The organism is Sodalis praecaptivus, assembly GCF_000517425.1.
In the GTDB taxonomy this organism is placed as follows: Bacteria; Pseudomonadota; Gammaproteobacteria; order Enterobacterales; family Enterobacteriaceae; genus Sodalis_A; species Sodalis_A praecaptivus.
In genome coordinates this window covers 288358-346028 of the sequence record NZ_CP006570.1, presented here as the reverse complement: position 1 = coordinate 346028, position 57671 = coordinate 288358, and the positions used below count along the sequence as shown (strand labels likewise).

The 57671-nt window shown below is 50.6% G+C and carries 44 protein-coding genes and 2 pseudogenes (2 of these 46 only partly in view); 29 read left to right on the top strand and 17 right to left on the bottom strand.

All coding sequences use genetic code 11. From position 1 onward, the window contains the following. Positions 1-429, top strand: partial view of an Rpn family recombination-promoting nuclease/putative transposase gene (locus tag SANT_RS22370; RefSeq protein WP_025424457.1) — the end only. It extends 480 nt beyond the left edge of the window; only the last 429 of its 909 coding nucleotides appear in the window; its start codon lies off the left edge, out of view; it ends in the stop codon at positions 427-429. A gap of 123 nt (positions 430-552) precedes the next feature. Here the strand turns inward: SANT_RS22370 and SANT_RS22365 are convergent, their stop codons facing one another. After that, on the bottom strand, positions 553-1875 hold the full coding sequence (locus SANT_RS22365) for an MmgE/PrpD family protein (protein WP_025424456.1): 1323 nt from the start codon (positions 1873-1875) through the stop codon (positions 553-555). A gap of 27 nt (positions 1876-1902) precedes the next feature. Further along, positions 1903-3273: an MmgE/PrpD family protein gene (locus tag SANT_RS22360; protein ID WP_025424455.1), complete on the bottom strand. Its 1371-nt coding sequence runs from the start codon at positions 3271-3273 to the stop codon at positions 1903-1905. A 468-nt stretch (positions 3274-3741) separates the two neighbouring features. Here SANT_RS22360 and SANT_RS22355 point away from each other — a divergent pair, with 468 nt between their 5' ends. From SANT_RS22355 to SANT_RS22325, 7 genes are all read left to right on the top strand, one after another. Beyond that, a complete protein-coding gene (locus SANT_RS22355) occupies positions 3742-4776 on the top strand; it encodes a tripartite tricarboxylate transporter substrate binding protein (RefSeq protein WP_025424454.1) in 1035 nt (344 codons plus the stop codon). 12 nt (positions 4777-4788) lie between these two features. Then, entirely contained in the window at positions 4789-5226 is a 438-nt protein-coding gene (locus tag SANT_RS22350) for a tripartite tricarboxylate transporter TctB family protein (RefSeq protein ID WP_025424453.1), read from the top strand. A gap of 9 nt (positions 5227-5235) precedes the next feature. Then, positions 5236-6750: a tripartite tricarboxylate transporter permease gene (locus tag SANT_RS22345; RefSeq protein WP_025424452.1), complete on the top strand. Its 1515-nt coding sequence runs from the start codon at positions 5236-5238 to the stop codon at positions 6748-6750. A 14-nt stretch (positions 6751-6764) separates the two neighbouring features. Beyond that, entirely contained in the window at positions 6765-7670 is a 906-nt protein-coding gene (locus tag SANT_RS22340; RefSeq protein WP_025424451.1) for a LysR family transcriptional regulator, read from the top strand. Between the two features lie 87 nt (positions 7671-7757). Further along, a complete protein-coding gene (locus SANT_RS22335) occupies positions 7758-8354 on the top strand; it encodes a cysteine dioxygenase (RefSeq protein WP_025424450.1) in 597 nt (198 codons plus the stop codon). After that, positions 8347-9945, top strand: coding sequence for a rhodanese homology domain-containing protein (locus SANT_RS22330; RefSeq protein ID WP_025424449.1), 1599 nt, complete (start codon positions 8347-8349; stop codon positions 9943-9945). The genes SANT_RS22335 and SANT_RS22330 overlap by 8 nt, the downstream gene beginning before the upstream one ends. A 416-nt stretch (positions 9946-10361) precedes the next feature. Next, a complete protein-coding gene (locus SANT_RS22325; RefSeq protein ID WP_025424448.1) occupies positions 10362-11417 on the top strand; it encodes a bifunctional transcriptional activator/DNA repair enzyme AdaA in 1056 nt (351 codons plus the stop codon). Positions 11418-12902: 1485 nt separating this feature from the next. On the opposite strand, the gene SANT_RS22320 is transcribed toward SANT_RS22325, so the two are convergent. Continuing rightward, positions 12903-14198 (bottom strand): SGNH/GDSL hydrolase family protein, encoded by a 1296-nt coding sequence (locus SANT_RS22320; RefSeq protein WP_040133576.1) that lies wholly within the window; start codon positions 14196-14198, stop codon positions 12903-12905. 110 nt (positions 14199-14308) lie between these two features. Between SANT_RS22320 and SANT_RS22315 the strand changes: the two genes are divergently transcribed. After that, positions 14309-15229: a LysR family transcriptional regulator gene (locus tag SANT_RS22315; RefSeq protein ID WP_025424446.1), complete on the top strand. Its 921-nt coding sequence runs from the start codon at positions 14309-14311 to the stop codon at positions 15227-15229. A 211-nt stretch (positions 15230-15440) separates the two neighbouring features. Here SANT_RS22315 and SANT_RS22310 read toward each other — a convergent pair whose 3' ends face one another. Next, positions 15441-16370, bottom strand: coding sequence for a LysR family transcriptional regulator (locus tag SANT_RS22310; protein WP_025424445.1), 930 nt, complete (start codon positions 16368-16370; stop codon positions 15441-15443). Positions 16371-16463: 93 nt separating this feature from the next. Between SANT_RS22310 and SANT_RS22305 the strand changes: the two genes are divergently transcribed. Beyond that, positions 16464-17423: an NmrA/HSCARG family protein gene (locus SANT_RS22305; RefSeq protein WP_025424444.1), complete on the top strand. Its 960-nt coding sequence runs from the start codon at positions 16464-16466 to the stop codon at positions 17421-17423. Positions 17424-17766: 343 nt separating this feature from the next. Here the strand turns inward: SANT_RS22305 and SANT_RS22300 are convergent, their stop codons facing one another. Further along, the gene (locus SANT_RS22300) at positions 17767-19059 is read right to left on the bottom strand and encodes a hypothetical protein (protein WP_148296388.1); all 1293 of its coding nucleotides are present in this window, start codon (positions 19057-19059) and stop codon (positions 17767-17769) included. Positions 19060-20364: 1305 nt separating this feature from the next. Here SANT_RS22300 and SANT_RS22295 point away from each other — a divergent pair. Continuing rightward, the gene (locus tag SANT_RS22295) at positions 20365-20787 is read left to right on the top strand and encodes an Exc2 family lipoprotein (RefSeq protein WP_025424442.1); all 423 of its coding nucleotides are present in this window, start codon (positions 20365-20367) and stop codon (positions 20785-20787) included. 577 nt (positions 20788-21364) lie between these two features. On the opposite strand, the gene SANT_RS22290 is transcribed toward SANT_RS22295, so the two are convergent. The 4 genes and pseudogenes from SANT_RS22290 to treF all read right to left on the bottom strand — a co-directional run bounded on the left by SANT_RS22290 (position 21365) and on the right by treF (position 25841). Further along, entirely contained in the window at positions 21365-21964 is a 600-nt protein-coding gene (locus SANT_RS22290) for a lytic polysaccharide monooxygenase (RefSeq protein ID WP_025424441.1), read from the bottom strand. Positions 21965-22308: 344 nt separating this feature from the next. Continuing rightward, a pseudogene (locus SANT_RS24920) lies at positions 22309-22587 on the bottom strand (hypothetical protein); the annotation flags it as partial. Between the two features lie 704 nt (positions 22588-23291). After that, positions 23292-24062 carry an SDR family NAD(P)-dependent oxidoreductase gene (locus SANT_RS22285; RefSeq protein WP_040133575.1) on the bottom strand — a complete coding sequence of 257 codons (771 nt, stop codon included), beginning with the start codon at positions 24060-24062 and terminating at the stop codon, positions 23292-23294. Between the two features lie 45 nt (positions 24063-24107). Then, a complete protein-coding gene (gene treF, locus SANT_RS22280; protein ID WP_081730532.1) occupies positions 24108-25841 on the bottom strand; it encodes an alpha,alpha-trehalase TreF in 1734 nt (577 codons plus the stop codon). 469 nt (positions 25842-26310) lie between these two features. On the opposite strand from treF, the pseudogene SANT_RS23720 reads away from it, so the two are divergent. Next, positions 26311-26781: pseudogene (locus tag SANT_RS23720) on the top strand (Rpn family recombination-promoting nuclease/putative transposase); the annotation flags it as partial. A gap of 71 nt (positions 26782-26852) precedes the next feature. Here the strand turns inward: SANT_RS23720 and SANT_RS22275 are convergent. Further along, positions 26853-27794: a quinone oxidoreductase family protein gene (locus tag SANT_RS22275; protein ID WP_025424438.1), complete on the bottom strand. Its 942-nt coding sequence runs from the start codon at positions 27792-27794 to the stop codon at positions 26853-26855. A 37-nt stretch (positions 27795-27831) separates the two neighbouring features. On the opposite strand from SANT_RS22275, the gene SANT_RS22270 reads away from it, so the two are divergent. Together SANT_RS22270 and SANT_RS22265 are read left to right on the top strand one after the other, a co-directional pair. Next, the gene (locus SANT_RS22270; RefSeq protein ID WP_051440264.1) at positions 27832-28368 is read left to right on the top strand and encodes a MarR family winged helix-turn-helix transcriptional regulator; all 537 of its coding nucleotides are present in this window, start codon (positions 27832-27834) and stop codon (positions 28366-28368) included. An 816-nt stretch (positions 28369-29184) separates the two neighbouring features. Further along, on the top strand, positions 29185-30012 hold the full coding sequence (locus tag SANT_RS22265; protein ID WP_025424436.1) for a PAS and helix-turn-helix domain-containing protein: 828 nt from the start codon (positions 29185-29187) through the stop codon (positions 30010-30012). A gap of 371 nt (positions 30013-30383) precedes the next feature. On the opposite strand, the gene SANT_RS22260 is transcribed toward SANT_RS22265, so the two are convergent. The 5 genes from SANT_RS22260 to SANT_RS22240 all read right to left on the bottom strand — a co-directional run bounded on the left by SANT_RS22260 (position 30384) and on the right by SANT_RS22240 (position 36101). Beyond that, positions 30384-31076 (bottom strand): helix-turn-helix transcriptional regulator, encoded by a 693-nt coding sequence (locus SANT_RS22260; RefSeq protein WP_025424435.1) that lies wholly within the window; start codon positions 31074-31076, stop codon positions 30384-30386. A gap of 577 nt (positions 31077-31653) precedes the next feature. Next, positions 31654-33198: an amidohydrolase family protein gene (locus tag SANT_RS22255; RefSeq protein ID WP_025424434.1), complete on the bottom strand. Its 1545-nt coding sequence runs from the start codon at positions 33196-33198 to the stop codon at positions 31654-31656. A gap of 133 nt (positions 33199-33331) precedes the next feature. Further along, positions 33332-34138: an ABC transporter ATP-binding protein gene (locus tag SANT_RS22250; RefSeq protein ID WP_025424433.1), complete on the bottom strand. Its 807-nt coding sequence runs from the start codon at positions 34136-34138 to the stop codon at positions 33332-33334. Then, on the bottom strand, positions 34135-34953 hold the full coding sequence (locus tag SANT_RS22245; protein ID WP_025424432.1) for an ABC transporter permease: 819 nt from the start codon (positions 34951-34953) through the stop codon (positions 34135-34137). Before SANT_RS22245 ends, SANT_RS22250 begins: the two co-directional genes overlap by 4 nt. A gap of 98 nt (positions 34954-35051) precedes the next feature. Beyond that, complete coding sequence (locus SANT_RS22240) at positions 35052-36101, bottom strand: ABC transporter substrate-binding protein (protein ID WP_025424431.1); 1050 nt, start codon at positions 36099-36101, stop codon at positions 35052-35054. Between the two features lie 463 nt (positions 36102-36564). On the opposite strand from SANT_RS22240, the gene SANT_RS24415 reads away from it, so the two are divergent. From SANT_RS24415 to SANT_RS24410, 3 genes are all read left to right on the top strand, one after another. Next, positions 36565-36777, top strand: a complete 213-nt coding sequence (locus SANT_RS24415) for a hypothetical protein (RefSeq protein WP_148296386.1) — start codon at positions 36565-36567, stop codon at positions 36775-36777. A 181-nt stretch (positions 36778-36958) separates the two neighbouring features. Continuing rightward, complete coding sequence (locus tag SANT_RS22235) at positions 36959-37888, top strand: Rpn family recombination-promoting nuclease/putative transposase (RefSeq protein ID WP_025424430.1); 930 nt, start codon at positions 36959-36961, stop codon at positions 37886-37888. A 363-nt stretch (positions 37889-38251) separates the two neighbouring features. Then, positions 38252-39055, top strand: coding sequence for a hypothetical protein (locus tag SANT_RS24410; protein ID WP_148296385.1), 804 nt, complete (start codon positions 38252-38254; stop codon positions 39053-39055). On the opposite strand, the gene SANT_RS22230 is transcribed toward SANT_RS24410, so the two are convergent. Further along, entirely contained in the window at positions 38955-40823 is a 1869-nt protein-coding gene (locus SANT_RS22230; RefSeq protein ID WP_025424429.1) for a hypothetical protein, read from the bottom strand. The genes SANT_RS24410 and SANT_RS22230 overlap by 101 nt on opposite strands. Before the next feature lie 1323 nt (positions 40824-42146). Here SANT_RS22230 and sctF point away from each other — a divergent pair. The 4 genes from sctF to SANT_RS24405 all read left to right on the top strand — a co-directional run bounded on the left by sctF (position 42147) and on the right by SANT_RS24405 (position 47307). Continuing rightward, positions 42147-42401 carry a type III secretion system needle filament subunit SctF gene (gene sctF, locus SANT_RS24775; RefSeq protein WP_040133613.1) on the top strand — a complete coding sequence of 85 codons (255 nt, stop codon included), beginning with the start codon at positions 42147-42149 and terminating at the stop codon, positions 42399-42401. Between the two features lie 504 nt (positions 42402-42905). Further along, the gene (locus tag SANT_RS23135) at positions 42906-43967 is read left to right on the top strand and encodes an IpaD/SipD/SspD family type III secretion system needle tip protein (RefSeq protein WP_025424427.1); all 1062 of its coding nucleotides are present in this window, start codon (positions 42906-42908) and stop codon (positions 43965-43967) included. A gap of 696 nt (positions 43968-44663) precedes the next feature. Continuing rightward, complete coding sequence (locus SANT_RS22215; RefSeq protein WP_025424426.1) at positions 44664-45782, top strand: hypothetical protein; 1119 nt, start codon at positions 44664-44666, stop codon at positions 45780-45782. 799 nt (positions 45783-46581) lie between these two features. Next, complete coding sequence (locus SANT_RS24405) at positions 46582-47307, top strand: F-box protein (protein ID WP_158500183.1); 726 nt, start codon at positions 46582-46584, stop codon at positions 47305-47307. A gap of 425 nt (positions 47308-47732) precedes the next feature. On the opposite strand, the gene SANT_RS22205 is transcribed toward SANT_RS24405, so the two are convergent. Further along, positions 47733-48503 carry a GntR family transcriptional regulator gene (locus SANT_RS22205; protein ID WP_025424424.1) on the bottom strand — a complete coding sequence of 257 codons (771 nt, stop codon included), beginning with the start codon at positions 48501-48503 and terminating at the stop codon, positions 47733-47735. 78 nt (positions 48504-48581) lie between these two features. Between SANT_RS22205 and SANT_RS22200 the strand changes: the two genes are divergently transcribed. The 8 genes in view from SANT_RS22200 to ddpX are tightly spaced (at most 20 nt apart) and all read left to right on the top strand, a layout consistent with a single transcriptional unit that may run on beyond the window. Further along, the gene (locus SANT_RS22200; RefSeq protein WP_025424423.1) at positions 48582-49865 is read left to right on the top strand and encodes a M20 family metallopeptidase; all 1284 of its coding nucleotides are present in this window, start codon (positions 48582-48584) and stop codon (positions 49863-49865) included. Between the two features lie 19 nt (positions 49866-49884). Then, positions 49885-51483 carry an ABC transporter substrate-binding protein gene (locus SANT_RS22195; protein ID WP_025424422.1) on the top strand — a complete coding sequence of 533 codons (1599 nt, stop codon included), beginning with the start codon at positions 49885-49887 and terminating at the stop codon, positions 51481-51483. A 9-nt stretch (positions 51484-51492) separates the two neighbouring features. Continuing rightward, entirely contained in the window at positions 51493-52440 is a 948-nt protein-coding gene (locus SANT_RS22190) for an ABC transporter permease (protein WP_025424421.1), read from the top strand. Continuing rightward, complete coding sequence (locus SANT_RS22185) at positions 52433-53260, top strand: ABC transporter permease (RefSeq protein WP_025424420.1); 828 nt, start codon at positions 52433-52435, stop codon at positions 53258-53260. The genes SANT_RS22190 and SANT_RS22185 overlap by 8 nt, the downstream gene beginning before the upstream one ends. After that, the gene (locus tag SANT_RS22180; RefSeq protein WP_025424419.1) at positions 53260-54900 is read left to right on the top strand and encodes a dipeptide ABC transporter ATP-binding protein; all 1641 of its coding nucleotides are present in this window, start codon (positions 53260-53262) and stop codon (positions 54898-54900) included. The genes SANT_RS22185 and SANT_RS22180 overlap by 1 nt, the downstream gene beginning before the upstream one ends. Positions 54901-54911: 11 nt before the next feature. Then, complete coding sequence (locus tag SANT_RS22175) at positions 54912-56135, top strand: M20 family metallopeptidase (protein ID WP_025424418.1); 1224 nt, start codon at positions 54912-54914, stop codon at positions 56133-56135. Between the two features lie 20 nt (positions 56136-56155). Then, entirely contained in the window at positions 56156-57250 is a 1095-nt protein-coding gene (locus SANT_RS22170) for a M24 family metallopeptidase (RefSeq protein ID WP_237234707.1), read from the top strand. 15 nt (positions 57251-57265) lie between these two features. Continuing rightward, a protein-coding gene (gene ddpX / locus SANT_RS22165; protein ID WP_025424416.1) for a D-alanyl-D-alanine dipeptidase crosses the window boundary here: on the top strand, positions 57266-57671 show its 5' portion. 167 nt of this gene lie beyond the right edge of the window; 406 of the gene's 573 nt are visible here — the first part of the coding sequence; it begins with the start codon at positions 57266-57268; its stop codon lies off the right edge, out of view.

Sequence of the window (57671 nt, the reverse complement as noted above, 5' to 3'; positions counted from 1 at the left end):
CCGGATGATGAGATCCTGACCCACCGACGCGTGGCGCTGCTGGAGTTGGTGCAAAAGCATATCCGAACGCGGGATGTGCTGGAGATGGTAAATGACATCGCCAGGTTGTCTAAACGTTGGCCGCTATCGGCGGCCCAGTTTCGCAGTCTGGTCTATTATATTGTCATGCAGGGAGAGACGTCGGCCGCGGAAGAGTTTCTGCGGGCGATGGCCGAGAAAGCAACGGATTATCAGGAGGACATCATGACGATTGCACAACAGCTTGAAGCGAAGGGGTTACAAAAGGGCCTGCAAAAGGGCATTCAAAAAGGTGAAAAGAATGCCTCAATCAAAATTGCACGGCAGCTCATCGCCAGTGGCGTTGAACGTGCGGTGGTGCAAAATTCCACTGGCCTGAATGATGAAGAATGGAATGCGTTAACGCGTTAACCTCGTTCTCTGTGGGCAGCGCGGGCGGTAAGCCGGCAACGCAAGGCTAGCACGGGTTGAGCTTATCCTTAGCTGTGCTTTGTTTCGGGGTGGCATGCCCTCGCCGTGCTTCAGCCTACAGGATCACGCCAGTTCCCCCAGATTCAGCCGTTGATAAAAGGCCAAAGCATCGCTGTCGCCGAGCGCCAGCGATGCACACTGTAAGAATTTATCTCTATTCAGCGCGGGCGGCAGCGGATTTTCGTATGAGGAACCCTGGGCACTGTCGATGTAGGTCGTTAAACGCCGACCGTCTTTGGTCTCAATCATCACCTCCGCGCCGCCGATATTATCGTGAAGGTAGGGGTGCAATGAGACCTGCCGCATGAGGCAATGCGTCTCCGGCCGGTTGAAGCGGGTCTCATCAATGAAATCATCCAGCGTCAACCGGCCTTCTTCTAGCGCGCGCGCCGTGCAGTAATGCAGGCTGAATTTGGCGGCCAAGGGATCCTTTGGCGCCGGGACGTTGATATGCGGAAACCTGATGGGGTGCACCCCGACCGCCACGCGCACAATTTCCTCAGGCGTCAGGCGATGTTCATGGCGCAGGGCAAGAATGCCGTCCAGCGGCGGTAAAATGGCGTAACAGCAGGGAAACCGTTTTTGCTTGATACCCATCACCGGCGCCAACAATACAGGCTCGCCGGTCCAGGGCGCCACCAGTAATGAGGTATCAAAATGTGCTGCTCCGGCGTTAAAGACAGAGAGATAGCCGTGATGATGCTCGAACGCCGATTTCCCCGCGCTGAAATCCTGCTGGGCGAGCTTGATCGCCAGTAAGGCGTTGCGATTGGCCTGGCCTACCCCTAACGGTTTGGTTTCGCTGCCGAAATTGGCCTTGATGCCTGACGCCAGCGCCGTGGCGATGGACAGTGCGACGGCCGTTTGATGTTCGCTCAATTCCAGCAGCGCCGCACAGGCTGCCACCGCGGCGAATATGCCGAGGGTGGTAGTCGGGTGCCATCCATGGGTATATTGGTAACGCCCGACCGCATCGCCCAGGCGCGATGCGGCCTCGAAACCGGTAATGTAGGCCCGCACCACGGCGGCCGGCGACGCCTGGCGTTCATCACCCAACGCCAACAACGCGGGCAGGATGGCGACCGAGGTATGGCCATGCAGACGAGAGTTCGAGTCGTCAAAATCCAGGATATGTGCGGCAATACCGTTGAACAACGCGGCGTCCAGAGCGTTGACGCGTAGCGACGTACCAAAAACCCGGCTTTGCCCTGGAGCGGCGGGTTCTATCACCGCGCGTAATTTTAGCGCCCCGGGCTGGACGCTACCGGCCAGCATAACGCCAAGGGTATCGATAATGGCGTAACGCGCCCGCTCAAAGGCCTCTTTGGGTAAACTTCTTTGATGAAATTGATGAATATTGCGGGCGAATTGCAAAGCGATAGTCATAGGCTTCCTTATCTCCTCGGGTCCGGATCAGTGGCGCCCGACCAGCAGCGCGGTTAAGGTACGCAGCGCGCCGGGTTGCTCAAAATTGGCTGCCGTGTGGAATAGCCGTTCGCTGTTCGCAGATCCCAGGGCCGGCACCGTCAGGCGAGAGAACTTATCATGTAACTCATCAAGGGAGAGGGGATTGAGCGCATGGCCTCGGACCACTTTGGTTTCCCCTCGTAATTGCTCGCCGTTGGTAAAGCTTATTTCGATGACCGACTCATGAGGCGCTTGCCCTTCCACCGCCTGCGCCACCACTTTTTTAAGCAATGCTCGGGCCTGAGGATCCGCGGTTTTACCGCCCGTGAAGTCTTGTTCCCCCAGCGGGAAACCGCAGAGCGCCAGGGCGATGCAGTGCTGGACGCTGAATTTGGTTTCCAACGGCGTACGGGGGCGTGGGTTACCGGCGTTGATCATACACATGGGGTGAACGTAGGCTTGGACATGGGCGATGTGGCGGCCGTTAAGCTCGGGAAATAATCCCTGGGCAGTTTCGATGGCAGCATGGGTGCCGCGGCAACTGGCATAACGCTTATAGCCGTTGGAGGACAATTCCCAGGTTTCGCCAAGGTCCAGAAGCGGCACATCAACATCACCGGACTGGATAAAGGATTTCAGCCAGCCCTCGGGTTCATAAAAATGGTGGGCGGCAATAAATCCCGACTGCGCCAACTCGGCCGCCATAATTCCGTCCATAGCCGCTTTGCCGGCGTGGAAGGGTTTGCCGTGCGTCCCCGAGGACTTCATTAATCCTCCCATCATCGTCGCCGCTGCGCCGAGGGCATTCGCCGACGCTGTCTCGTCCAGACCGCTTAGTGAGGCGGCCACCGCGGTCGCGCCCGCCCGGCCGGCGATGGCGGTCGGGTGAAATCCCCTGCGCTGCAGGTTTCTGCCGATCCCCTGCGTCCCGCCGCCGCCCAGGCGCGCCATGATTTCATAACCGGTGATAAACGCGGCCAGCACCTGTTGCTCAGTCAGATTTTGCGCCTGGCCCAGCGCCAAGGCCGTCGACCAGCACGGGCCGCTGGGATGTCCTGCGCCGCCAGGGTGGGTATCATCAAAATCTGCCGCATGGGCCATGGTGCCATTGATCAGCGCCGCCAGCGCAGGCGTAGTTTGGCCGCCCAGGATAATCTGCGCGCGGCCGGCCGCTTGCCAACCGAGCGCGACCTGGCGCACCGCGCTGACGGCGGGGTCGGTTACCGCCCCGATAGCCACCCCCAAATAGTCAATTAGGGCGCGTTTTGCTTCCAGCACAACGTGATGGGGGAATGCCAGGGTGCGGGCCCGTTGTATAAAACGGACCAATTGCCCCGTGCGCGGGTATATTTCAGATAGGGTTTGCCTATCGGCCATAGTTTTTCCTTTTATGCTGCAACCGTTGGAATACGCCATGTTGCGAAGGCAGAATACAAGCTGTATTCAATATAAAATAGGCTGATATTGAACCTTAAAATTATGAAAATTAATCATGATATTTGAAGATAAGATAAGTGATTAAAGTACTAAAGGTGGCTTCAGTTACTGTGACAGTCCCGCTGAAAGCACGTGCACGAGGAATACATGACGCTAATAAGCTGTATTTAAAGGCTATTACAACGTGATTCCTTTTTGCCGCGGTTGTTGTAGGAGACGTAATCAACCGCGGCGCCATCATTTTTACGCGTCAGGCAATTATTTGCTTTTTGCATATTAACTTATCCAGAAAATGAATTTCTTTTATTTTTTATCGAATGTTACTGTCGGCAAAATGAGGGCGGCGAAGAGTCATGCTGCCGCTAACCCAGCTGCGCTTCTTAATGAATGGATTGAAAGGAATAAATAATGACGGCGAGTGATTTATTGGGGCGGCGCATCGCGTGGCGTAGATGTTTACCGTTACTCTTCTTATCGATTCCTCTTCTGGCGGCGCATGCCGGGCAAAACGATGAATGGCGGCCGCAACAGCCCGTACAGGTGCTGGTGGGCGTTGGCCCGGGTGGGTCGATGGACCGTACCGCCAGAATGGTGAACGATGGTCTACAACACGCGGGATTAATTCCAGGCGGCAGCGAGGTGGTCAATCGCCCCGGCGGCGGCCACTCTCTGGCGTTGAACGCTTTGTTGAATCAGCCCGGCGACGCCGAGCGCATCCAAGTGGTAAATACTCCCTTCATTACCAACAAATTACTGGGGCGCAGCCCTATCGATTACCGGCAATTTACACCGCTGGCGCTGCTGTTCAGCGAGCGTTTCCTCTTTGCGGTGCGTAGCGATTCCCCTATTAAGGAGGGTAAGGATCTTATCGCCAAACTTCGGCAGGATCCCGCCAGCGTTTCGTTTTCGGTGTCCAGCGGCGTAGGGACCGTAAACTACGCCGCCGCGATGGAGCTGGCAAAGGCTATCGGCGCCGATATTCATAAAATTAAAGCGGTGAGTTTTGGCTCGGCGGCGGAGGGGGTGACCGCCACGCTGGGGGGGCATATCGATGTGGTTATCACAACGCCCTCCAGTCTTGTCCCTTATGTTCAAGCGGGGCGCCTGCGGGCGCTGGCGTCAGCAACCGAGACGAGATTAGGCGGGGTCTTGGCAACTGTCCCTACCTGGCGTGAGCAGGGGGTGGATGTGGTGGTAAGCGGTTGGCGTATTGTCATCGGCCCGCCGGGCCTGACGCCGGCGCAAGTCCGCTTCTGGAGCAATGCGCTGCGGCAAATTACCGCCACTCCTGAGTGGAAAAGCCAGCTGCAGCAGGAATATATCGAGGGGGGATATGGCGATAGTGCAGCGGCGGGCCGGCTTCTGACGCTAGAGGCGCGGCGTTTGAGTGAGTTATACACGTCGCTTGGCCTGACAAACCGGCAAGCGGGAGGCGGGGCTTAAGGCCGTATCGCGATGATTAGCTATCTGCTTGCGGCGGCGAGCACCCTCCTGGCCGCCGTGTATTACTGGGGTATCAGACAAATCCCGCTGCTGGGTATGGGCGACCCCGTAGGGCCGCGTTTTTTTCCCGGCTTATTATGCATCGCCCTGCTATTTTGCGTGCTGCTGCTGTTGCTGGAAGGGCGTCATAAAAGTGCCCCGCGCACGTTTCACGCCAGCACGCTGAAACCGGTGCTGGCCGCCTTGGCGGTGATCGGCCTTTACTTTATGGCGTTTGAAGAACTTGGCTATACCTTAGATACCACGCTGTTTCTATTGGTAACCATGATGTGTTGCCATCCGAAACCTCGCCAGGCGGCGTTGGTGGCGCTACTTTTCCCACTGGCGAGCTGGTATGTATTCAAATATGCCCTGAGCGTGCCGTTGCCCGCCGGCCGGCTGTTTTCCTAAGAGGCGGAGATGGAAACTTACCTGCAAATCTTTCACGGCTTCAGCGTCGCCTTTCAGCCCGATAATCTGCTTTATATTCTCATAGGCTGCCTGCTCGGCACCGCTGTGGGCGTGTTGCCGGGGTTGGGCCCGACGGCGGGTATCGCAGTTATGCTTCCCGTGACCTTTGGTCTGGAGCCCACCGGAGCGTTGATCATGCTCTGTGGCCTTTATTACGGCACCATGTATGGCGGGTCGACCGCGTCGATCCTGATTAATACCCCCGGTGAATCGTCATCGGTCATGACCGCGCTGGACGGCCATCAGATGGCGCGGCAGGGGCGCGCCGGCGCCGCGCTCGCCGTATCGGCCATCGGCTCGTTTATCGCCGGGACGATTGCCGTGGTCTTGCTGAGTTTCTTCGCCGTGCCGTTTTCCGTCTTTGCTTTGCGGGTCGGGCCCGCCGAATTTTTTACGCTAATGCTGTTTTCATTGAGCGCCGTGGCATCGCTGAGCGGCAAATCCTTGGCGCGCGGGCTGCTTTCGCTGGTGCTGGGGCTGATTATCGCCACGATCGGTATCGATCTGCAAAGCGGTATGCCGCGTTTTACCGGCGGCATCATGGAGCTGCAGGAAGGGATCCCCTTTCTGGTGGCGTCGGTCGGACTCTTTGCTCTGTCGGAAGTGCTGATCAACTTTGAGCGTCATTTGCAGGGGGAGGAGAAAATTCAACCCGTCCGCGGCAGCCTGTGGCTGACCCGAGAGGAATGGCGTCGTTCCCGCATGCCGATATTGCGCGGCACGCTGCTGGGCTTCGCAAAAGGACTGCTACCGGGCGGCGGCGCCACCATCGCCACGGTATTATCCTACGGCCTCGAGCGCGCGCTGAGCAAAACGCCAGAGCGGTTCGGCCAAGGGATGATAGAAGGTGTCGCCGGACCGGAAGCCGCCAATAACGCCGCGGTTGGCGGTCATCTGGTCCCGTTGCTTACCCTGGGGGTGCCGAGCAGCAGCTCTTCTGCGCTGTTACTGGGCGCGTTTATCATGTTTGGTATCCAGCCGGGTCCCTTGCTGATGCAAAATCATCCACAACTGGTCTGGGGACTGGTGGACAGTATGTATCTCGGCAACCTGCTGTTGCTGATACTCAATCTACCGCTGGTGTTCCTGTTTGTCCGGTTGTTATACATCCCAACGGGTATGCTGTTGCCGGGGATTGTCACGGTGGCCAGCATTGGCGTCTATTCCATCAAATCCAGCATTTTTGATCTTTACCTGATCCTGGGTTTCGGCCTGTTGGGTTATGTGCTGCGCAAGATTGATGTGCCGTTGGCGCCGATGATCCTGGCCCTGGTGCTGGGCAGTAACCTTGAGCAGTCGTTTCGCCAGGCGCTGACCATTTCCGCCGGCGATATGCATATCTTCATCGCAAGCCCCGTCGCGCTAGGGTTCTTGACCCTGACGTTACTGTCTCTCGCATTGAGTCTGACGCTACCGTTCTGGCGCGCCCGCCGGCGGCACGCCGCCGCCAACACGATCGACTAAGGGGCAAGCGCGCGATGACTTTGGATGAGATGAACGCTTTTATGGCGCTGGTACAGCTGCAATCTACGCGAGAAACGGCGGAATTGCTGGGTTTAACGCAGCCGGCTATCACCCGGCGGGTACAAAGCCTGGAGGCGTCGCTGGGGGTTGTCCTCCTTGACCGTCAAACCAAACCGCTCAAGCCGACGGCCATGGGACGGCGGGTTTATCGGCAATGCGAGCGCATCAGTAATGAACTCGCGCTTTTACGGCAATTGGTGGAACAAGATGCGCCCCCCAGCGGCGTTCTGCGCTTGGGGCTGCCGCAGAGCATAACGGATATCGGGGTAGCGCCGGCCCTAATGTCGCTGACCCACCGCTACCCTCATATTGAACCACGCCTGAGCAGCAACTGGGGCGTCAATTTATTGCAGGGAATACAGAAGGGGATAGTGGATGCGGCCTTGCTGCTTTATCCCGCCGGCAACATTTTCCCGGAGGGATTGCAGTCCAAGGATCTGGGGGCTGTGCCGCTGGTCGTTGCAACGGCGGCCGGCGGCGGCCCTCTGCCCACGACGCTTGCCGCCTGCCATCAGCAAGGCTGGGTACTCAACCCGACGGGGTGCGGCTTCAGGGGCGGCCTGGAGCGCGCGTTGAAAGATAGGGGATTGCCGATGCGCATCAATATGGAAGTTACCGGCAACGATCTGCAATTGGCCTTGATAGCGGACGGTGGCGGGCTGGGCTTGGTGCCGCGCTACCTGCTGGAAAATAGCGTTTACGCCGGCCGGTTACGTATTTTACCGCTACAGGATTTTCAACCGGACAACCGGCTCTGGCTGGTGCATCCAGTTTTACCGCGCCCCTTGGCCGAAGCGGCAGCCAGTTTCGGCTCGACCGTGGCCGCAAGGCTGGGTCTGACGGCGCCCTTGGCCCATTGACCGGGCCGCGACCGTCACCGGTTTGTGCTGGAAAGCGGAACCCCGCCCAGGCGACAGACGTCACACTTGTAACGGGAGAAGAAGAGAATGACCGAAACATTACGCTACGACCGCCTGCGTGATTTTATTGGGCAATTGGCGACGGTGCTGGATGAATACCATGACGAATCCGCGATTTTGCAACGGGCGAAGCCCCTGCTGGCAGAATTGGTCAGGCACGATGACTGGCTGGATGAAGCTTTTGCCCGGCCAGATCCGCAGTATTATCAGCAATATTTACTGCATATCGATTCGCGCCAGCGCTTTTCCGTGGTTAGCTTTGTTTGGGGCCCCGGTCAGAAAACGCCGGTTCATGATCATCGCGTCTGGGGCTTGATCGGCATGTTACGCGGCGCCGAGCAGTCGCAGTCCTTTTCCCTCGACGCTCAGGGATTGCGCCCAACGGGCGTGCCGATTCGACTACGGCCAGGGGATGTGGAAGCGGTATCGCCGCAAATAGGTGATATTCATCAGGTCAGCAATGTATTCGAGGACCAGGTATCCATCAGCATCCATGTTTACGGCGCCAATATCGGCGCAGTTCAGCGGGCCACCTGGAAACCGGACGGCAGTGAAAAACGTTTTATCTCCGGCTATTCCAATACCGTCTTGCCAAATATTTGGGACTTATCGAAACATGAATAATCCATTTTCATTTGCAGTGAGAGACTCCGAAGCCATTCGGCAGGCATTGTTGGCACGGCAGGAGCTGGCGTTAGTGGATGTTCGGGAAGAGGCGCCGTTTGCCACAGCCCATCCGCTCTTCGCCGTTAATATCCCTCTCTCCCGGCTCGAGATTGAAGTCGGCGCGCGCATTCCGCGCCTTACCACGCCGATAACGCTTTATGATAATAGCGAAGGGCTCGCCTTGGCGGCGGCCCATCGCCTGGTGGCGCTGGGCTATACCGATGTGGCTTTGCTCAAGGACGGGCTTGCCGGCTGGAAGGCGGCGGGAGAAGAACTGTTCAGCGACGTCAATTCGCCCAGTAAGGCGTTTGGTGAATGGGTAGAGCATCAACGGCATACGCCGTCTTTGACCGCACAAGAGGTCCAGACGCTGTTGGCTAGCCAGTCGGACGTGGTAGTACTGGATGTTCGCCGTTTCGATGAATACCATACGATGAGTATTCCCGGCAGCATCAGCGTGCCTGGTGCTGAGCTGGTGTTGCGGGTGCGGGATTTGGTGCCGTCCCCTGCGACGCGGGTGATTGTCAACTGCGCCGGCCGCACCCGCAGTATTATCGGCACGCAGTCTTTAGTGAATGCCGGCATCAATAATCCGGTTTTCGCTTTACGCAACGGAACGATCGGCTGGACGTTGGCGGGACAACCCCTCGAGCGTGGCCAAGTGCGGCGCTACGGGGAAACGGGCGACGCTGCGGCCCGCCTTGCCGGCGAATCAGCACGAGCGGTCGCCGATCGCGCTGGCGTTCAGCGTATCGGCTTGCCGCTATTGCGGCAATGGCAATCCGATCCCGATCGCACTCTTTATCTGTTCGATGTACGTTCGCAGGAAGAGTACCAAGCGGGGCATTTGCCCGGCGCCAGGCCGGTTGCGGGGGGGCAGTTGGTACAGGAAACCGATCAGTATGCCAGCGTTCGCGGCGCCAGTATTGTTCTGATTGATGACAAGAAAGTGCGCGCCGATATGACAGCCTCGTGGCTGTCCCAGATGAACTGGCGGGTCTGGGTGCTAGATGATGTCACCGCCGGTGATTTCGGCGAACGGGGTCCTTGGCAACCCCCGTTGCCCGTTTTGCCGCCCCAGCAGCGGGTAGACGCTACGCGCCTTGCCGTCTGGCTACGGGAAAGCGACACCCTGGTGCTGGATGTTAGCGCCAGCGCGAATTATGTGTCTGGCCATATTCCCGGTGCCTATTGGCTGTTAGGATCGGATCTTCGCCCGTTGGGCGCGACGCACGCCCTTCCGCTCGCAGCCCGTTACGTTGTCACCTGTGGCACCGGCCAGCTGGCCCCTTACAGGGTCAATGAAATTGAACGGCTTACCGGTAAACCGGTTTATGTATTGAATGGTGGCAATGCCGCCTGGAAAGCGGAGAATTTGCCGTTGGAGCAGGGGGAAAACCGGCTACTGTCCCCGCGGATCGATCGTTACCGGCGGCCTTATGAGGGTACAGAGGTACCGGAGGCCGTTATGCAGGCTTATCTGGATTGGGAGTATGGATTGGTTGCACAATTGACGAAAGACGGTACGCACGGTTTCTGGGTGCTATAACCCTTTGCTGACGGAGCACCTCCGTCGGCCACAGTCAGTTTGGCAACGCCCTTTGCTGGTCGATAGGCGAGACAAGAACAAGATTAAAGCGAGTTTAGGGCAAGGTGCGGGAGCACGACCGCATGCTCTCAGGCTGAACCTTAAGAGCGTTTGTTAAACCAACTACCTACCGCCGCAAGCACCATGCGCCATAACCCGATTTCCATTGCCCAAGGCGGGAAGATGTTATCAGTTCTGGCGGTGTATTATTCTGAAAACATGGCCTTGGGTGAGCTAAAATAGTCCATTATCGAAAAAAACAGTCATTGAGCGCAAATAAGCGTAAAGAAAAATACCTGCCCGATTTTAGTCGTTGGCATTATAACGGTGTAGTAATATCAAATTTAACCTCGAATTCCCAGTAAGAGATACTGACGATGCTCTTCGATATACCTGACGATGCGATCCTATACCAAGCACTCATTGCAAGAGATCCTTCTTACGAAGGCTTTGCCTACGTCGGTGTCAAGAGTACAGGGATCTTTTGTAAATTAACCTGCCCTGCACGCAAACCAAAGCGTGAAAATACGAGCTTTTATTCCTCCATCGCTGCCGCTCTGGAAGCGGGATTCCGGCCTTGCAAGCGGTGCCGGCCGATGAACGCGGGCCTGACACGCGAGCCCCTGATAGACGCACTCCTTAATGCGTTAGAGGAGCAACCGGAGAAAAGGTGGTCGGAAAGCGAGATCGCTATACGCGGTTACGATCCTTCCACCGTTAAACGCGCTTTTCGTAGGCAGTTTGGTATCACCTTCCTTGAAATTGCGCGTTTACGCAGAATTGGAAGGAGCGTGGCCTCTCTCAACGATGGCGCGTCAGTTATCGATGCGCAATTACACGCCAGCTATGATTCCGGCAGCGGATTCAGGAATGCCATCACGCGTCATCTGGGCGTTTCTCCCAGGAACATTCAGACTCGCTCATTACTAAAGTCTGACTGGTTGGAGACTCCGATAGGGACAATGATTGCTATTGCGGACAGGTTTGCTCTTTATCTGCTTGAATTCATAGATCGAAAAGCCTTGCCGGTTGAAATGGAGAAATTGAAAGTTTTAACCTCGGCGGAAATCGTCATGGGCCGCGAAGAGTCCATTAATTTGGTCGAAGAAGAGCTAAAGCGCTATTTTTCAGGAAAGCTTACAGAGTTCAGCACGCCACTCGCAAAGTTTGGTACCCCTTTCAATCATCTTGTTTGGGATGAACTGAGAAATATTCCTTTGGGAGAACTCCGCAGTTATTCGGCTATCGCCAGGCAAATCAACAACCCCTCAGCCACGCGATCGGTAGCCAGGGCAAATGGCGCTAATCAAATCGCCATTATTATTCCATGCCATCGCGTTATCGGGGCTGACGGCGGCTTAACGGGTTACGGCGGCGGTTTATGGCGGAAAAAATGGCTCATTGAGCATGAACGCAGAATGGCCGATGTATAAGGTGCAGCTCCCACAAATCAAAATCATAAAACGGCAAAACACCTTTACATCAGGCCCGATAGACCCTTTGCGAACCTTGCTTGGGCCGCGGCAGGGTAAACGTTAACGTGCAGAAGAGTGCGGCGGTGGCACCGGTTTATCAGAAATGCCGCGACTGCACAAAAGCGGATGCCGCTATAGCCTAATAGAGGGTGCCGGCTTGCGATGGTAGAATCTGCCAAATGCGATTGTATAAGCACGGGTAAATGGCACAACGATAGCGGCAAGGTCACCCTCATATCAGGCGCGAACCCGCCCCTTCGCGCTATCGCCGTTGCCTTCCCGTGCCATCAGGGTTCAAACTGTATACTGTCTCAGTTGATGCTGGTTAACACGATCATCATGAAGACGGAAACGCCATAATAGCATTCGCCGGTGCTAAGGGAGGACATAAACAGGTCAAAGCGGTCAAGCGCGTAACCAACTCAGTAAGTCGGTATTTTTCAGGGTATCCTTTGGGATGAAACCTGATCTCTGCCTCGGCTGCGTCAACCGGATGCATATTCATTACTTTATGCATTCGGCACTGATTATAGAAGTCTTTCGTCGCACAAGGATCGGGCGGACAGGCGCAGCGATACAGCTTTTTAGCAGCGCGCGACCTTACTTCGACGGCAATTAAGGGTGTTTCTTCTCCCAAGAAACTATTGCGGCTTTTTTCATAGGCTTCTTGGCAGCGTCCTGCAAAGCTAATGCTTGAACATCTCACAAGATCAGAGGGGCAAATACATGAAATATGTCCCCTGGTTAAGTTCTTTGCCGATAAATTATTCTTGGAACAAAATCTCATAAAATCTTTGGTAAAACATACATCTTGTCGATATTGATTGAATCTATGGTTTCTTAATATTTTCAAACTTGCGTTTGGCATAGTTATTGAGCCTATTTAGGTTTTGCATACCAAACATAACGTATTGGCCGGCACCTAGCTTATACAGAGTAATATAAACCTTAAAACGATTCATGCTTTGTGGGACTGTGAACTGTCACGAGATAGTTCATTCTTCCTCCATACTGTGCCAGATCGCGACCCCATCCCTTCAGGGTCGATGAAAACCTGGACGCCTTCAGCCATCACGGTAAAGACCCTATCGGTGGCGCGCCGTCGGGCTGCAGCGACGTGGGCGATACCCGACCGGCATGTTACAGCGGAGCGAGGATGCCTCCGATGGCAACCCCCACGGCGTCGGTGACGCCGTGCCCTGCGCCCACTTACATGGTCCAATGGCGGTCTGGCGTCCCTATGTGATCTTGCTCCGTTGGCTAACCTGCATACCGTCGCTGAGAGTAATTGACCGTTGCGCGCTGGGCTTAATCGTCAGCCGCTAACCTAGAAAGCGCATGGCCTGCGCCCTCGCATGAACGGGTCAGGGGGCGGCATGACGATGCGGTTAAGTAATACCCCCCTCACAGGGCGATAGGAATGAACAGCATGATTTTTTAAGCCTATTTGGCCAAAGCGTGGTACGGCAACCGGCTGACCTCTGGCAGCAAGGCTTCAAGATCGACGGCATCAGCCAGCGCGCGGTTGCCTTTATCGCCAGGATGCAGGTGATCGCCGGAGTCGTAACGCGTGGCGATGCGGGTGGGGTGGGCTGGGTCGCGGAGGGTGGCATCAAAGTCGATCACCGCATCAAACGCGCCGCTATGACGAATCCAGTCGTTCACCCGCTGGCGCAGGATGTTTTTGTCAGGTTGGTAATAATTGTCCAACGGGGTGTTGGGCAGCGCGTTCTCGAACGGCGTCAGCGTAGCGCCGATGACGCGTACGCCGCGCGCATGCGCCTGGGCAACCACTTGCCGGTAGCCTGCCGCCATTGCGTCCAGCGTAGGGCGCCGGGCACTCTCTGCGAACGCAGTGCCCGGCCAGGCAATGTCGTTAATGCCCAACAGCACGATAACGCTTTGTACGCCTGGCTGGGTCAGCACGTCGCGCTCCAGCCGCGCCAACGCATTGACGCCCATACCGTCAGACAACAGCCGTGCGCCGGAGATACCGGCATTGACGACGGCCACACCCCTTGGCGCAAGTCGAGCGGCCAAGAAATCCGGCCAGCGGCTGTCGTTGTCCAGACTGGCCGCTGCGCCGTCGGTGATGGAGTCACCGAGGACGACCACCGCACGCGCTCGCTGTGGCGTCTCGACTTGGATGCCCGTGAGCAGCAGGCGGGCAGTGGTACTCTGGAGGGCACTATCGGCTTGCGCCCACGCCGTGCTTGACGTTTGGTTGCCGTGAGCAATCCATGCGGTTTGCCGGCCATCCCAATGAAACGTGTTGACCGGCGTCGTCTTGGGCAGATGAATGCTGATCGCCAGTTGCGTAAGTGCCGGCACCGCTAATGCCACCGGGTCGCTGATAAGCGATGCGCCAGGAAGAATGGTTGACGTATCCTGTCCGCCAAACGTCACTGCACGGATACCGTTAACCGCAACGTCGCCGTTTCCGGTGGGGCGTGCGATTGTGGTCTTACCAATGACGATAGGTTCGCGTCCGTAGGTATTTGACAACACGATGCGCAGGCGTTGTCCACCCAGGCTGACGCGCGCCACCAGGCGCACGGTCTGATCATGCAATACCGCCGGAACGTTGGTGGGAAACAAGAAATCTGAACCCCAGGTTGGCTGCGGGCTGGCCTGCCAAGTGGCCACCCAGTCGGGCTTGGTTGCCAGCCCAGGTGCGGCGGACGCGGTTAAGGCAAAGCCCAGCATAGCCGGCGCTAATGCCCTGGATAATATTTTCATGCGTTCTCTCTTGAGTCGAATTTCGGTGCTGAAATTATGATAGTGCTGAGCATCTTGTACTAGACTATTAAAAGGAACATCATTTGTGAGTTGAATTCATTAGAGGTGCTATGGCCCGTTTGGAAGTCAACCGCTCCGGCGAATTAGAAGTATTCGTGCGCGCGATCGAGCTTGGCGGATTTTCCGCCGCCGCCCGCGCCTGCGGCATGACGCCCTCGGCCGTCAGCAAGTTGGTTGGACGATTGGAGCAACGGCTGGGCACGCGTCTGGTGAACCGCTCCACGCGTCAGCTTCAGCTCACCGCCGAAGGCTGCGTCTTTTATGAGCGCGGCGTGCGTATCCTTGCGGATCTGGAGGACGCGGAACGTTGCGCCAGCGAGCACTCCGCGCCGCGCGGACGGTTACGCGTGAATGCCAACGTGCCGTTCGGGCTTCACTGTCTGTTGCCGTTGGTGCCCGAATTTCTAGCGCGCCATCCCGAGGTGACGTTGGACATGGTGTTGACCGATGAGGTGATCGACCTTCTGGAGCAGCGTACCGACGTGGCCGTTCGCGCCGGCCCGCTGAAAAGCTCGAATTTGGTGGCGCGCAGGCTAGGGGGAACGCACATGGTGATCGTAGCGGCGCCAGGCTACCTGTCTCGCCACGGCATGCCGACTACGCCAAAACAACTGCTTGCCCACAACCGCCTTGGCGCGAATTATGTGCGGGCGCAACCCGGATGGCCGTTGCGCCATGCGCAGGAAAACCTGCTGATTCCGGTAACGGGCAACGTCCAGGCCAGCGACGGAGAAGCATTGCGTCGTCTGGCGTTGGCGGGGCTCGGACTGGCGCGATTGGCCGTTTTTCAAGTGCGCGACGATATTGACGCAGGACGGCTGCTGCCCGTGCTTGAAGAGTGCAATCCAGGCGATGTCGAAGAAATTCACGCCGTCTACGTCGGCCAAGGCGGCTATATACCGTTACGCGTGCGGGCCTTTCTGGACTTTTTGGCCGAACGGGTGAATATCGACCGCGGCGCTTACGGATGAGATCCACGAGGCCGCATAGCGTAGGGAGGGGCGTTGCGTAGAAAAGCGAAAGGTCACGCCGCCGCAATTTTTACTCTATAACGTCCGCGCACCGCACAAAAAAGGCAATGCCCATACATAGACGATGGCTCAATTACCCCAGATTTAGTAGCGTATACGATGCATTGCTTGCGCCAATCGTTAGCCAAATAAGCGATCAACGGCAATACCGTCACCGCAGGGTGATTGCCGGTTTACTCTCCGTCAGAACGTTCTGCTGACTTATTAAATTTCTTAGCCAACGATGGCCTGCGTGCCCGTGGTTACGTTCGTGCCAAAAAAGACTGACGTCAAAACGCGCCTTTAGCCAGGAAAGCTCCACAACCGTGAGCTGATTTAAGGTCTTGCTTATCAATCGACGCGGTACCAACGCGACCAAGTCACTCGTAGCGACTATTTCAGGAATGAAAAGGAATGACGCTGCGGACATAGCAACATGGCGTTTTAGACCTGCCGCCGCCAGCACACTATCAACAGGCGTGGTGAATCCCCCACCGGTAGGGGAAACGACAATGTGTTTCAGTTTAGAAAAATCGGCCATTGTTAGAGAGTTTTTTAACCCCGGATGATCTGAACGCCCGATGAGCACGTAGGTTTCGTAAAATAAATGCTGTACTCGCAGGTGTGTCTGCGTCCTGTCAGGTGTGGCGATAACCACATCGGTCAGCCCCGCCGCCAGTTGATGTGCCAGATGATTGGGATCATAGTTTCTGACGGCGATACGCACGCCTGGCGCGATGTTTTGCAACGTCAGGACAAGCGGCATGATAACCGCGACCTGAATGTAGTCTGTACCGGCCAACGTCGCCGTCAACCTAGCCTTCGCCGGGTTGAACTCCTCATGGGAATGCACCGTATCGCGTATTGTTTCTAGAACATGGCCAAACGGAATCATCAACTCAAGCGCTTTCGCTGAGGGTGTCATTCCCCTGCGCCCGGGAATGAACAGCGGATCGTTGAAAATTTCCCGCAATCGGTTGAGCTGTGCGCTTACCGCGGGCTGGCTCAGATGGAGCCGCTTGGCCGCCTTCGTCACGTTCTGCTCGGCGAGTAGCGCTTCCAGCGTCAGCAGAAGGTTTAAATCCATTTTTCTGGTATTCATTTCATGGATTCCTTGCTACAACATAATCGATTTCACTTATCCCTCATTCGTTCTGATAATGCAACTACGTCAATCTGGAAAGGAAAGTGAAATATGTTAACGTCCTTAAGACCGCGGATCACGGTGGTGGGCGCAATGAGTAAACAGGGGCGTAGCGTGGCGCGAACCTTATTGGAAAGTCAGCGCTATCGCGTCCGCGCTTTAACCCGTAACATCCATTCTCCTATAGCGCAGGAGTTGGCATCCCTGGGTGCCGAACTCATAGAAATTTCTATTAAATCTGATGAACACGCTAAACTGGTTGCGGCCTTTGCAGATTCTACCGGCGCGTTTTTAATGACGCCGGGCATCCTTCCTGCATTCAGGGGAGCGAAAACTCATGAAACTACCCTGGGATGCCGACTCGCCGATGCAGCTGTTGAGGCTGGGGTAGAGCATATCGTCTTCAGCAGCCTGGAAAATGTCGATAAGATCTCTGAAGGCCAATTATGGGTCCCGCATTTTACCGATAAAGGTAAGATTGAAGAGTATATACGTACGTTGCCGGTCGGTTGCTCGTTTATTCAAATGGCTTTTTTCTATACCAATCTGCTTGAATATTATCAACCGCGCAGCGAGGGTGGCACCTTGATTTTCCCCGTTTATTTACCAGAGGATTTTCAGGCCCCGTTTGTCGATCCTCTGACCGCTACCGGGCCGGCAGTGTTGGCAATGTTTGACAACCGCGAGATGTATACAGGTTGTACTCTCCCGGTTATCGGCGAATTCATTTCTCCGCGGGAACTCGTTGAGACATTCTGCCGAGTGACGGGACGAAAAGCCGTTTACCGTTCGGCCGTGACCCGCGAAGAATTGTTGCATTATTTCCCCTCGTTTGTAGGGAAGGACGGGATGGTTGATGAAATCACGGGAATGGTGAAGTATGCGGTTAATTATGGTTATTTCGCCAAAAACCGAGACCTGCTCTGGAGTAGGAAAATCAATTCGCAAAGCCTGACGTGGGAGGATTACCTGATTAATACGGGCTGGCAGGGTGATGCATTGACGTTCTAGACAGTATAAACAGATTTTATTCTATATAGCGAACTGCCTCTAGGGTACAAGTGGCAGTGAGTTAAATCGCCTGACTATGTTAACAGAAAGACTAGCATGGCTATAACGCCTCTCTGGAGTTGATTCATAGTCAGGTCTTACCGTAATCCCAAACTTGGCCGCGCTAAATCCTGTTGTATAGAAAATATCATCGTTTAAATGAGCTGATGGGATTTAATTAGCCTTAAACTCAGGCAGCGTAAATTTGATGTTTGAACGGCATTGCGTTATTGACACAGAACTGTAATGTTGCGTCATCGACGTCTTTCCGGTCGCGTCTGCATAGGGATGTCAATGGTGAAACCTACATCGACTGCAACAATTTATGGACGTTATCGAGCAAAAAAAGGATTTTCTCGTTGTGGGCAATTCTGCACATGAGCACTTTCTTTTCATATCGATGTAGCATAAGCTGCTTAAAGGCGTTTTGTCCTTTAATAACATCATCAGCGTTTTGCGCATTGGCGACGGCACGACCGATAAGAGATTGCGCTGAAGTTGCTAAATGATATTCCTTATGCAAGCATTCCTCGAGTTCAAGGCGAAGGATGCTCGTCAAATTCCTTTTTTCATTGATAGTTTTTTGGACTACGGTATTGACCTCATCAAAAAGTTCGTCGTCAGTACTGCCTATTTCAGACTCAACCATTAATAAAATTTCTTGGATAATGTGCAAATAAATATCATTTTCGTCCACTTCTTTATTAATTAAGATCAGCGCTGAATTGTCTAACGAGGTTATGTTTCTTGTCATCACCTGGCCCAAGCCGGGTAGACTGTCAGAACTCAGTAAGGCTTCGCTCGGACTGCCCCCATACTCGAAAGAGAACTGTGCTTCACCTAAATAGGCGTTTCTTTTTATATCAGCATTCTGCCAGCCCGTTAGCGACGGGGTTCTGCTGGTCCATTTCCCAAGTTTACCATTAACGGAATCATTCATACCGTCCACATCACCGGCAGCTTCAAACGTGACCTTGGGCCCCTCGGGCGTGGAAACGTGTTTATTCTCCACCTGCAAGCGATCGTAGATTTGCGCTACAGCTAATCGAATTGCAACTCGGGCAATTCTTCTAATGCTGCGTACCGCTTTTTTTATCTCCTGGTTGTAACTCTCAAGGTCAATTTTTCTTATAAATATCATGACCTCATCTTTGACACTAACAGAGATATATTCTGCTAAATTCATTTGCGCGATCTTTCCATGTGACGTTTTTAAGGCCAAATTCTGTATGCATGATGGAATGAACGATGCGATGGAAGACATAATAAAAGCCTTTTTCGATTCCGCTTTTACCCGATCTCTATGACTCTCTGTTTCAGCTAGCTCTCTGCCTTCAATTATCTTGAAAAAATCTTCTTTCGCCAAATTGTTGTGCTTCATGGCTTTTTGTAGCGCCGCGCTCATAGATGATATTATGCCTACATAAATACAATAGTTAGTTGAGACATCAATGTTCATGGGAAATGCCCTGTAGGTTTGCACTGCTAATGCCTTCGTCTTTTCTAACGAGTGCGTGGAAGTTGTTAGTAATGACTCAAGGCACAGTTTATTTCCTTCAGGTGGCAAATAAGTGTTTTCTGCATTTGGTATTTTCATTTTGCTTATTTTTCCTCTTAACATGATTTAATGAAAGCACAGGTTCGTTGTTTATAGTCATGGGTTGCTAAAGCGTCGCGGGGTTGGTATGGTCCCTGCATGTAAAGCGTGCAAAATTTTTATTTCAGGTAAGCCGTTAAACTCAATTCCTTCACAAGCAATATTGTGCAATGACGTATTGCTTTTTAATATATTGATGATAATGTGCCGTGTAACGAAGCGGCGACTTTCATCGACTTGATAAAGTTGCGATCTTTTTAAGTATAGATAGCCTTATTGGGTCTTAAATATGCGTTTTTTTGCCAGTATTGAGGTGCAGTTGGTATACCCGATTTATCAAGTGCGTCCTGGGCTTAACTGCGTCAGGGTAGGTAGGATATCCAAGGTATCGGAAACAGTTGCTATACGCAGTAGGGCGCGATTTGCACTCGCTTCAATTAAAAGCCGTATTATGCTCTGTTACGCTTATCTTATCGATAAACTACCCAAAGTAAAGAGATGTAGAAAGCAGGAATGATGCCACTAATGCTATTATCATCACTGCGTGCTAACCCTTTAGTTTGACCCTTTGCATGGATACTACTTATGTAAAACGGTTACTGTTTATCGGACGTCACGGTGACTTGTCGGGTCGTTTCAAACTTAAGCTTGGACCATCAGCATCCCTCTACCGCCCCTGTTTTTACAAATCGTAGAGGAGAATACGTTGAGTAGAAATCTAAGAACCCTGTAGCTGACGTCCTGTCTGTGTCGCTTACTGATGTACAATAACCGGCTAACCTACCCACTTGTAGATGATTGATCATTATTTTATAGCCAAGAAAATAAAGCTCAAAATTGCAAGTATCATAGGGCCTAGTCGCGTCGCTACTATGTTATATTTATATCAAAATAATGAAACTCGATCGAGATAATCATATGCAAAGTAAAGATGAATGCTTTCGTGGCTTGGCGGAGTTGAAAAATATCAGGTATGACATGTTGATTGGTTGATCTCTCTCACCATAAAAGATGTAAAGTTTGAAGGGTGACTTCACCTATTTTTATAGATGTTTTGTGCAAACGAGTAAATTTTGCAAGGCAGTTTCAAGAAAGCGGCTATGCGGTTTTGCGTAAGGTATCGCGCTGATTCAAGCCACAATAGGCAAGAGTACCGGCGTTAGAATTTACCCTCCAGCAATGCCCGCTCACAACCGGCCGGTATGGCCAGTATTTTCCCTCTCCTGAAGCTCTGTGAGATAAATCATGTTAGGTGGCCAGCATGATTTATCAGATTATAGACGTTTCTTCCGACAAGGAGTATTAATGTTACGTCCTCGACTTTTATTTATCTTCACCGTATCACTGGCTTCATCAGTACTGTGCGCGTGTACGCAGACATTAACCAGCCCGGAGCGGCATGCCCGGCACTATGCTTATGTTGCTGATCACGGTTTTGATCCTCATTACTACATTAACAAGGCTGAAACCGCCAGGATGCTCATCCCGTTTTTTAGATGCTTTTGGGAAATGGGCGTGCAGGATAGAGAAACAGGTTTGTCTCGGGAGAAAGCACTTGAAAAGGTTATGTGTTTCCAAAGTGAGGAATATTTAACGTCCATTGAAACAAAAGAAAAATTTGCCGGTAAATGGTATGAACCCTATAGCAACCCCTCGCGGAAAGATCGAAAAGACTTCGCTCAGGCGATTTCCCAAACCTATATGGACGGTTATGAGGGAAAAAAATAAGGCGAAAAACCGTAATCTTCAAGATGTGGCTTCATAAAGAAATTCTGACAACTTGCTCAGCATCGTATTAAAACGCCTCTGTTTGTCAGTCATGTCATTTTGTTTACCACGAAGTATCCCTCTCGGCTCCGTGTAGCAAATTTTAGCGGTCGCTGACCCTAGAGGGATATCGATGATGCACGCTTTGTTTATTGGCCACAGTCCGACAAGGTTTCCTGCTTCATTAAAAGACAATGAAGACGCTGGTCCAGGTTACCATGAGCACGTCATAGGGCATCCCTGCATTGTTCAATTTTATCCCTGCACCGAGTATTAGATAAAGAATGTCGTTGTTATTTATAGCATTCCACTCGTCGTCGAACAAACCAGACACAAAGAAAAGGGCATATCGTCTTCGCAGAGCCGAAAGCCCAGTTACCGTCCAGCCTCAATGACGTTGGTTATTAAGCCATGGTACGCGCCGCAGCATGAGGCTGGGAACCCCAGGGTACTATGGGCAGTCCAGGTCTCAAATACGTCAGACAATGTTTGAGGCTTGAACTGCGGCCGTATACCTGTGAGGAAAAGGGTTGCTTCTTCAATCCCTCTTGGCTGTAATATTGGCATCAATAACCTGGTAAAAAGCATTCCCTGTATCGGCAATGTCCCAGGCGCCGAGAATGATATGATATCCAGTACGTGTTGGGATATTGCAATCAATTTCAACCTTGTTTTTAGGCATGGCGCCTTCATCAAATCTCTCGCAGAACGGGGTTAAAATAAAGTCGGCACGCGTTAATGGTTTCTCAGGATTCCAATCAGGTTTAGTAATAAAGAATTTCCATGAGGTGGTTCTATGCGGGGCAGTCAGTGTCCATGTGAAAGTGGTATCAGCTGCATTTAGATCGACATGATGCCAGCGGTCAACTGATTGTTCATTCAATTGGGGGAAATTAGGATTTTCACCGCTGGCTATTTTCCCATCCTTTGGCCCTCTATCCGGAAAACCTTTGGGGCCTTCTACCGATTGTGGCTCATATTTCACCTGCCCGCAATCTGAGTTAATGCCTTGGCTACATAAAAAAGCTCTGCTGGCGGGAATGGATACATAGCCGTGTAGAGGAGTGATTGGACTACTTTCGGCCATAACCGCGAGACTTGGGACTAAAAGTAATGATGCTAGCATAAATCTATTCATAGTTGATCCTTGCGAGTGTTGATAAGAATGGGTTCATTTCTTTGCTTGGTCATGCGACTATTCTCTATGTGCTCTACACCATGACCATGTCGTGAAACTCAGAAATTTTTTGTGCCAGATATCAGCTTTGTTCCAAGGGCATAGATTTGTTCTTGAGTGCACGTCTCAACATTCTATTCCCGATCAAAACACGCCTGTTCAATGTTCATCTTTATCTCTCTATTGATATCATCCATATAGTGAAATTTTAATAAAAACGATCATGCGTGCTGCTTTCTTATAAAGTTAAGTCAAAGTTTATGAAAGAACGAAGTCGAAAGTGACATCGTCTACCCTAATAATTACTAAAGCATTGATACTATTAGATAAGTTTGGTGTCTGATAATAACTTTTTCGCTTCTTCTGTCGTATTGAATATCCATTGAACCATTTACTACATACTCTTTGGTGGCGTTATCCCTTACATAAACACTACAGGTAATAATTTGAGCATATTCAGAGGGACCAAGTTTAAAGTAGTTTTTATTTTGTTCCTGAACAGACGGGCCAGATATATTGCCCAACGCAGACGTTGTAAAAGTGAGATAAAATGCTTCTTCTTTGTCATAGAACTTATCGACAAGTCTAAATGCTAAAGTGAATTACTTTTTTCATGGCATTCCCTTTGTTGGTTACAAGATAATTCATTATTAAGAATTTCAGTTTTTTTATAGGAAAAACCGTTGTGCCATATAACATAGGCCAGACACGGAGAGTCAATTCAGAGAGCCCTTCAATGATGTGTAATTATTTTTCCGTGACCATTGAGTTATAACCGTACTCTATTAATTTCTAATAAGTTAACTTGAATAACTTATTAGACTATATAAAAAATAAACTTCATATGAATTGATTTAACGGCGTAGTCTTGAGGTATTTTCGTTATGATATCTTTATGTCGACAATATATTACCGTATAATGATATTGGTTAGTAAGGCCGAATGAAAGCATAAAATGAATGATGGCGCTAAGCCGTGGTAAGGCAATTGGATGAGTTACATCAAGAACATTTCATCTGAGAAGTGGTTAATACAAGTAAAAATCGCTCAGCATAATGGCGTTGTCCGGTGAGGCAGCGGGAATAAGTCTTGAGGACAGGATAGGGCGATGTGCTTATTTGACGCCGTAATGCACAGGTCAGGTTCAGGCCCTACACCCTATTTATCATATAATGGGCATCCCTTTTGCAGCTTCGTGGCCTAGCAGCATTCGATGACCGCCACTGCCGCTTTTCCCGGCCAACTCATTTCCGCCAGGGCTAACTCAATAGCAACAGTGTTGTTTCTTTTATTGCTCGGAATAATTCCATAGCAAGCCGCCGTCGATAACCAAGGTTGCGCCGGTGACATAGGCGGCATCCGGGCCCGCCAGATAAGCTACCATTCCGGCTACATCTTCCGGTTTACCCAAGCGTCCTAGCGGGATGTTACCGATCAGCGCCATGAGCAATTCAGGACTGTTCAACAACCGGGTATTGATGGGTGTTTCAATGGCGCCAGGAGCAATATTGTTGACCGTGATACCAAAGGGCGCCAACTCAATGGCCAGATTGCGCATCAGCATTTTTAGACCGCCCTTGGAGGCGCAGTAAGTAGTGAAATGCGGAAAGGGTAGCTCTTCATGCACTGAACTAATATTGATAATACGACCTTGACGCTTATCGGTACGCAAATGCTGTACAAACGCCTGGGTAATGAAAAATGTTCCCTTCAGGTTAACGTTCATCACCGCGTCATAGTCTGTTTCCGAAATATCGGTGAACGAGGCGTTGTGCTCGATACCAGCATTGTTCACCAAGATATCAATCGGTCCCAACTGGGCAGCGCTATCGTTAATAATTCGCTGATTATCGGTGACCTTGCCGATATCTCCCGCGTCGATCACCACCCGGCGGCCAAGAGCCTTGATCTCCGATAAAACCTCTTCAGCCCGGTCATCGTCCATGCGGTCCACGATGACAATATCTGCGCCTTCTTGCGCCAGACGTATCGCGATGGCTTTACCTATTCCTTGCGCGCTACCGGTGATCAAAGCGACTTTTCCTTGCAGGTTTTGCATAGTATTTCTCCTCATCATTTGAGGGCAGCGCTGCCCGGGCGGCGCTTACGATGGGCCGTGGGTAGTAAGGTTATTGCCGGCGCCAGGTCCGGCGCTCCTATCGGGGACCGGTAAATCGGCAGGCGGACGGGCTCGGACCCGGTGGGCGGCATGGTCTGGATATTGGACCAATAACGCGCGTACCACGCCATTGGTCCAGCCAAATCCGTCCTGTAGCGGGTATTCCCCGCCACCGCCGCCTTTGGCGGCTGACGTGCCGGAAATGTCATATTTCTCCACCAGTTTGCCCTGGGCGAGGTAGTGCTCGCCGACGGCGGCAAGCCAACGTTCGGCAAGGGTGTTGGCCAGATCGTTTTCGCCAAAACGCCTCAATCCTTGAATGGCCATCCACTGCAGGGGCGCCCAGCCGTTGGGTTTATCCCATTGCTGTCCATTGTCGAACAATGTGGTCATGATGCCGCCCGCGTATAATAATTTTTCGGCAATGTTTTTTGCCACCGCCTCAGATTGCTCCTGCGTCGCCATGCCGACAAACAGTGGTGTGACACAGGCGGCCGACAGGGCGCAGCGGCGTGAAAGTTGCCAATCGTAATCGTAAAAGGCCCCGCTTTCAGCATCCCATAGCAGACGGTCGATAGTTGAGCGGCGGTCGGCCGCCAGTTTGCTGAATGTATTCGCCGTACCTTGATCGTTGATTTTGGCGGCGAGATCGGCAATGGTGGCTTCAAGCTTATACAAAAAACAATTAAGATCGATGGGTAGGATAGCGGTGGTGCGAATGCTGCTGATATTTCCGGGTGAACCGAACCAGCGAGATGAATAGTCCCAACCTGAGGCCGCGCCGGCGCGCAATTCACGGTAAATCTCATTAGCCGGCCGCGAGGTATTTTGCGCTGTCTTCACATCCTCTAGGTACGATTCATCCCGAGGGGTATCACGATCGTCCCAATACCGGTTTAGCACCTCGCCGCTGGGGAGTTTGACAACATGTCGTTTCGCCTCACCCGGTCTGAGAGACTCGGCCTCGCCCATCCAGTACCCATGTTCTCTGAGTAATTGCGGCAGATAATGCTCGGCCGCCTGCAACTCCTCTTGCTCAAACAGTTCCACCATCAGGGCAAATACCGGCGGCTGGGAACGACTTAGATAATAGGTGCGGTTGCCGTTGGGAATGTGTCCGTAATGGTCGATAAGATAGGCAAAATTGTTAGCCATATTGCGCAGCAGATCGCTTCGTCCGCTGGCGGACAAACCTAACATGGTGAAATAGGAATCCCAATAATAGATCTCTGCAAAACGTCCGCCCGGGACTACATAGGGTTCCGGCAGCGGCAGTAACGAGGATTGGTCAGGATGGTCCTCCGGTTTGCGGGTCAGGACCTCCCACAAGCCGTCGATATGTTCGATAAGGGTTTGCTGCGGACAAGCGACATAATGGCTGTCATGGACGGAGGGCGCTGCAAAGTTATCATGCACAAAATTGGCCAGATTGAAACCGGGCTGGCGCGCTTGTTCGCGGTAATGGGCCAGGATCTCTGTGGGATCAATTTTCGGCGCGCAGTCGACAAATGTCTTACTATCGCTAAACACTCGCGACATCTGCACCGCGGCAAACAGTTCCGCGTAGCGATCCGCCGGGCTTAATTCGTCCGACACCGGCAACCCGCTGATGGTCGCAGGCTTTGGCTCGTGGTGAACAGGGCGGGGTGCCTTGTTTCGGGCATAACTATCAGCAGCGGCCGCGGCCTGCCTCCCGGTTGGTAAGGTTGATTTGCTAATAACCTATCCCCCTTTTGCAGGTGATGATGGCAAAACCTATGAGTTTGGCGGCGTGTCGCACCGACGCTTTGACGCCGTTTGTTAAAAATGACACCTAATCTTCGGATTCTTCATTAAGGTTAGTTACGGTTAGAGAAACCGTGCGAAAATAAGCCTTTTCTCGCAACGAAATTGGTGTGGATCAGCAGAATCAATGAGGTTCAACCACAAAAATGATCGTTTTTCTTTAGTATAACGGTTTACTTTTAATACAAGGTATTTTAGCCAGTTTTTCATTTGGATAAATTCCGCCTGTAAAGCGTTATAACGTCATTAACTTCCCTACGTTTTTCAGTCTACTCTCGGCATTTTCTTTTGTATAATGAGTAAGTCTATCAATCGGACTGAGGCATAAGCCAAAGCGACAAGAAAATATAGCGCTGTGGCATAGAGGTCAAGGTTAAAGAATAAACTTCAGGGTTGGAAGCTCTCATTGCAACGCCATTTGGACGCAGGACATAAGATATTGCCATTGGTAATTTCAGTGCTGTTTTATACCGGTCGACGCAGCCCGTATCCCGATTCCACACGGTGGTTACAGGAGTTTGACGATCCGGTACTGGCCGGTTAACTCGATAGCGGTGCTTTCCCGTTGGTTGATGTGACCGTCATTCCCGACGATGAAATCATGGGGCATCGTAGTATGGCCGCATTGACTCTGTTGCTAAAACATATTCGCCAGGCAATCTGGCGCAACTCACCGATAGATTGGGCACCCTCCTGCTGGCCGGATACCTGTCTTCGCAACAGGTAGTATCGCTGGCATACGGTATAATCCAGGCTGGCGAAGCGGCGAATGCAGAAGCTTTCATCCGCGAACTGGCGCTAAGGGCGCCGCCCTGAGAATAAACTTATGACTATTGCACAAGAGCTCGAACAGAAGGGCATTGAGAAGGGTATCTGCAGCATGCTACCCGAGTGATGCAGGGTAAAGAATGCACGAGGATTTACAGTACTTGAGAGCGTCCCTGACTACCGATCAACGACAAATACGGTACGGCAGCGGCTGTTATCTTCCTCCCACGCCGTGTTCACATCACTTAATGGGCGCCTTTGAAACGGAATTGAAAAATCCTGCAGCGCGGCAGCTTGCAACATTTCGCCAATAGAGGCAATCAGATCCGCGTTCGCTAAGCTGCCCAGACCACTGCCCATTAGGGTAAGCCCTGAGCTACGGAGTAGCTTGCTGTGTAGAGAAAGCGTCTGGCCGCTTAGCGAACCAATTTGCACAAAACGCACTACTTTTTCTGCACCGGCAGCGGCAGCTGTCATGATATCGAGTGCGCTCGGGCCCCAGAGATAGTCCAAAACAACATCAATACCTTCAGCCATAAGCGCCGGCAAATTGGTCGGCAAAGCCTCCAGCGGCAATGTGATATCTGCACCCTGTGCGCGCAGTTTGTCTAACGCATCAACGTTGCGGCCAGTCGCGATAATTTTCCCGGCGCCTAGGTGACGTGCGATACGGATCGCCAGGCTTCCGGAGGTGCCGGTTGCGCCGTTAATGAGTACAGTTTCTCCCGTGCGCAACTGCGCTCGACGCGTTAATGCTGCCCAAGAAGACATCCCCGGGTTTGCTAGTGCGGCAGCCAGTACGGGGTCGAGTGTCGCAGGTAACGGCACAATATGGTTGACCTGCGCCAGCGTTCTTTCCGCCATACTTCCCCAGGGAGTGCCAAATGTTAGAAAGTAGACCGGCTCGCCATGACTGAGATAACCCGTGCCATCGATACCGGCAATGAATGGATAGTGCATTCTTGAACTGTAGTGGGTACCGGCTGTACGCGACTTCACCAACTGGCTCACTGCGGCGGCTTTCACATTAATCATTACATGGTCGGCGTCGACAAGGGGTTCGATAAAATCACCGTATTCAGGAAGTTTTCCAGCTGAATAGACAATGGCTGCTTTCATTAATTAAACCTTCAGTTCACAAATGAATATGTGTAATATGCACACATTAGTCAACAGAATCGAAGGTGTCAATAAATATATGCATAATACACATAAAAACTTTAACGTTGAGGAATTGCATGATGCGTTACTGACGATCGTAGGCACCTTTAACCGTCCTCAACGTGATGAACTGATGATAAAAGAATCCGGTATTCAGCTTGATCGCGCTCTGTTTCCGCTTCTGGTACAGATTGGCCGCTTTGGTCCCATTGGCATCGTCGAACTGGCCGATCGTGTGGGGCGTGATTACACGACCGTAAGCCGCCAGGTAGCGAAACTGGAAGAAACCGGTTTGGCGCAGCGGCAAAAGAATCCCAAAGACCGGCGGATCAATGAAGCGGCCATCACCCTCGCGGGCAAAGGGATGACAGAGAAAATTGATACCGCACGCGCGCAGATTTATAGCGGTATTTTTCAGCAATGGTGTGAAGATGATTGCATAGTACTAACGAGACTACTCCAAAAGTTCGTTGTTGATTTTACCGCTAAAGAACAGGGTAGAAATGATGAAACGATGAATCCCCCGGCCTGACGCTTGCAGCTTACGCGGCATCAAACGTCCTCACGCCGGTGTGTTTGACACCTAGCTGGGAGAAAATCTGCATGTTCCAAATCGGTTTATAGATCGTCTGAAGGTTGTGGGCATGCGGTCGTGAGTGAATTTTCGTCACGGCGTCAATATTTCCACAGCCTGCTTCTAGGCTATCGAAAATACGGATTATGATGGACACTTGTGTTCACCCGGTGAGAGTCTGACGAGGGAAACGGCTAAATATTTTAGCAAGGCCGTTTGGGATAGGCTCGGCAAACTAAGGTCGCTCGGGTGATAGGTTGAAATTGCGGTGTTTACGGCCGTCGGTGAACAATCGTTCACGGTGGGCGGATGATTAAAAAATTAACGATAGTTAACGCTCGTAATAACAAAATCCTCTTAGATTTTATAAGCAAATGCTGCAAAAATTTACCGCGGAATTCATTCTGGAATGGTTATCGTCCAATGCGTTTGCCGTCACGAATAGCCACATGTATCTTATAATACCCTCACTCATTAAAAATGCTTATTACACTAGGTATTTATCACGCTTTTCATTGGTTATATTGATTGACGGAATGTGTTGATATCAGTAAAGTGAAAATATTACTGCAACATCCGCAGCCAGGATCTGCAGCCCATGGAAAACTCTGGTGGGGGGAAGATTGTCGCTCTTTGCGCCTGCACCGGGTACACTCAAAGTCATCGCTGGACGGGATAGATGTGCCGAACAGCGCACCGATACTATCCGCTTGTTCAGTTCGCCACATGACGTTGGGTGGTGAGACCTAAATTGGTAACTGGAAGGGGGTTGCCATGTATAACGGCAATAAGAATACCGAACAATCTTTTCTCGTTAATCATTCAGGCAAGTCAAACTTAACCAAACTAACAGTATCGAAAGTCAATGTGCCTGACGATCCTACACTCAAGGTAAATAGCCGAAACCACAATATTATATCCTATCTTAACTCGTCCAATTCATTAATATCCTTTATAAAAAATAGCTCTGATCACTGGCTTATAAAAGATAATGATGCAAGATATGTCTTTGTGAATGATTCTGCTTCAAGTTTCTTTAAGTTTCCTAAAAAGTTCGATGTGGAAGGAAAATCTGCGAAGGAAATACCTACTGATATATGCCAAGAGCTTTGGCCAGAATTGACAAAAAGTGATAAAAAGGTGGTCGAAAAGAACAAGAAAATAATATCTATTGCAATTCATCATTATGGCAAAGGCAATACTAGCGAGCTAGTCCCGCATTACATGGAAAGAGAGCCTCTTTATGATGATAACAACTCATTAATCGGTATTGTCAGTTATGGAAGGCGGCTTGATATACCAGAATTATTATGTTACATGAGTCGACTTGGCAGGAAAACCATTCAAACTGATGCGCCTGATAACTTATTTACTAAAAGAGAATTAGAAGTCATTTTTTGGGCCCTGCAAAGATTAGGTGTAAAAGAAATTGCCAAAAGACTGAATATAGCCTGTAAAACGGCCGAAGTACATTTAATGAACATCTATCACAAGGCTGATGTGCATAGCAAATATCAACTCATTGAATACTGCAAACAAACCGGGCTTGATCAATATATTCCGTTAGATTTTATTAGAAAAGGAGTGCGGCTTATTGATTAGTAATCCAAAACTTAATAATGTAGATCTTCTCTAAGCTAGCCGTAGGTGGCCATGCCTTTAGGCCGTAACTTACGCAATCTTATGTCCAGGGTAACAGCGCTCACAGGACACTATTCGCATCGGGGATCCTTAGCGCCGTCCAGGACGAATGCAGGTAGAGGCATTTATTGTGGCCATAGTTGCGTACGGTCTCAATCAGGTGGAACGCAAGACATTACGATAACGCCAGCCCTTAACCAGCATCAGCCCGGTCTGTCGCACGGTTTGCTGACACGGGCGTCGCCTTCAAACTCGCACCACTATCGATGGCCAGGGAATTGTGCAGAGATGAAGGCCGCGCTAGTATTTATCTGGCTAACTTTGTCTATTGGTCAATCTATCACCTGGATTTTCGACTGTATAAAAGCAGGGGGAATATAGCAGTCATAGCCAATGTCTTTGCACCACTCTCTGAATTGATAGATATTATGTATATTCGCTTTTTGGTACATGATACAGAGCCTATTTTCTACCGTTCTATGAGAGATCCCCAATCGTCTGGCTGTTTCTTTACTGGTCAATCCGTGATAGATAAAAAATATTATTTCAACGTCACGAGATTTAAGGTAATTGTGCGGCGCATGGGTGGATAAACTTACAGGCGATTCATTATCAATATACTGTATGGGAGAGAAAAACTTGCACCGCCTCGCTTCTGCCATAGAGCCAATAACATTTCCGTCATCATCAAAAAAAGGTTGAACTTTGAAGATATATGTTTGAATTTGACTCTCACGGCCAAATGCACAAGTAACGAGTAATGATAATGTAGTTTTATTCTCCATTACCTTTCCGTAGTACCCATGAAGCTCATCTGCAAAGACAGATGACCAATGTGGGATTTCTGACAGTTTTTTGCCTTCGATGTGGCTTGAACCCGCCAAATTCAACAGCTCTATCATAGGCGGGTTGATATAGGTATAACGGGATTCACTATCGAGTATTTGACACGGGTGGCTATTGCTTTCGCACATATAGATAATATGGAGAGGCATCGCGGTCCGCGTTAAGCCTATATCAATCATTAAGGGCCACCCTTGGATAAAATTATTTATCTGAAGTATTCACGATGAAGGACCATTAAGATATAAGGTGATTCCCATTACAAGCAGATGAGCTTTTTAATAAGGATCGCCATAATTAATTGTGGCAACTTGATCTAGGGCGAAATGATTATCATTCCGTGGCGTATCCAAGGCAAGAGTTCATAATTTTGTTATTATATTGCGATCATGCCTATCTTTAGGATCAAGGTAAAACCGATCCTCACGCGGCATGGTTTATTCGCGAGCCTTCTGCTTGATAAATAAAATAAGTGATTCTTAAGTTAAAAGGGGGGATTGCGCGCTTTTCATCAATCGAAGCTTTTCACGTAGTTCTCGTTGCACTCCTTTAAGCGATAAACAATGTCGCCTAGCGTAGCTAAAAGTTACTGTTCGGTGTTAGATATCGTGATTTATGGTAAGGTATTCAGGCCGGCTTTGCGCTTTAAATTCCTGTGCGGCCTGCGTATCACCTTGCATTTATTTTGGAATAAACCGTCGTGTCAAAACCGGTACCCAACCATTGTCAGGGGGCCAGTTTAAGGCACGGAGAATAAATTCAACGCCTGGATGACGGCGCATAGAAAGGTTGCCGCGGTATTTCATCCGCCAGATAATGGCGATAGAAATCTTTTACATGCGGGAACACGGCCTGACCCAAGGCCCGACGGGTTTGTTCTTCAGCATTGCGCGGCGCGGCAAGTTTCTGAGCGATTTCACTCAACACAGCGGTGTGGTCGACTTTGGTGAATCGACCTTGATGGTAAATTTTCTCTCCTTGGATAAAGACACTCTCGATATCCTTGGTCCGCGCCCGCTGTACTAGGACATCAAGCAAAGGGATGTCCTCATCCTGGTAGGGCCACGTGACGCTTTTCCAGTCAAACAGCACGGCGTCCGCCAGTTTTCCCGGCTCCAGGCGGCCGATTTGCCCCGCAAAGGATGTCGTTTTGGCTCCCCCTTCGGTTGCCATGCGTACGATTTCGCCGCAAGAAGGTACCTCATTCTCCTCCATGCCGGGAACGCGATGAAGACGTAACGCCAAACGCATCTCCTGCAGCATATCCCTGTCCTCATTGATACCCGCTTCGTCCAAACCCAACCCCACATTTATACCGTGCCGGCGAAAGGCATTTAACGGTGCAATACCGCTACGTAAACGCAAGTTGGAGCTGCAATTATGGCAAATACAGGTTCCCGTGGCCGCCGTAAGCTCAATATCAGCCTCATTGAGCCATACGCCATGCCCTAAGGTAAGCGATGGGCCGAGCAGACCCAACTTGTGGAGATGGGCCAATGCGGTTCCGCCGGTGCGTTTGCGTGCATACTCCCGTTGGTAAACGGTTTCAACTAAATGCATATGCATCGGTACACCCGCTTTATCCGCTTCGGCTTTAATGGCCTGCAGACCCTCATCACTGCACCAGTGGAGGTTGGCTGGCGCGAGTTGAATAGAAGTCAGCGGCTGCGCATGATTATCCGCCGTCAGCATGTTGAAGAGTTTTAAATTATCGGCGAGCGGCAGCCGTTGTTTTTTTAAATGTGCGGCCAACTGTGGCTGGATGTCGGCCGGTACGCGAGCAACAAAAAGTTCGTCGGCCTCATAAACCAGCAGATTTTGCTCGCGCACCGCAAAGCTGTAGGAGGCTCGCATGCCTATCTCGCGATAGGCAGCCAGCACCGTGCTCGCGGCCTGGTATACCGTTTCCAACGTTCCGGGTCGCCAGCCCTGGATATGTTGTACCGTGGTTATCCCGGAGGCGATCATCTCAAAGGCTGAATACAGCGTATCCAGCCTCAGATCCACGTCGCGCGCCCCTATGCGGCTGGCAAACCACAGTTCTAATGCATAATCGGGCGAACCAAGCTGCAATGGCGTCAAGCCCATATGGTGATGGCTATTGACAAAGCCCGGCATCAAAATATGGTGCATAGAGCCATAACGCCGCGCGTGAGGGTATTTTCGTTGTAACTCCTCAGCGTTGCCGATATCCAAAATAACGCCGTTTTGTTGATAGAGCGCCCCCTGTTTTACCACAACGGGTTGGCCGTCAGCCCCAATACTCTGGACGAGGGTACCGGCTAAAATCAGTGATTCATACATTGTGTTATCCTATAACGCTATTATTATCGCACCCAGCCACAGGGCATGAGAAAAAAGTTCGCCACCGCGATTGTTGCAATAGCGCATTCGCCGGCGGGGCTGGCTGTGCTCCGCAGAGAGTGAAGAGGATGTCTTAGCTTATTTCCTGCTCGGCAAATGCCTTGTCTACCTCATCGCGGAGTAAATCAATCAAACGATCGCTTAGCTGGTGAAAAGCCTGGCTTTTGGGATCGCGGGGTCGCGGCAACGTGATGGGAATGATTTCTTTAATGCCGCCAGGACGCGCCGTGAACACGACCACGCGATCTGCCAGCGCTACGGCCTCGTCAATATGGTGAGTGACGAATATCATCGATACGCCCGTTTTTCTCCACAGGCTGACGAGGAAATCTTGCATTTTCGATCGCGTTTGTACATCTAGCGCCGCAAAGGGTTCATCAAGCAGCAGTACCTTGGGGTTGAGCGCTAGCGCTCTGGCCATCGCCACGCGCTGGCGCATGCCGCCGGAAAGTTGGTCCGGGCGCTTATTGGCCGCCTCGGACAAGCCCACCTTATGCAATATTGCCTGCGCCCGTTTTAGCCTCTCCTCTTTGGCAACACCCTGCATCTTAAGACCAAACGCCACGTTCTCTACCACCGTTAGCCATGGGTAGAGCGAGGCATCCTGAAAGACAAAACCGCGATCGGTGCCTGGTTGCGTTATCACGTTGTCGCCGCAGCGAATAATGCCCTCACTGACGGATTCCAGCCCGGCTATCATATACAAGAGCGTACTTTTACCGCAGCCGCTGGGGCCGAGTAGAACGACAAATTCACCTCGTGCCACCTGCAAACTGATATTTTTGAGTGCGACAAAAGCGCCGCCTCGGTTGTCAACCCAGACTTTGCTTATGTTGTCGCAGTGAATGAGAGGCGGATGAATATCGGTAGCTCGATTCATTGACTCCCTCCAACTCGGTTTTCCGGAATCCAATAAAGCAGCCTTTTCTGTACGTTGCGCAGTAGCAAATCAAACACAAAACCGGCCATGCCGATAATGGTCATCGTAAAGAAGGAAAGACTGGAATTGAAGGTATTGCGCGCCTGCATGACAATTTGGCCAAGGCCGCTGCCGACACCGGTTGCCTCCGCCACCAATACTATCATCCAAGCGCCAAATAAATTCATGCGCAGTACGAAGAATAGGGCGGGTAAAATGGCAGGAAGGATGACGTGATAGAAAGTTTGCGCTCGGGTTGCTCCCATTACCGCCGCCACATCGAGATGGGTTTTGCTCACGCTCTCGATCTGGCTAATGGTTGAAATCGTCATGACAAAGAATAGCGATATAAACACCATGAAAATCGCCGGCGGATTCCCTATGCCGAAAATAAAGATAGCGACAGGAAGCCAGGCGATCGGAGAAATGGGCGCCAGTAAGGTAATGGTGGGCAATATCAGCTTGCCAAACAGCCGGAAATAGCAAATCGCCAGCCCGCAAAATAAACTCAGGATAAACCCTAGCGTCAACCCCGCCAGCACCCGTCCAGCGGTGGCAAAGATGGTATTCACCAATGATAACAGCGCGGTGTCGTTGCTGACCTGTCCGATAACGTCGGTCGGCATAAAGTATTGCGCCTGAGCGGCAAAATCCGCCAGAAAAATGTGCGGCGGGGGTAACAGAAGGGGATTGAGTCCGCCAAGCGCCCACACCGCTTCCCATACACCAGCAAAGAGCGAGACGGATGCCACTCCCCAGCCGAGCCGGATGAGCAAAGCAATCTGCCCTCGTCCTCGAGAGCGATTGAGCAGAGGGGCAATATGGTCTGAGGGCGGACCCGACGCTGTTAAGGGCTTTTGCGCTGATTTCACATTCATACGCTTTTCAGCTTTAACGAAGCATAGAGATCAGAATTCTCTTGAATTACCTCATTAAGCAGCGACCAATCGAAAATATCGGCGTTAGGCACCTCTTGGATATACCGTAAATCTTTTAAGTTTTGCGCGCGCTGTAAAATAAAATTTTGGTTTTGTCGTTGATCTATCATGGCGGGTTGTTTTGCAGCGGCATCGAGTGTCGCTGCGTAACTGGTTTTGAAATACTTGCCCACGGTTTCCTTAACCGCCGCCGCCGGATCGGTCTCTTCCTGCTGTTGCGCAATCATCATGCCCTTAATGAGCGCTTTGACAGCGTCGCGCTTGTCAGCCAGCACTGAGGTGCGAACGGCCAAGACGCAATCGCTGTAGTTCTTGCCATAAATATCGACGCCGTCGGAAAGGCGGACTGCACCAGCACACGCTTGTAAAGCCTGAGTAGCATAGGGCTCGATATTGCACATCGCATCGACATTGCCATTGATAAACGCTTGGGCCAGCTCGGGGGACGAGCCAAAATAGCGGACTTTTACGTCAGCGAAACTCATGCCCGCCGTTTTAAGGTAATCATAAGGCAACATTTCCAAGGTATCTGCCTGGAAGGTGCCAAGCGTCTTACCTCGCAGTTTTTCGGCGGAGTCGATCCCTTTTTGACTCACTATCACACACCCCTGCACGCCGGAACCCGCGACGATTTTGATAGGAGCGCCCCGCGCATACAGCGTGATAAAATTGGTATAGGGCACCACACTAACATCGACCAAACCCGCACCGAACAAGGCGGCAATATCTGCATTGGTCGGTGTGGTAACGAAATCCAGGGAGACATTTTTTGCCAATCCGCGTTCTTTCACTAGAAAGAAGGGACAATTGCACAAGCCGGGACCATGGGTCGCCTTGAAAGTGGTAATTTCTGCCGCCAACGCCGGCCGAAAGATCAAGCCGTTGCCGAGTGCCAGACCGCCGGCTGCGAGTGCGCTATGCTTTAAGAAAAGACGACGATTAATATTGGAGCCATTAAGCGGCGGAAAAACTCTATTTTTTGACATACTTTTTCCTCCTGGTGATAATAGATAGCGTACGTCTGCCTACCAGACAGACATTTCCCTGCTCATGAATAGCTATTCATTTGGCAATATATTTTATTAGTCTGTTAATTGTTCGTTGATTATATTAGTGCAGGATCCTTATGCGAAACGCGAGATACCTATTCTTTAAAGTTTAACCATTTCGTTAGTAAACGCAAAGACGGCTGCCAATTTAACAGAAAAGCTCGTTAATGCATCAACACCATGAAAATAATGAGGGCCATGCGGCATATTTATCACCAGCAAACGCTTTATGAACAGTGCGATTTTCGGTGACTTTTGATCAAAACCATATGCTAATCAAAGCGAAACGCCTTGCTGAACCAGGCGCTAAACGATGAGGTGACGCTTAAATTGTTACAAACCATCATCATAAACCACGCTGAAATACTTTAAAATAGTTTTATTAAAAAAATGAGATATTATGTCTTGTGCTAATGGGTTGCATGGAATATCTTTTAGATCTACTTATAAATACTACACCTTGCATTATATTGGGGTGATCAATCAATCCTATTTGTTCAATATGGCAGATTTACATCAGGCTATCACATTTGCAAGCAGTTTTGCTGCCAACCCTACGAACGCCATGGATCTAGCTTTTTATGATTCAGTCGTTGCTGCGATTGAACAATGACCTTTAATATAGCCCAACCGCAACGAAAATCCGTTACCTTCAGAATGAATAATGGCGTGAGCATAAACGATTTAGTAAAAGGCTTGGGTATCTACCTGCTCACACCGACTTATTGGCGGCAGCGTTTCACGCCCGTATTATGTTATCATCCGTCCCTCTAGATTAAGCCGCGACGGATCGAATGAAGAAGAAAAAGCTTACTCCTACCCCCCATGATGCAACGTTTAGGCAGTTTCTAACCCAGCCGACGATTGCGCGCGATTTTATGGAGATCCATCTTCCGGCAGAATTACGCGCTATCTGTGACCTGAACACGTTAAAGTTGGAATCCGGGAGTTTTGTCGAAGAAGATCTGCGTCAATATTTCAGTGATGTGCTGTACAGTCTGAAGACCACTAGCGGTGATGCTTATGTGCATGTGTTGATTGAGCACCAGTCGACGGCGGATAAACTCATGGCTTTTAGGCTGTTGCGCTATGCGGTGGCGGCTATGCAACGTCACCTTGATGTCGGCCATAAGACGTTACCGCTGGTCATTCCGATATTGTTCTACACCGGCAAGCGTAGCCCGTATCCTTACTCCACTAACTGGCTCCAGGCATTCTCAGATCCCGTACTGGCCGAGAAACTCTACTACGGTGATTTCCCTTTGGTAGATGTGACAGTCATCCCAGATGATGTAATAATGAACCACCGCAGCATGGCGGCGCTGACTCTGCTGCAAAAGCATATTCATCAGCGTGATCTGGCGGAATTGATCGACAAATTGGTCATTCTTCTCATGGAGGACTGGCTGGCTTCGCAGCAGGTTATTTCGCTGGTACACTATCTATTACAGGCAGGCGAGTCCTCAGATGCCGAGGCCTTTGTACGCGAATTGGCACAACGTGTGCCGCAACATGGAGCTGAACTGATGAGCATAGCACAACAGCTTGAACAGAAAGGTATCGAAAGAGGTCGCATGGAAGGGCGCATGGAAGGGCGCTCGGAAGGTGAGCGCGAAGCCACTCTCAAAATTGCTCGTGCCATGTTGCGTAATGGTCTAGATCGTCATACCGTGATGAAGATGACGGGTTTGAATGAAGACGACTTACAGCGGCTGCGCCACTGACTCATATTTGTCCGCCCCGCAGGTGTAGTCCTGTGCTGTGGTCGAACCACCCTCCAAACAGATGGCCTGGACACAGTGTCCTTGATTTGCCTATTGCGGCAATCCCCGCTTCCTCTTTTCATCCGCCGGCTCTCACTGGCACCGGGTAAAACAGAGGCGGCCAAGATTAATTAGCTTTTGTGTTGTTCGGCTAGGGAAATGGCAATACACAAATAATGGGTACCCAGCGTTCCTTTTTAGGCAGGGAGGCTTTCCCTTTCGCCGTTAACCGCACAGGCTGAATCTGATATTACCTGAGCCAAATATCGTGTACGTTACACAGAGTTTTACCCAACACATCACTTCAACGGAATGGAGTAATCTATGAAATCAGCCGTACCGCAAGGCCTGAAATCTCGCCCCGCCATGCTTCTCACCATCGACGATCAACTTCCTTGTCCGGGACCGCAATTTGCTGAAATATGGCAAAAATGGTTGGATTGGGCAAATGCCGCGAAAACGCCAGAATTTCGCGCACAAAGATCTTGTGTTCATCGGCGTAATGACAAAGCGTTGCCCATGCTTAACCACTGTCTAAAGAATCAGATTGAAGAGCTGGATTTCTCAGCTCTAGGACAGGATGATTTCCCAGCTTGTTTCCCGTCACACATTACCTCGCTCTCTCTCGAACAGAACAGGCTTACCAATCTCACCGCCATTATGGATAGCCTGCCTAATACGTTGAAAAGTCTGAATATTAGCTCTAATCCTATCGCTAATCCCCCCGGGGGCTATCCGCCCTACCTACAGAAACTTTTCATCTATAACGCAGATATAGAAAGACTATCTATTGACTTTGTTCCATCGCTGCCGACGTCGTTAAAAGTGCTGGATCTTTCCTCAAATCCTCTGACTTCTCTGCCAGAAAATATTTCAGCATTACCGGCCGGTTTGGAAAGGCTGCTGCTGATCAATAATAAATTCACCGACGTGCCGGAGGTGTTATTCACCCTGCCGGCCAACTGCGAGATTTACATACCTCGCAATCCCATCCCGGCAGAGCGCCTTAAACAAATTGAAGCGCGTATTACCGCTCCGGACTATCAGGGACCGCGTATTTTCTTGCATAATGTGCCCGATGATGATCCCTTTGAGATGTTGCTGAAGCAGCTGAATATAAAGCGCTAGAGGGGACACCGCGCTGCTGTCGTTGTTGCAACCAAGTGCGCATTGCGGCGGCCAGTGAAAGGGTGGTTCGATAATCTTGTTGCTGGCTAATTGCATCAGTCAGCAACGGGCTCAGCGCTTCTACCAATGCTTTAGCGGCCGGTATAATACGATCAGATTGCTGGCTCAGAAATGCATCCGGCAAAGTATTAACCGCCCGCGCCAGCCGTCGGAGGCGTTTTTGCTGCGGTGTTTGTAGGTGTGAGAATAGTAAGTTGAACTGGGTTCGTAGGCCGGTCAAGTCACTCTGCCGGATTGCCAAATCATTGGGGCGGCTGGCGGTTTCCTGCTCATAGAATGCCTGAATGGCGGAACTTTGCCGATTAAGTCGATCAAGCGCCTTTTGTAACCTCAGCGTGTAATGCTCCACATCGCGCGGGGTATATAGCAGCCAGCGGGCCGGCAATGGCACATACCTGCCAGCGCCAGCGGCTTGTAAGCTGCGCAACGCCATAGCGGAACAGTTATGCCGGGTGCTGACCAGTCGGAAACGCGCTTTTCCTGTCGCGATCTCCGACTTTACCGAAAGCCAGAATTCCTCCAATGCCTGCTCATCCAGTCCGAATAGCTCAGCCCGCTCGCCAGCAATGGGCAGGTAAATTTGATCGGACGTGGCCACGAAGGCGTCATTTTCCTCGTCCCATACCTGACGACTGCGCGGTTGGAACCCAGCCAAGCATTGTGCCCGCGCAATGTTATTCTGCAACTGGTCACAAAATGTAGGCATTTGCCGAAGCCGGCCAGCGACAATCTTGCTAATCTCCTTTTCAGTTAGTCTGCCAGCATTTGACTGTTCAGCCATTGTTGTCACTATAGCTTGGCAAAAAATAACGTCCGTTTTTATCAGCAGGGCATTGCCATAATCTTGCTTAACCCGTTGGGTTGCCGTCATTACATAATTTACAGGCTTCAACGGCATCGATTTAATTAGTTTTTTCAATATATAAATATCTTGATCATTATAATCTTTCTTACTCAAATTGATATATTTGGCAATGTCTTCCAATCGGTCTTCGACATGCTCCCACAAGAAACTTTCCTCTTCTCCCTCACGAATAAGCCCACGCATGACGTGCGCTTCGGTAAGTTTCTTACGGGTGGTCTCTGATAGCGAGTCATAGGTGTCCTGCGGATAATGCGCTACCAATTGCGCCGGGCGCGGCCCCAGATAACGCTGCTTATTACCATCCGGCAGCTCTCCGTCTGGCCAGTAACTAAAATATGCCTGACGCTCCGGGGTGGAGAGCGCCAATGCTGCATGCCCGCAGTGGTTAGGATCATGATAGGGCCAGATATTGACCGTCAGCCGACGCGAAGATTCGCGGGCATCGCCCACGCCATCAAAACGCGCCAGACGGTCCTGTATTTCATCGATATCTTTGCACTTCAGGGGCCGACCAGGGGTGGGATGATATTCCGGTGAGAACCAGGGCGCCAGCGCGTAGTCAATCTTGGCCTGCCCAGGAGGAGTATTTACGCTTTGTAAAGCACTAACCAGGTGCTGTTTTAGTCGCTGGTTTTCTTGATCAGTGCGGCGAATATAACGGGCGACAAAGTCAATGTCACGAAACTGCCTGACTCGCGCCAGATATTCTAAAAGGATGTCTATAATCTCACGGCGCCGCGCCACAAACGCCGGGATGCCATTTGCGGAAGCCGGGGCGATTTGAAGCGCCTGTGGGCCGTTTTGCGCGCTATAAGCGCCATCGAATGCCTGCAACGTTATCATAAGCGCCTTCGGGAGACTGCCCCGGCTGTCATTCCGGGACGAGCCCACCCGCTCCATGGGCTAGGGGAAGATTGAGCTACCCAACCGCTATACGGGAAACTCGATGCACAGGTTTCATGACCGTTATAGCCTTAAAATGGAATGGGAAATTGCAAAATTTATTCGTGCCGTCGCCGAATGATAGCGTTTTGTGAAACAGCGCATGGGGTGGGATCACTTGAAATGGCGTAGATGTAGGTTCCCCCCGCTTTACCTAGGGCTGCTAGCTATAACTTGAAATTAGGTTCAAATCTTAGTCTTCAGGTCATCCCCCCCTCGTCAGGTATTCCTGAACCTGATGGCCGACAAAAGCTGACCTGAACACCAGACTTGACTTTAATTAATAAAAAATTACTACGTCGGGGAATAAGAGAGAGAGCCTGATTTAATGTAAAGCGAACACCTTCAAGGTTCACAATTCATTATTATATCTGCCGTTCCTCTGATAAAAATGGAACCGTACCACTGTAGCTCTTCAATTGATACTACACGGAGCGTAAAAGCTAGTTTAACGCATTGGGAATTTCAAAATCCAACAGACCGTCGGCATAACCACAAATCCATGGCCTAGCATCATGACGTTCATGAGTGAACGATGTTACCGTCACATCCTAGCATATCACGATTGGAAGTCTTTCACTAAAAATCAGAAACAATCGATTGATATTTAGAAAATAGTCTCTCACCCAAAAATAAATATTTTACTCACTAAATCGGAAGTTGTGAAGTTAACTAAGGTCATGCAAGAAGAATATTTTAGTCGCCGCTTAATTTATGATTATCCTTTTTGATAAATTGTTCTGTCACTCAAATAGGCCTAAAGCATCTTAACTTCGGTTTAAGATAAAATCTATGACCTGAAGATAATTTTCATTTTAGTGCCATGGTCATATAATAGCTAAAATATTGTTTCAAAGTGAATATATAACGGAATATTATTTTTTTGTTATGGAGTAAAATTTGTTGCAGGTCCTTATTGTAGTATAATTTAAACAGCATCAATTATATTAATATTCATTCAAAGTGTCACGTTTTTTTATATATCCCGGGATGGAATATCAGTAATGATAAATAACGCGTTAATTGTTAGCGCGCATATTCAGATTCATACATTAAAGCGTTTATTATGAACGTTTGTTCCATGTGAACATACATGGATGAAGACTAAATTAATGAATCAATCTAAACAGGAGCTGCAATATGACAACACTTAATTCTACCAACACATTTGGCAATGCTGCGAGCAGTGCAACACCTGGCACCTTAGAAAGCACTACAAATAACATCTCTGGACATAAGTGGAATAAAAATGACTGGTTCATTGATAATATAGCAGAAGGCTTTGATAAAGGTGCGACAAAGATGATGCGCCAGTTGGAGAAAGCCAGGAAAAAACTGAGTAAAAAACCAGATAACCCTAGTGTGCTCGCTGAGTTTCAGGCAAAACTGTCGGAGTATACACTTTTCAGAAATGCGCAATCTTCTACCGTTAAAGCATTCAAAGATATAGATGCTGCTATTATTCAAAACTTCCGTTAATCCATTCTCATGGAAGGGTGATGTCATTGATGTTAATGTAATTGACGAGAAAACAAGCAATCATTTAAGCCCTTTCCAAAAGGGTGGGTTAGCAGTGACTCTGCCCTCGAATTTAGGCGGCTAACAAAAGAACTTTTCTGTCGGAGTCAGTCGGCCCCGGCAGAATGTTGAAATTTCGCCTTGTAATATTCGTTCAGATGAGGAGTATGCAACCAAAGTCTAGACAGGGCTATAAAGCAATAAAATGCGGTAGACTTATGACATATTCGCGTTTTGAACAAGCATCAGCTTGAAGGATATATATTAATTATGAATACCAGTAAGTCGATAGAATCTCTCAGTGCCTGTACACAAGGATAACAGCCGAAAAAGGGAGCGTTTAGTTTAGCTGCTATTTTACGTAAACTGCCTAGTCAAGGTAAAGCAAAGCTATTGCGGTGATAACTTTTTAATTGGATACAAATAATTTCGATCATATAAAGTCAAATAAAAAAGAGATACGTCATGGAAATTTTAAATTTTAACATTCAAGCTAGACATGTCTTTGCGGAACATGATGTTAATCGTGAACATATTGGTATAGAGATCAGGGAAAACAATAAACAAGAAATCCATCATCTCTTAACCCGCTTAGATGATTATGTTTCAAATGCCATTGCGCACAAGTATGTAGTCAACAATAATATAATCAATTATGCAAAAGGTGCCCTTTCAAAAGTGTTCGATACTCGTCATAAACTTGAAAGAAAATTGCCGTTCAATAATGAATTACGGGAGCAAAGTACATCTCATTCAAATATAGCAAAAACAGAGGAGTATATCGATACAACTCAATTAGCGTTAAGAAACGATCGTTTACGTCGCAATTCAGAAATGGCCAAAATCGAAAAAAATATAGAAGATATCGTTAATGTATCAGTACTAAGGCATGCATATGAAAGCAACGACGAGGGAAAAAGATCCGAGTCTTACGGCAAGTTTTGGGATAAAATTGCTGAAGATATTGCAAGCATAAAAAAAGAGTACGTTGAGTTTTATGCCACACTAATTTCAAAATACGCAGATTTTTACCAGGTGTTTGTAAAGCTGCAAGGAGAAATAGCAGGTGTCGTTTCTGAAGGAAAAGACGGAAATCACATAAAGTTCGATAATGAGAGAAAAATGGAGGCTTTCAAACATTTTAGGGAGGCCAGAGATGCTATCAAACTTCCCAAAATTGAAGACTGGAGTGAGGAAAATCTTACAGATGAACAAAAACAGTTAAGAGAAAATCTAAAGCCAGCTTTCATAATCGATAAATATGGGCAAGTAAAGATAGACGACACGGCATATCAAAACTTACCAAACGAACCCGAAGGAAGAGATGAGGAGAATAATGTTAATATGGCAAGTTATAACGCTTGGATGGCAGCATTCAATTCCATGGGCAATATTTTTCAAAATAATATGCAATCTACGTCTCAACGTTATACTCAAGCAAATAGCACGTTTGATAATTTAAATAAAGTCCTTAGCAGTACAATAACCGCCTTGCTTGAATGTGCGAAATCTTTCCTCCATTTTTAATCCATTGACATGATAGTTTATAGAAATATTTGAATGATGTTGATCCTTTTTTTCAGAGAGCATCCAATACGATAGTCATCGGCAGTTAACGTAAGGGGCGTTGCTTTCTCAGTCTGCATACAGATACCATTATTCATTCGTGGGTGAACGGGTTCCCTTCTTAATACTGATCTTTCATTTATGTATCTGATGGTCAAGGGAATTGCTACTCGACCTGACAGAAACATGTGATCGTACATAGGCATTATACTGTATACAATGCTGGGATGATTGTATCTATAAGAATGTCTCACAGTCTATTCTTGCAGAGGTTACTATTTGTGACCTATGATTTTCAGATAAAGAATCCGTAAACCTTAAAAGCCGGTAGTATTGCCTTTATGCTTGCAAATATATAGACACCACGAAAAGACTTGAGGTATATACAGATACCTTGAGTCTGTCTACGTTATAACTTTCGCTCTTTAGCTGATAGATAAATCATATGAAAATCAGTCTTAACAAGACAAATAGTATTTTAACTTTTGGCAAATGTTTCGTTCATTAAGCGGCGGTCATTATCAATTATCGGAGGATTATCAAAGTGTATCTTTGGTGCATCCTAAATGGTGGCCAAGTATTGCTGGTTGGGTTCACTCTAGACGAGTAAGGTAGCTAGCTCGGTTTATAGGTGACAATCAAAAAAGAGCAATAAACATGCAAGATAACACATTACAGCATTTAAATAGTCCTGAAGATAAAGAAGAAATATATAATAAATTATGCTCTGCCTCCGCTTTGATGGAGGAGGCAAGAAGCGGGATTGCCTTTTTGGATGAAGTAAAGGAAGATTTACCTAGCGCTAAACAAAGATTAATCTACCTCTGCTTTTGGGTTATGATAGTACGCACCGTCAGTAAGGCATTAGAAGTCTCAATGCTGTCTGAGGATTTATATAGAATATATCTTGTTTCGAGAGGCCGTAAGGCCCAAAAATATTTTAAGATGATTATATTCGATAAATGTGAGCAGACTTATGTATACTCTGCAATTGGAACTTACATGCCTAACATATTCGCGATGTATCAAAATAACATTGATATTGATAAATATGAAGGCGAAGAATTGATCCAATGGGTCTTAAGTGTGATAAAAAAAGAATTAGAAAAAATGATAATCTCAAGTCATGGTATGACTCAATCGCGTAGCGATATAGTTGTCGACCTCATCCATTATACACAAGAAAATATACAATTATTTTCTGTTTATAGAAACAACGCCATCATCAATGAAGAAACCCAATTCACCTTGGGTGAACGTTATATCGTAGATTTTGCGACGGCCGGTGATGTTGATGTAGAAGATAACCCTAATGGAGTTGATAATAATGATAATTTCTTTTACCTCGGTGAGAGTATAGGCGCTGGCCTAGGCGTAGGTGCCACCGTTTTTGGTCTCAGCGGTACATGGTCAGAAAATGGTATTGTTTCAACCATTATTGATAAAGTTGTTGGTTTGGTTAACACCATGGGAGGTATTGGCGCGGGATTGTTTAATTCATTAGCGAAAATAGAAGACTTGGATAAAATTCAGGAAGAAGGGGCGGCATTTATGGTAGATGTGTCAGATATAGTATTAAGAGCTGAATCAATCCCAATGAACGAAGGTTTTGGTTTGATGAATATGTTGCAATATCAAAAAATTGAAACGCTTATTAAAAATGTCGTTAGTGAAAGGACAAAACTATTAATCAAAATGAATGAAGCATTGGGAATTATATCGATGAAGTTATTGTTTATTCCGAGGAGGTCAAAAAGAGAATATGCAGTGATTTAGTTCAAATGGAGCTCAATCGTCAGCATACCTTAATGTTAAGATCTTATTTGACAAAACTTAGCAAAGTTAATCTCATGACAAGAGAAATTAAATTAGAAAATAATATACTGACATTTTTTAAAGCTTTGCAAGATAAAGTAATAGGGAGCAACTTAAAGTTATCCTTAGACGGACTTAAGGCGATGATACTAGAGATTATGGTGGATCTCAATAAGCAGTAGCGTGCGCATGCAGTTCAAAGTCATCGGTTTGGATGGTCCGCTATCTTCTATACCGAACGCGTGCAAAAACGCTTCGACAGTCGAAAGTATAAGCAATGTATTAACTACGTACTGACAATAACCAGTCGGGCGATTGCTGTAGCGCACCTTTAGACTTTTGCCGGGCGTAAACTCTAGGACAGGGACGCCTATCGTAACGCGCTCTGTCAAGGTAAAATCTGGACATGTCTCAGAATGCTTTTTTGCTTTAAATAGGGAGAAAGAAAAGCGAGGAAAGCTATAATCACTGGCAAGATGACCTGCCATACCATGATAAGGGCTCACTTTGCTTATCGCTTCATTGGTTTGAGAGCGGATGATGATTTACCCGCTCTTGCGATATCAATGATACAGAAATGGCGCGCAAAACTGCTATCTTAATTTGTATTAACATCCAGTATGATGCTGTTTTACACATACAATGGAATAAGGGTTAATGTGGAATGATCAGAGGCGCTACTACCGTAATAAATCACATTTCCCCATTCGTACGAGATCACCGGGGACACGAGGAGGGGAGATTACCCCCGGCAACGTGTGTGACTAATATTTATGATTTACCGCTAGAAATAAAACGAGAAATTGCATCCCACCTGAATTCAAAAGATTATGCTCATCTGCGGGAAACGTGCAAAACGATGAGTCAAAGTCTTGAGAGTTTTTCAGCCATAAACACTCTTTTAAATAATGGCGAAGTCCGTGGCAAAACAAAACGCAATTTATGTAGAATAGCGTGTGATAGAATAATCAGAATCATACTTGCAAATAAATCGCCGAAAGAGGTTGCGCATAATTTGAGGCATTGCTTCATTTCTAATATCCGTGACGTAAAGCATAATCTTATCGTTGGGATTACCTATCATCGCTGTTTATGTTCCAAATCTGTTCCTTGTAATTTATCAAACTCTTTAAGATTGCTCTATGATTTAATTTCTGCCAACACAAAAGGTCACCCTATTCGCATAGAAAATTGGGTTGTACCAAATAAATATGTTGCAGAGTTTCGTATCGTCATCGATAATTTAATGATAAATTTTCAATCACTCTCTGTTATTTTTTCTTCATTTAACCAGGTCTTTACCGAGATAAACGGCATCGAAAAACTCATCGTTGCCGCTCTTACCAACAAGCTGAAAGAACATTTGTGTCATTATCCTCCAGAACAAATTACTAGAAATGAAATTATGAAATGTTGTGCTCAATACCCTTTGTTATTTTATATGGGTGAGAATGCATTAGAAAAGATTGTGGGGTACGAAGAATGAATTCAACTGAAAGTGAGGTGCTTTTAGGAAAGTATTATCTATCAATACCTCAAGGTAACTGGGGCATCCGCTGAGGTAGAAACGTTAACCGGCGCCTATTGTCTGGAGGGTGATAGACAGACTTACAATATTATCGGTATTATCGGTATTATCGGTATTATTAGTTTCAGCCAACCGCTGCCATTACCCTGGTCCGATTGCATAGAATACATGTTCGGACCCTAGGGTAGTAATACCCTTGGCGCTAATAAAGCCAAAGTGACGCCTACTTCGTAGATTGTCTCTATGAAATGCAAGATTTTTACGTGTAACGGGTCAGCGAAACCGCAATTTATCCGAATAATTTTTATCACAGATGTCACTTTTCCGGTTCAGATGTGAAATTCAAACCCAGACGAGAGAGGGGGTGACTGTCAATAATCGTGTTACCGAATCTCATTCACGTAGATAAAATGTTCGGTGCTGAAACGGTGGTGCGCCAGTATCACCGGAATGGCGCTTTGATCAAAGGAAATTTCATCAATCACCATGATGGCATGGGGTAAGGTCAGCTCCAGCAGAGTTGCGTCTGCTTCGTTTGCCATCGTTGCGGTAATCTGTTCCCGCACCGCGGCCACGCGCAGATCGTAACGCTCAAATAAATATCGATAAAGTAAGGGAGGCAACTGCTCCGCTCGCGGAAACCCAGGCAAACGTGCCGCGGGCAAGACCAGCGTTTCATGCATCGCCGCGATCCCTTTCACCCGGCGCAAACGTTTTAAGCGAATGACTTCCTCTCCTACCACCATTTGTAGCTTTTCTGCTTCAATTTCACCGGCAGCGCTCACCTGGTAATCCAACAATTGCGTCTCGGACTGTAGCAGGCCGCCTGCTTTGTCGTGCAGACGAAAGTACTGAAAGAAATGGCTGAGATTATGCAACGTTGGCCAGCCGGTGACGACTGTGCCCGTTTTGCGCCGACGCATTAGCATCCCATCCGCGCTTAACGCGGCCAGCGCCTTACGGATAGTGCCGACCGAGACGCCAAAATCCGCCGCGAGACTGTTTTCGCTGGGTAAAACCGTGCCTGGTACAAGCGCGCCCTTAACGATCGAATCGCTAATGTGGCGCTTCACCACTTCATACAGTGGCGCGCCTTCACCGTCACGCAGGCGTCCGAAACTGCGGACATCCTTCTCGTCATCGTTTTTTTGCATGTTTAAGATTTCCGATTGACCGCCACGGGGTAATTGCATTATCTATAAACTATATAGAAATACAAGATAAGTGTAGCAATGATCCCATCGACATCACTTCAGACGGCGCTTAATGCCATTGTCCACGATGGCCAGGCCATGTTAGACGACCTGCAACAGATGCTGTCGGTGGACACCTGTTTTCCGCCGGGTAACGGTTATCCGGCCTTCGCCGACCTGATGCAGAGTCTGCTGACTCCGCTTGATTTTCAGTTCCAACGAGTGTCAGTGCCGAAGCCGCTGTGGCAGACCCCGGACGACAGCGCGCAAGGTGAGCGGATTAATCTCATCGCTTCGCTGGCGGCAGGGGCGGCGGAGAACTGTAATCTCTATTTCCATGTGGATACTGTTCCTGCGGGAGACGGCTGGCGTTTTCCGCCGTTATCGCTGACCGAGGCGGAGGGAAAGTTATTTGGCCGAGGGGCCGCCGACATGAAAGGCACTATCGTGGCGGCGATGGCGGCCATCCGAGCGGCACGCGCAGCGGGTTTGCGCTTGCGCTTTAATCCGGTTTTATTGCTATGTACCGACGAGGAGGGCGGGCTTTATCCCGGCATCCGGTATCTGGCGGAACAGCACTGTTTCCACGGCCATATGCTGAGTTTTAACGGCGGTGCAGTACCCCGTATTTGGGCGGGCTGTTTTGGTAGCATAGATGCGAAGATCATCATTACCGGACGTTCGGCACACTCGGGCGATCCGGTCGGTGGCATTAATGCCATTGAAGCCGCGCTACCGCTGATGAATGCGCTACATCGGCTAAAGCAAGACGTTGAGTCCCGCACCTCCTTGATGCCATCACCACCGCATTTTGCCGGTAAGCCACTCACCTCGCGTCTGACGCTGGCCGCCGCCCACGGCGGCAGTAAAGGCTCTATTATCCCAGAACGTTTTGAACTGTTGATTAACCGACGCTATGCGCCGGAAGAGGCGTTTGCCGATGTTTGGCAGGAACTGGCGCAGTGCGTTGAACTGGCGATGGCGAATACCCCCGCGCCCGATGTCGCATTACAGATGATCGGTCATCTGGCCCCGGTGTCCGATCCTGGCGGGCCGCACTGGTCGCGCTGGCAAGCGGCGTTGTGCCAAGGCTTTGGCTTTGAGGAAAACGACTTCGCCGTCTGGGGTTCGTCTACCAGTTCCGATATGGGCTGGGTGCAGCAGGCCGGAATGAAGGAGATTCTGCTGGGTGGCCTCGCCCGCCCGGATAACCGGATTCACGCTGCCGATGAATACACGACGATGGCAGATTTAGTCGCGCTCTCTCAATCCATTCTGGCCTATCTGGCCGATGATTTTTCGCCAACCCCGGGCCCCCAATAATACCAGTGAGGAAGACAAGATGTGTGCAATGAAAGGGTTAAACCGTCGGCAGTTTCTCGCCAGTTCCACCCTCGTCACCGGCGCGGCGCTGCTGCCCTGGTCGTTTACCAGCCGGGCAGCGGCCGTTGCCGTCAGCACCACAGGCGGTACGCCGCATAAAGGTGGGGTGCTGCGCATCAGCGTGGATCAGGCGGTGACCATGCTCAACCCGCAGCAGGCGCGCGTCAACCCGGAATATCTGGTGGCCGAGCTGCTGTACAGCGGCCTGACGCGCCTCACGCAGGAGATGAAAGCCGAAGCCGATCTGGCCCAGTCCTGGCAGTCGAGTACCGATTTGAAACAATGGACTTTCACCCTGCGTCCTGGTCTACGCTTTAGCGATGGATCGCCCCTGACTTCCGCCGATGTGGTGGCAAGTTTGCAAGCGATTCTGGATCCGAAGAATGCATCTCCCGGCCAGCATAATATCGGCCCGATCAAAACCGTCAGTGCGGCGGATGCGTCAACGGTGGTGATTGAAACTGACGTTCCCTATGCCGATCTGCCGGTGATGCTGACCTATCCCGTGGCCAAAGTTATCCCAGTCAGCATTGCCACGGGCGATCTGACCAGACTGAATAAAGAAGCGCTGGGAGCCGGGCCTTTCAAGTTGGTGTCCTACGATCCGGAACGCAAAATCGTCGTAGAGCGTAATCCTCATTACTACGATCCTCAGCGGCCTTATATTGATGGCGTGGAAGTGGTCGTCTACCCCGACGGCATCGCGGAGAGTTCGGCGCTGATTGCCGGCGACACCGATTTGATGCTCTCGGCGCAGGCGAGCGAATTTTCCCGTCTCACCAAGTCGCCAGACATCCAGCCGTTGCGCGTCTCATCTGGCCAATTTCTCAATATCAATATGGGCTGCGATCAAAAACCTTTTAACGATCCGCGCGTGCGTCAGGCGCTGGCGTTATGTGTCGACAGGCAAGCCACGGTGGATTTTGTCGCCAACGGCTTCGGCACCGCAGGTGAGGATAACCCGGTCAACAGCGCTTATCCTTACTTTGCTGCGTTGGCGAAAAAAGCGGTGGATTACAGCAAAGCCAAGGCGCTGTTGGCGCAGGCCGGTTATCCAAACGGACTGGATTTAAAATTGATTGCCTCGGATAAACCCTCCACGCGCACCCAATTAGGCATCGCGCTGCGCGAAATGGCAAAACCCGGCGGCTTTCGTATCGAGGTGCAGACGATGGCGCATAGCACCTACCTTGACCAAGTCTGGAAGAAAAACAATTTTTACGTCGGTTTTTATAATATGCAGCCGACACCCGATGCCGTGTTTTCCCTGCTCTATACCTCAAGCGCCGCATGGAACGAAACCCGTTGGAACAATGCCGACTTCGATGCTGCCGTCAGCGCAGCGCGCGAAACCGCCGATCCGGCGCAGCGTGCCGGTCTTTACGGCAAAGCGCAGCAGCTGATGTATGACGAGGTACCCTCGCTTATACCCACTTTCTTCGATCTGCTGGCCGCGAGCCGCGATTACGTGGCGGGCTACCACCTGCATCCGCGCGGTGCGGTGTTCCGCCTGGACCACGTCTGGCTGACGGACAAAGCGCCCAAGCGTGCGGTGTAAGGAGTACCCGTGACCGCAAGTTATCTGCTTAAACGCTTTTTCCTGATGATTTACACCCTCGTTGTGGTGTCGCTGCTCGTGTTTGGTATCACGCAGCTGCTGCCTGCCGATGCGGCCACCACGTTGTTGGGGCAAAACGCCACGCCGGAAGCGCTGGCGGCAGTACGCGCGCGGCTCGGGCTCGATGCTCCCGCCTGGCTGCAATACTGGCATTGGCTGGCTCATGCAGTGCAGGGAGACTTTGGCGTTTCGATGCGCAACGGACTAGCGGTGGGGCCGACGCTACTTAACGCGCTGTCGCGCTCTCTGCTGTTAGCGATATGCGCGCTGGTGTTGATGCTTATGATTGCTCTTCCGCTGGGCATCTGGGCCGCCGTTCGGCGCGGTAAAACTGCGGATGTGCTGGTCAGCGTGCTCTCCTATGTCGGCATCTCGTTTCCCGAATTTGTTACTGCTACGCTGGTGTTGCTGCTTTTCGCCGATGTCTGGCAGGTGCTGCCTGCCACCGGTTATGTGCCGTTGATGGAAAATTTCACCAGCGGCGTTCAGCATCTGATCCTACCTTCGATCACGGTGGCGCTAATTCTTGTGGCGCATGTGTCGCGAATGGTGCGTTCCGAAATGGTGGACGTGCTGCATACCGATTACATCCGCGCCGCCTGGCTGAAAGGCCTATCACGCCGCCGCATCCTGTGGCGTCACGCGCTGCGCAATGGCCTGCTGCCGACTATCACCATTGTGGCGCTCGACGTAGGTTACCTGCTTGGCGGCATCGTGGTGGTGGAGGAGATCTTCGCTATCCCCGGCATTGGCCGCGAGCTGATAGTTGCGGTGCAGGCGCGCGATCTGCCGACCATTCAGGCCGGGGTAATGATTCTTGCGACTACCTATTCTGTGGTGAACTTCCTCGCGGATGTCGCCTACGCCATGCTTGATAAACGGATTACCTATGCCTGATCTCCTGAAACGTCTGGTGCGCTCGCCGCAGGGTGCGGCTGGGGTGTTGATTCTGTTGCTGGCGTTATTGATGGTGGCGGGCGGGGCACATGTCGCGCCGTTCGACCCGGAGGCCATCTCGATCCTCAGCCGCTATAAACCGCCGGGTGCGGAACACTGGTTCGGCACCGACCAAATGGGCCGCGACATATTCAGCCGTGTATTGGTAGGGGCGCGTTCCACCATTTTACTGTCGCTGCTGGCGACCGCGCTGGCGATGGCCATCGGCGCGGTGCTCGGCACCGCCAGCGCTTATCTTGGCGGTAAGGCGGATGAAATTTTGATGCGCACGATGGATGCGGTGATGGCGATCCCGAGCCTGCTGTTTGCGCTGCTAATTGTTAGCACTCTGGGGCAGAGCAGCCTGAATGCGGTGCTGGCAATCACCATCGCCTTTATACCGGGTATGGTGCGTATCGCCCGCAGCGTGGCGCTGGCTGCGCGACAGCAGGATTACATTAATGCCGCTATCGCGCGCGGTGAAGCCGGCCACTACATCATCCTGCGCGAAATGCTGCCGAATATCCTTGCGCCGATAATCGTGGAAGCCACCATACGCGTCGCCTTCGCTATTATGCTCTTTGCGACTCTGAGTTTTCTCGGCTTGGGCGCTCAGCCCCCTGAACCGGAATGGGGGCTGATGGTGTCGGAAGCGCGTGATTACTTTTTTAACGCGCCGTGGATGATGCTGATCCCCGGGCTGGCGATCGCGCTGGTCGCCATCGGTTTTAATTTGCTGGGCGATGGCCTGCGCGATGTGCTCAACCCGAGGAATCACTGATGACGTTGCAAAACCAGACGCCGGTGCTGACGGTGGAAAACTACAGCCTCGATTACACCCTGGAGGGCGGCGGGACGCTACCGGTGTTGCGTGAGATTGCTTTTCAAGTGATGTCGGGTGAGGTGTTGGGGCTGGTGGGGGAATCGGGTTCTGGAAAAACCACCCTCGGCTGGGCGATTATGCGCTGGTTGGCGAATAACGCCCGCGAACTCAGCGGTGATATCACCTTGCAGGGGCAAAGTCTGCTCACTGTGCCGGCGCCGCAGTTGGCCGCGTTGCGCGGCGCCAAGCTGGGCATGATTTTCCAAGACCCTAGTGCTTCGCTCAATCCCACGCTGACGCTGGGCGAGCAGGTGACCGAGGTGCTAAGGCGTCATCGCGGGCTATCGGCGCGTGAAGCGCAGGCGCTGGGTGAAACGCTGCTTAACGATGTAGAATTGAAGAACCCGGCGCAGATGATGAAACGTTATCCGCATCAGGTTTCGGGCGGTGAAAAGCAGCGCATTATGATTGCCACCGCCTTCGCCTGCCAGCCGGCTTGCCTGATTTTTGACGAGCCGACCACCGCGCTGGATGTGATCAGCTCGGCACAGATCCTCGATCTTTACGCGCGCTTGCGCGAGGAGACGGGCGTCGCGTCTTTATATATCTCCCATGACCTGGCGCTGGTATCGAAGGTGGCGCATCGTGTTTGCGTGTTGGAACGAGGGCGTATTGTCGAATCGGCCGACTGTCGCACTTTGTTCAACGCGCCGCGCCACGACTACACCCGTAAACTGATCGAGGCGGTACCCAATCCGCAACAGCGTTTGCTGCACGATGCTGCCGGTAGCCAGCCGCTATTGAGCCTGCATGATCTCACCATCGATTACGGACATGCGGGTGTGCTCGATCGTCTAATGAAACGCCCGCCAAACATCACTCGCGCGGCCAATGCGGTGTCGCTGACCGTACATCAGGGGGAAATCCTCGGCGTAGTAGGCGAATCAGGTTCGGGAAAATCGTCGTTAGCGCGCGCCATTAGCGGTCTGGTGCCATTCAATGGCGCAATTGATTTCTGCGGCTTTACTATTCATGACCGTGCCCAGATGGATAAGGACTATCGCCGCCGGGTGCAGATGATTTTTCAGCATCCCGATGCCTCGCTGAATCCGCGCATGACCATAGGCGATATTATCGCCCGCCCGTTGCGTCTGTATGGTTTGCCAGAAGGGGAATCCGAAGCGCAGGCGGTGGCGCGCCTGCTGGAGGAAGTGCGTCTGCCGGCCAATTTCGCCTTCCGCTACCCCCATGCCTTATCCGGCGGCCAGAAGCAGCGCGTCGCCATTGCACGCGCCTTTGCCTGCCCCCCAGAGTTGGTTATTTGCGATGAAATTACCGCCGCGCTGGATGTTTCTGTGCAAGCCACCATCATTGAGTTGCTGCTGGAACTGCGCCGCCGTTACCACACCGCCTATTTGTTTATCACCCATGACCTCAGCCTGATCCGCCAGATTGCCCATCGCGTGGCGGTGATGTATCGCGGCGATGTGGTCGACGTCGTGCCGGGCGATCGCATGTTGCAACAGGCGCAGCATCCCTATACCCGTGCGCTGCTTGAGGCGGTACACGTTCCTGAATCCCATCCCTCTGTGGCATGACGAGAACTTGAATGAAACCTGAAGATCTGATTTACCGTATTGATCGTGACTTTTGCTTGACATTCTTGGCAAAAATGGTGCAACACAAAAGCTACAGCGCCACTGAAGGTGAGCGTGAATTAGCCCGTTATATGGCAGCGCAGATGACCAAACTTGGACTGGAGGCTGAGCTGCAAACCGTGCCGGGTGGGCGATTCAACGCCATTGGACGTCTGCCGGGTAACGGCGGCGGCCACAGCCTCCTGTTTAACGGCCATCTGGACACCAACCCGGTGACTGAGGGTTGGACGGTGGATCCCTGGGAAGGAAAAATTGATGAGCAGTTTATCTACGGCATAGGCGTCTCTAATATGAAAGCCGGTGATGCGGCTTATTTTTGCGCGTTAAAAACGCTGATTGATGCCGGTGTAAAGCTCAAAGGTGATGTCATCCTGACTTACGTGGTGGGCGAACTGCAGGGCGGCATTGGCACGCTGGCGGCCATCGAACAAGGGGTGAGGGCAGATTACTTCATTAATGCTGAACCCACCGATTTACAGGCATTGACCATGCATGCCGGTTCGCTGATGTTTACCATCGAACTGACCGGTGATACGCGCCACCTCTCCAAACGCGAAGACGCCGTGGATGCGATTGCGGCGGCGGTAGCGCTTATTCCGCAAATTAATGCCATGACCTTTAGCGGCGCGAAAAGCGCTGAACATCTGAAGATTAACCGTGGTCATATCGGTACGGTGCATGGCGCGCTGGGCCGTGACCTGGAGGAGTGGCGTCCGCCGCAGGTGGCGGATTTTGTGCGTTTAAAAGGCTCAGCGCGTTTTGCGCCGGGGCAGACGGTGCCGGGCGTGTTAGCAGATTTGCAGGCGTTGCTGGATAAGCTGTGCGTTCGCTATCCTGGCCTGAAGGCGGAGCTGTTTGACGACGGTGCCCGGGATAAACCCACCATGCTGCCGTTTGAAGTGTCGCCAGCGTCGCCGATAGTCCAGGCGGTGAATAACGCTTGGCGGCGCGTGCGCGCAAGCCAACAGCCCACCGGCGTGATAACTCCGCCGGCTTTTTATGGAACTGACGCGGCGCATTTTTATCAGCATGCCGGGATGGAAGGCATCGTCTGCGGCCCCGGCGGCAAATACAATACCATGCCGGATGAGCGCGTGGACATCAGTGACTTCCTCGATATGGTGCGTATTTACCTGCTGGCGATCCTCGAAATTTGCCAGCCGGTTGAGGTATAACGATGCGACAGGAAGCGCTAATGCGCCTGCGTGCAGCAATGGAGCAGGCTGACGTTGAGGTGATGCTGATCGATCACGGGGAAATGCTAGCGTGGCTGACCGGGTACACGGTGTCGGAGACACTGTATCGCGCTTGCCTGGTGCCGCTCTCGGGCGAACCCTGGATGGTACTGCGACAGTTGGATGAAGTGCCGTGCCGCGCGCAGTCCCCTGGACTGGAGGTGATCAGTTATGCTGATTGGGATGATCCGTGGTTTACCGTGGCGCAAAGCCTTAAGGATCGGGGCTTTGCCCACGCGAGGCTCGGTGCGGATTATTATTCCTATGGCATGACGGTGTACAGCTGGCAGCAACTGTCGCGCCATTTGCCCGACGTAGTGTGGCGTGATCTGACCGGTATTAGCGATCGCTTGCGTAGCGTGAAATCCGCGTCCGAGCTGCAATCGCTGCGCCAGGCCGCGGTCATTGCTGATTTTGCCATGCGGCAAATCGCTGTCGAGGTGACCGCGGGTTGGCGCGTACGAGATGTCGCCGCACTGGCGGCGCGCCATTTTTTGCAGCAGGGCGCGGATACCGGCGAAACTGGGCCGATTGTTATCGCCAACGGCGACAGCGGTTTTCTACACGCAACCGGCCTTGAGCAACGGCTGCGGCGGGGCGATGTGCTGCACGCCGAGCTGATCCCAAAGGTCAATCACTACAGTGCGCGTCTGATGCGGCCATTGGTGGTGGGAGAGATAAGCGCGCACCGTCGCGAACTGGCCCAGCAGCTGCTGAGGATCCAGGATCGTCAAATCGCCGCCATGCGGCCAGGGGTGCCAGCCAACGAAGTGGATAGGCTGGCGCGTGATGCGCTGCTAAACAGCGGACTGCGCAGCGCCGTTACCAATGTCACCGGTTATGCGCTCGGGCTTTACACGCGCACGCCGCGTCCCAGCGATTTTTCTGGTGCGTTCCATCCCGGCGCGAAGTGGAAACTGGAAACCGATATGGTGTTCCATATGTATATTTCTGCGCAAGGATTAGCCTTTAGTGAAACGGTCCGCGTCACAACGAATGACGCTGAGCGGCTGACCACCTTGTCGCGCCAGCTTTTCTCGCTAGCGGACAACTGATTAACAGGATGAAGTATGAAACAGGATCTCCAGCTCACCGATTTAGCGGTAAGGTTCCCGGCACTCATGTTCGACTTGCGCTATGCCACGGCAAATAACATTGCAGGTTATGCCATTTACAGCGAGGCGAGGGCCTTACTGCATCCGGCCGCGGCAAACGTATTGCAACGGAGTATAGACATTGCCGAATTGGCGGGTTTGCGCCTACTGATACTGGATGCGTATCGCCCACAACAGGCGCAATATCACCTATGGGATGCTTGCCCGGATGAAAATTATGTCGTTCCGCCGGCGCAAGGATCGAATCACAGCCGCGGCGTAGCCATTGACCTTACGCTGGTGGATGGGGAAGGTAGGGAGCTGGACATGGGAACAGCGTTTGATGCGATGGAAAAGCAATCGCATCCTTTTCACCCTGATG

Coding starts and splice junctions, on each gene's coding strand:
- SANT_RS22335 (WP_025424450.1), top strand. CDS start 7,758: ATGACCGAAACATTACGCTACGACCGCCTGCGTGATTTTATTGGGCAA.
- SANT_RS22240 (WP_025424431.1), bottom strand. CDS start 36,101: ATGTCAAAAAATAGAGTTTTTCCGCCGCTTAATGGCTCCAATATTAAT.
- SANT_RS22180 (WP_025424419.1), top strand. CDS start 53,260: ATGACGTTGCAAAACCAGACGCCGGTGCTGACGGTGGAAAACTACAGC.
- SANT_RS22175 (WP_025424418.1), top strand. CDS start 54,912: ATGAAACCTGAAGATCTGATTTACCGTATTGATCGTGACTTTTGCTTG.
- SANT_RS22195 (WP_025424422.1), top strand. CDS start 49,885: ATGTGTGCAATGAAAGGGTTAAACCGTCGGCAGTTTCTCGCCAGTTCC.
- SANT_RS24415 (WP_148296386.1), top strand. CDS start 36,565: ATGTCTTGTGCTAATGGGTTGCATGGAATATCTTTTAGATCTACTTAT.
- SANT_RS22310 (WP_025424445.1), bottom strand. CDS start 16,370: ATGAATACCAGAAAAATGGATTTAAACCTTCTGCTGACGCTGGAAGCG.
- SANT_RS24410 (WP_148296385.1), top strand. CDS start 38,252: ATGAAATCAGCCGTACCGCAAGGCCTGAAATCTCGCCCCGCCATGCTT.
- SANT_RS22330 (WP_025424449.1), top strand. CDS start 8,347: ATGAATAATCCATTTTCATTTGCAGTGAGAGACTCCGAAGCCATTCGG.
- SANT_RS22170 (WP_237234707.1), top strand. CDS start 56,156: ATGCGCCTGCGTGCAGCAATGGAGCAGGCTGACGTTGAGGTGATGCTG.
- SANT_RS22325 (WP_025424448.1), top strand. CDS start 10,362: ATGCTCTTCGATATACCTGACGATGCGATCCTATACCAAGCACTCATT.
- SANT_RS22235 (WP_025424430.1), top strand. CDS start 36,959: ATGAAGAAGAAAAAGCTTACTCCTACCCCCCATGATGCAACGTTTAGG.
- SANT_RS22200 (WP_025424423.1), top strand. CDS start 48,582: ATGATCCCATCGACATCACTTCAGACGGCGCTTAATGCCATTGTCCAC.
- SANT_RS22260 (WP_025424435.1), bottom strand. CDS start 31,076: ATGATTGATATAGGCTTAACGCGGACCGCGATGCCTCTCCATATTATC.
- SANT_RS22205 (WP_025424424.1), bottom strand. CDS start 48,503: ATGCAAAAAAACGATGACGAGAAGGATGTCCGCAGTTTCGGACGCCTG.
- SANT_RS22255 (WP_025424434.1), bottom strand. CDS start 33,198: ATGTATGAATCACTGATTTTAGCCGGTACCCTCGTCCAGAGTATTGGG.
- SANT_RS22230 (WP_025424429.1), bottom strand. CDS start 40,823: ATGATAACGTTGCAGGCATTCGATGGCGCTTATAGCGCGCAAAACGGC.
- SANT_RS22350 (WP_025424453.1), top strand. CDS start 4,789: ATGATTAGCTATCTGCTTGCGGCGGCGAGCACCCTCCTGGCCGCCGTG.
- SANT_RS22305 (WP_025424444.1), top strand. CDS start 16,464: ATGTTAACGTCCTTAAGACCGCGGATCACGGTGGTGGGCGCAATGAGT.
- SANT_RS22345 (WP_025424452.1), top strand. CDS start 5,236: ATGGAAACTTACCTGCAAATCTTTCACGGCTTCAGCGTCGCCTTTCAG.
- SANT_RS23135 (WP_025424427.1), top strand. CDS start 42,906: ATGGAAATTTTAAATTTTAACATTCAAGCTAGACATGTCTTTGCGGAA.
- SANT_RS22265 (WP_025424436.1), top strand. CDS start 29,185: ATGTATAACGGCAATAAGAATACCGAACAATCTTTTCTCGTTAATCAT.
- SANT_RS22295 (WP_025424442.1), top strand. CDS start 20,365: ATGTTACGTCCTCGACTTTTATTTATCTTCACCGTATCACTGGCTTCA.
- SANT_RS22300 (WP_148296388.1), bottom strand. CDS start 19,059: ATGAAAATACCAAATGCAGAAAACACTTATTTGCCACCTGAAGGAAAT.
- SANT_RS22270 (WP_051440264.1), top strand. CDS start 27,832: ATGCACACATTAGTCAACAGAATCGAAGGTGTCAATAAATATATGCAT.
- SANT_RS22290 (WP_025424441.1), bottom strand. CDS start 21,964: ATGAATAGATTTATGCTAGCATCATTACTTTTAGTCCCAAGTCTCGCG.
- SANT_RS22360 (WP_025424455.1), bottom strand. CDS start 3,273: ATGGCCGATAGGCAAACCCTATCTGAAATATACCCGCGCACGGGGCAA.
- SANT_RS22275 (WP_025424438.1), bottom strand. CDS start 27,794: ATGAAAGCAGCCATTGTCTATTCAGCTGGAAAACTTCCTGAATACGGT.
- SANT_RS22185 (WP_025424420.1), top strand. CDS start 52,433: ATGCCTGATCTCCTGAAACGTCTGGTGCGCTCGCCGCAGGGTGCGGCT.
- SANT_RS22250 (WP_025424433.1), bottom strand. CDS start 34,138: ATGAATCGAGCTACCGATATTCATCCGCCTCTCATTCACTGCGACAAC.
- SANT_RS22340 (WP_025424451.1), top strand. CDS start 6,765: ATGACTTTGGATGAGATGAACGCTTTTATGGCGCTGGTACAGCTGCAA.
- SANT_RS22315 (WP_025424446.1), top strand. CDS start 14,309: ATGGCCCGTTTGGAAGTCAACCGCTCCGGCGAATTAGAAGTATTCGTG.
- SANT_RS22320 (WP_040133576.1), bottom strand. CDS start 14,198: ATGAAAATATTATCCAGGGCATTAGCGCCGGCTATGCTGGGCTTTGCC.
- SANT_RS22285 (WP_040133575.1), bottom strand. CDS start 24,062: ATGCAAAACCTGCAAGGAAAAGTCGCTTTGATCACCGGTAGCGCGCAA.
- SANT_RS22365 (WP_025424456.1), bottom strand. CDS start 1,875: ATGACTATCGCTTTGCAATTCGCCCGCAATATTCATCAATTTCATCAA.
- SANT_RS22355 (WP_025424454.1), top strand. CDS start 3,742: ATGACGGCGAGTGATTTATTGGGGCGGCGCATCGCGTGGCGTAGATGT.
- SANT_RS22215 (WP_025424426.1), top strand. CDS start 44,664: ATGCAAGATAACACATTACAGCATTTAAATAGTCCTGAAGATAAAGAA.